This is a genomic window from Serratia ureilytica (genome assembly GCF_013375155.1).
Taxonomy (GTDB): Bacteria; Pseudomonadota; Gammaproteobacteria; order Enterobacterales; family Enterobacteriaceae; genus Serratia; species Serratia ureilytica.
In genome coordinates, this window is sequence record NZ_JABXOF010000004.1 from 172,042 (window position 1) to 228,407 (window position 56,366).

The window sequence follows — 56,366 nt, forward strand, 5'->3', positions numbered from 1 at the left end:
GGCGCAACTGCAGCGCGTGGACTCCTCCGGGCTGGCGCTGTTGCTGCATCTGCAGGAAGAGCAGCGCCAACGTGGCGTCGCGCTAAAAATTTTCGGCGTCACCGAGCGTCTGAAAACGCTGATCGCGCTCTACAACCTGCAGGCGATAATGCCTGTCGATACCGCCGGTTAGCGGCGTTTTACACCGCCTTTGCGTGGTTAAACGATACAAAGCCCCTGTTATGCAGGGGCTTTTTCTTTAGTTTAAGAAAACATCGTATTCCACTAAGATACTAGGCTGTTTATGATCCTTTAGCGGCAGAACTGGATACTATGGAAACCAACGAGATTAAAGACGTGCTGATGCAGGCATTGGCACTGGATGAAGCGCACGTGACGGGCGACGGCAGCCATTTTCAAGCGATCGTGGTCGGCGAACTGTTCGCCGGCATGAGCCGCGTCAAAAAACAGCAGACGGTTTACGCACCGCTGATGGAATTCATTGCGGACAACCGCATTCATGCCTTGTCTATCAAGGCGTACACCCCTGAAGAGTGGCAGCGAGACCGCAAACTCAACGGATTTTAAGGCTGTTTGCCCTGCCGGGCGGGCAGCTTCAGATTAGATAACAGAGAGTAGTCAGATGGATAAATTTCGTGTGCAGGGTCGGACCCGCCTGAGCGGTGAAGTGTCTATTTCCGGGGCCAAAAACGCCGCCCTGCCGATCCTGTTCGCCGCCCTGTTGGCGGAAGAGCCGGTCGAGCTGCAGAATGTCCCCAAGCTGAAGGACATCGACACCACCATTAAACTGCTCAGCCAGTTGGGCACCAAGATTGAGCGCAACGGTTCGGTCTTCGTGGACGCCAGCGGCGTGAACGAGTTTTGCGCGCCTTACGATCTGGTGAAAACCATGCGCGCTTCCATCTGGGCGCTGGGGCCGCTGGTGGCACGTTTCGGCCGCGGCCAGGTTTCCCTGCCGGGCGGCTGCGCGATCGGCGCGCGTCCGGTCGATCTGCACATCACCGGCCTGGAGCAGTTGGGGGCCGAGATCAAGCTGGAAGAAGGTTACGTCAAGGCGTCCGTCGATGGCCGTCTGAAAGGCGCGCACATCGTGATGGACAAGGTGAGCGTGGGCGCGACCGTGACCATCATGAGCGCCGCGACCCTGGCGACCGGCACGACCGTTATCGAGAACGCCGCGCGTGAGCCGGAAATTGTCGATACCGCCAACTTCCTCAATACGCTGGGCGCGAAGATCAGCGGCGCAGGCAGCGACAAGATCACCATCGAGGGCGTCGAGCGTCTGGGCGGCGGCGTGTATCGCGTGCTGCCTGACCGTATCGAGACCGGTACCTTCCTGATCGCCGCCGCGGTTTCCGGTGGCAAAGTGATGTGCCGCAACACCCGTCCTGATACGCTGGATGCGGTGCTGGCCAAGCTGCGCGAAGCCGGTGCCGATATCGACGTGGGCGAAGACTGGATCAGCCTGGACATGCACGGCAAACGCCCGAAAGCGGTCACCGTGCGCACCGCGCCGCACCCGGGTTTCCCAACCGACATGCAGGCCCAGTTCAGCCTGTTGAACCTGGTGGCGGAAGGCACCGGCGTTATCACCGAGACCATCTTCGAAAACCGCTTCATGCACGTGCCGGAACTGATCCGCATGGGCGCGCACGCGGAAATCGAGAGCAACACCGTAATCTGCCACGGCGTTGAGCAGCTGTCCGGCGCTCAGGTGATGGCGACCGATCTGCGCGCTTCCGCCAGCCTGGTGATCGCCGGCTGCATCGCCGATGGCGTGACCGTCGTCGATCGCATCTACCACATCGATCGCGGCTATGAGCGTATCGAAGACAAGCTGCGCGCGCTGGGTGCGAACATCGAGCGCGTGAAAGGCGAGTAAGTCATTAGCGCCGGCGCGGCTGCGTCGGCAGGAAGAAAATCAAAGGGCCGGCAATCAATGCCGGCCCTTTTTTAATTGCTGTCTTCCGGGAATTCACCCACCGTCATTTTCAACGTAATGCGTTTGCCGTCGCGCAGCACGATAACCGGTATCTCGGTGCCTGGCCTGATCTCCGCTACCTGGTCCATGGTTTCCAGCACGGATACCGCCGGTTTGTTATCCACGTTGATGATGATGTCGTTGATCTGGAAACCGGCGCTGCCCGCCGGGCCGTTCGGGGTAATTTCGGTCACGATGATGCCCTGCAGGCGATCGATGCCGGAATTCGAGGAGCGCAGCGGAATGATCTCTTTGCCCTGAATGCCGAAATAGCCACGGATCACACGGCCGTCGCGGATCAGCTTGTCCATGATTTTGGTGGCCAGTTCGATCGGAATGGCGAAGCCGAGGCCCTCCGGCGTTTCGCCGTCGGTAATTTTGTCATAGGTCAGGGTGTTGATGCCGATCAGCTCGCCCAGCGAGTTGACCAGCGCGCCGCCGGAGTTGCCGCGGTTGATGGAGGCGTCGGTCTGCAGGAACGTCTGTCGGCCGGTGGTGCTCATACTGATGCGGCCGGTGGCGCTGAGGATGCCCTGTGTGACGGTCTGCCCCAGGTTATAGGGGTTGCCGATCGCCAGCACCACGTCGCCGACGTGGGCAACGCGATTTTTATTGGTCGGGATCACCGGCAAATTGCCGGGATCGATCTTCAGCACCGCCAAATCGGTCAGGCCGTCCGAGCCGACCAACAGCGCTTCGTAGCGGCGGCCATCCTGCAACACCACGGTGATCTGCTGAGCGTCTTTGATCACGTGGCGGTTGGTGATGATATAGCCGCGTTCATTCATGATCACGCCGGAACCGAGCGACAGCACGTTGGCGGCCCCGTTCAGGTTGCGGTTGTAAATGTTCACCACGGCGGGCGCGGCGCGGCGCACCGCTTTGTTGTAGCTCACTGGCGTTTCGTCGCTGGTGCTCTCAGGTTTGTCTGCAAACAGGCCGTTGGAAGAACGCAGCATGGGCAGTGCGGCCAACAGCAGGCCGGCAACGATGAGACCGATAACGACAGAACGCAAGAGCTTAGCAAACATGGAGTTTTCGTGGTGTGGTGAACGATGTTCGGAGGATAGCATGAGTTAACCGGGCGCAGTATGTCACCGAGCCCGGTTTTTGCACAAATTAACGCAGCAGCAGATAAATGGTTTCGTTGCCGCGTACGATATTGAGCGCCATCACCGGTGGCTTGGCCTCCAGCACTTTGCGCAGCGTAGTGATGTTGTCCACGCGCTGACGGTTGACGCCGATGATCACGTCGCCTTTCTGCAGGCCGATCTGCGCCGCCGTCGAGCCTTTATCCACGTTCTCCACCTTCACGCCCTTGTCGCCGCTCGGCAGCGCGCCGTTGCTGAGGGAAACACCCTGCAGCGCCGGCGACAGCGTTTCGGCATTGGTCGAGGCGCTCTCGCTATTGTCCAGCGTGACCGAGACTTCCTGCGGTTTGCCGTCGCGCAGCAGGCCCACTTTGAGGGTTTTGCCCGGCGCGGTGGTGCCCACCTTGGCGCGTAGCTCGGCGAAGCTGCTTACCGGTTTACCGTCGACGGAAACCAGAATGTCCCCGGCCTTGATGCCGGCCTTGGCGGCGGCGGATTTCGGCAACACTTCGCTGACGAAGGCGCCGCGCTGCGCGTCGGTGTTGAAGGCTTTGGCCATATCCGGGGTCATTTCGCTGCCCTTGATGCCCAGCAGGCCGCGTTTCACTTCGCCGAATTCAATCAGCTGTTGGCTCAGGTTCTGCGCCATATTGCTCGGAATGGCGAAGCCGATGCCGACGTTGCCGCCGCTCGGCGCCAAAATGGCGGTATTGATGCCGATCAGCTCGCCGTTCAGGTTAACCAGCGCGCCGCCGGAGTTGCCGCGGTTGATGGAGGCGTCGGTCTGAATGAAGTTTTCCAGCCCTTCCAGATTCAGGCCGGAGCGGCCCAGCGCCGAGATAATGCCGGAAGTGGCGGTTTGGCCCAGGCCAAACGGGTTGCCGACGGCGACGGCAAAGTCGCCGACGCGCAGCTGATCGGAATCGGCCATCTTGATGGCAGTCAGGTTTTTGGTGTCGCTGAGCTGCAGCAGGGCGATGTCGGATTGCTCATCGCGGCCGACCAGCTTGGCGTCCAGCTCGCGACCGTCGTTCAACTGCACGCGGATTTTATCGGCGTTGTTGATGACGTGGTTGTTGGTCAGTACATAGCCTTTGGCGGCGTCGATGATAACGCCGGAACCCAGCCCTTCAAACGGACGGGAGCTTTGCTGCTGGCCGGGGAAGTTAGGGCCGAAGAAGCGCCTGAACTCTTCCGGCAGTTGTTGACGCTGCACCTGAGTGCCGGCGACATGCACGCTCACTACGGCGGGCAAGACTTTTTCCAGCATCGGCGCCAGGCTCGGCAGAGGCTGCCCCTGAACGGCGACGGGCAGGGCCGCGTTGGCCACCGGTACGGAGCTGAGCGTCAGGCCGAGGCTCATTGCCAATGCACTAAGAATTAACGACTTTTTCTTCATTGATTATAACTCTCTCAATACCTGCCGATGAAAATTTGATGATAAGGCAATCACCTTGTCATAGTGAAGGGTAAGACCGTGAATTTGCGTGCAAAGTTCAGTAAAGGTAATGCGAGGGAAGGTCAAGACGGTAAACGGAGGAAGCCCGCGGGTGGCCCCGCGGGCGAAGGGGGTCAGTCGCGGCGCGCGCTTTGCCCGCGCAGCAGGCCGGAGGCGCCTTCCGAATAGTCGCGCGGCATTTCCACCGGCGCTTGATCGTTGTCTGCTTCCGCTTCGGTCAGGCGATAGCGGAACGGATTTTCCTGCATCGGCAGATCCGGCAGCAGGTTGTTCGAGCTTTTCGCCATGTGCTGATACAGCTGACGATAATCGCGCGCCATGTTGTCCAGCAGCTCGGCGCTGCGGGCAAAGTGGCCGACCAGCTCCTGACGGTACTCTTCCAGCTCGGTTTTGCTCTTGTCCAGCTCGTTCTGCAGGACTTGTTGTTGACGTAATTTACGGTTGCCAAAACGCATCGCCACCGCACCAATCACGATACCGACGACCAAACCAATCAGCGCATACTCCCAGGTCATGATGACTCCTATTTTGACTTCGTTGTTCCGCAGGGATTTTTCACTTAATAATATCCACTATAACCGTTAACCTTGTCCGAGTGGAATCCTGATGCGCTTCCACCTAATTTTTACAGGGTTTTCAGCGGCGCCCGCAGCGGGCATTTGTGGCGATAACGGTGCGAATCGGCATCAACTTGCCGCCAACGTTGGCTAAATAATTTCTAAGCGTTCTTAGGGAACATCGAACAGATGCAGGCACTATCACCGTTATCTCGCTACCAGCAGGCGCTGGATGCGGGGGAATATCAGGCCGATGAGGTTCAACGCCGGGCCGTCACTCAACTGGATCGCATTTATCAGGCTCTGTTGCAAAAGCCGGCGGCGAGCGCGCCTGCCGGCGGGCTGCGCGGTAAGCTCAGCCGCTTGCTGGGCAAGGGCGGCGACACGGCGCCGCAGCGCCCGGTGCAGGGGCTGTATATGTGGGGCGGCGTCGGGCGCGGCAAAACCTGGTTGATGGATATGTTCTTCCACAGTTTGCCGGGCGATCGCAAAATGCGTCTGCACTTTCACCGCTTCATGCTGCGGGTGCATGAAGAACTGACCGAGTTGCAGGGGCGGGAAAACCCGCTGGAAATCGTCGCCGACGGCTTTAAGGCCGAGACCGACGTGCTGTGCTTCGACGAATTCTTCGTGTCCGACATCACCGACGCCATGCTGCTGGCCACGCTGCTGCAGGCGCTATTCGCGCGCGGCATCACGCTGGTGGCCACGTCGAATATCCCGCCGGACGATCTGTACCGCAACGGTCTGCAGCGGGCGCGTTTCCTGCCGGCCATCGATCTGATCAACGAGTACTGCGACGTGATGAACGTCGACGCCGGCATCGACTATCGTCTGCGTACCCTGACCCAGGCGCACCTCTACCTGACGCCGCTGAGCGACCAGACGCGCGAGACGCTGGATCGGATGTTCGTCAAGCTGGCGGGCAAGGCGGGGGAGGACGCGCCGGTGCTGCAGATCAACCATCGGCCGCTGCAGGCTATCCGTTCGGTGGACGGCGTGCTGGCGGTGGATTTCCACACGCTGTGCGAAGAGGCGCGCAGCCAACTGGACTACATCGCGCTGTCGCGGCTGTATCACAGCGTGATCCTGTATAATGTGCGGGTGATGGGGCCGCTGAAAGAGAATACCGCGCGCCGTTTCCTGGCGTTGGTGGACGAATTCTATGAGCGGCACATCAAGCTGGTGATCGGCGCCGAAGCGTCGATGTTCGAGATCTATCAGGGGGTGCAGCTGAAATTTGAATTCCAGCGCTGCCTGTCGCGCCTGCAGGAAATGCAGAGCGAAGAGTACCTCAAGCTGCCGCATTTGCCCTGAGTCTGCCGGGCTTGCCGCCGCCGTATCGCCGGTTGTCCGCCGCCGGCGATAAATTTATTTTCCATTCAAAAACCGTTCGATCTTTGTGAGCGACTTCTCTATAATCTTGCGACCCCACGTTACAACAAAGTTTTTTTTCCCAAAAACTTTATAGTGCCGGCAATGGCTATTCGAAGGGGTAGGTTTGCTGGACTTGTATGGTCGTGTGAGCCTCAACTGTTTTCGAGCGTTTGGGTGTTCACCAACGTGTAACTAATTATTGGGTAAGCTTTCTAATGAAAACTTTTACAGCTAAACCAGAAACCGTAAAACGCGACTGGTACGTTGTTGATGCAGATGGTAAAACTTTAGGCCGTCTCGCTACTGAACTGGCTCGTCGCCTGCGCGGCAAGCATAAAGCGGAATACACCCCGCACGTGGATACCGGTGATTACATCATCGTTCTGAACGCTGACAAAGTTGCTGTAACCGGCAACAAGCGTACAGACAAAGTGTACTACCACCACACCGGCCACATCGGTGGTATCAAGCAAGCGACCTTTGAAGAGATGATTGCCCGCCGTCCTGAGCGCGTGATTGAAATCGCGGTTAAAGGCATGCTGCCAAAGGGCCCGCTGGGTCGTGCTATGTTCCGTAAACTGAAAGTTTACGCGGGCACCGAGCACAATCACGCGGCACAGCAACCGCAAGTTCTGGACATTTAATCGGGATTAATGGCAATGGCTGAAAATCAATACTACGGCACTGGTCGCCGCAAAAGCTCCGCCGCTCGCGTCTTCATCAAGCCGGGCAACGGTAACATCGTTATCAACCAGCGCAGCCTGGAACAGTACTTCGGTCGCGAAACTGCCCGCATGGTAGTTCGTCAGCCGCTGGAACTGGTCGACATGGTTGGCAAACTGGATCTGTACATCACCGTTAAAGGTGGTGGTATCTCCGGTCAAGCTGGCGCTATCCGTCACGGTATCACCCGTGCACTGATGGAGTACGATGAGACTCTGCGTTCTGAACTGCGTAAAGCTGGCTTCGTCACCCGTGACGCTCGTCAGGTTGAACGTAAGAAAGTCGGTCTGCGTAAAGCACGTCGTCGTCCGCAGTTCTCCAAGCGTTAATTTCCGCTGCTTCGGCAGTGCGATTTACGCAAAAAACCCGGTGCTTCACCGGGTTTTTTTATGCCTGAAATCCGCCTTCCCCGACTAAAATCTGTGGCATATCAGACAATTCAACATGAATTCGCCGCAGCGCCCCCACAAAACAAGCAAAATCTGGTAAACTATCACCCACTTTTGCGCCTGTTCGCCGTGCAGTTGACCTCCTGGGCCGGTTTTTTATGGGTTCGGGTCGCGCTGCGTGCTGCCGGCCTGCGGCAAGATTATTCAGGATAGCAGCCTGTCAGTTGGCTATTCGCAGTATTTTCTAGATAACTTGGAGGTTTTCATGGCTGTCGCTGCCAACAAACGTTCGGTAATGACGCTGTTCTCTGGCCCGACCGACATTTTTAGCCATCAAGTACGCATCGTACTGGCGGAGAAAGGTGTCAGCGTCGAGATCGAGCAGGTCGAAATGGATAACCTGCCGCAAGATCTGATTGACCTCAACCCTTACCAGACGGTGCCTACGCTGGTCGATCGCGAACTGACCCTGTATGAATCCCGCATCATCATGGAATACCTGGATGAGCGCTTCCCGCACCCGCCGCTGATGCCGGTTTACCCGGTTGCCCGTGGTGAGAGCCGTCTGATGATGCTGCGCATCGAGAAGAACTGGTACTCGCTGATGGACAAGATCGAGAAGAGCAGCGGTCAGGAAGCAGAATCCGCCCGCCGCCAACTGCGTGAAGAGCTGCTGGCGATCGCGCCTATTTTCGGCCAGGCGCCGTATTTCATGAGCGAAGAGTTCAGCCTGGTGGATTGCTACCTGGCACCGCTGTTGTGGCGTCTGCCGCAGCTGGGCATCGAGTTGAGCGGCGCCGGCTCCAAAGAGCTGAAAGGCTACATGACCCGCGTCTTCGAACGCGACGCTTTCCTGGCTTCCCTGACCGAAGCCGAGCGTGAAATGCGCCTGCAAACCCGGGGCTAAGCGCGATGGACATGTCTCAGATGACGCCGCGTCGCCCGTATCTGCTGCGGGCGTTCTATGACTGGCTGCTGGATAACCAGCTGACGCCGCACCTGGTGGTCGACGTGACTCGCCCTGATGTTCAGGTGCCGATGGAGTTCGCGCGCGATGGCCAGATCGTGTTGAATATCGCGCCGCGCGCGGTAGGCAACCTGGCGTTGGGCAACGAAGACGTGCAGTTCAACGCGCGCTTCGGCGGCGTGCCGCGCCAGGTTTCGGTGCCGATGGCCGCCGTGCTGGCGATTTATGCGCGTGAGAACGGCGCCGGCACGATGTTTGAACCGGAAGCCGCCTACGACGAAAGCGAAGGCGTGTTCGAAGGTTTGGACAATGAGACGATCCCTTCGGAAACGTTGATGTCGGTGATCGACGGCGATCGCCCGGATACCGCGGAAGATGACGGCCCGGACGACGAACCGCCGCAGCCGCCGCGCGGTGGCCGCCCGGCGCTGCGCGTGGTGAAATAAGCCCGCGTGAACAAACGAAAAAGCACCCCGTGGGGTGCTTTTTTTTGCCCGGACGAAGCGGATCAGCCTTTCAAGGCGGCAATGCAGGCATCGCGCGGCGCGCTGAGATCGCCTACGCGCACGGTGGACAGCGCGCGGGCCGCGCGCTCACGGAAGCTGGTGATGGCGGTGTCGCCTTGCACTTCCGGCGGCGCGGTGCAGATGTCATTGAGCGGCAGATCGTTGCCTTTGTTGAGCGCCTGCAATACCGCCGCCGGGTTGTAGATCAGGGCGGCGGAGAGGGCAGATTTAATGCCGGCGGTAAATCCGGCATTGCCGCCGCCGGCCAGCTTGGGCGCCAGGGCAATCCAGTTGTCGTCCCCCAACCGGATACTGTTTTCCACGGCGCTGAACTGCCCGGCCTTGCCCAACTGAGCCACGACCGGCCGCGCGCCGCGCGCTTCGATATTGTAACCGACCTCCTGCGAATCCAGCGCCAGGGCTGAGGCGCTGAAACTGACGGCCAGCAGTGCGCCGGCCAACAGGGAAATGGAGCATTTCATGTTCGCTATCCTTATCTCGGTGTCAGGCGCAGCCGCGCCCTGCAATGGTGCTAACTCAATACTATAGCGCGTTGAGGCAGTGAGGAGGGGGAGGTTGTTACAAAGCGTGGCCGGTTAAAACAAAGGCCCGGCAACGTGCCGGGCCTTTGGCGGTACGGAAGGTTTACACTTCCAGGTAGTTCATGATGCCGTCTGCCGCTTTGCGGCCTTCGGCGATCGCCGTCACCACCAGGTCGGAGCCGCGGACCGCGTCGCCACCGGCGAAGATTTTCGGGTTGCTGGTCTGGAATGCGTTGTCGCTGCCTTCCGGCGCCACGATGCGGCCCTGTTTATCGAGCTGCACGTCGTGCGCCGCCAGCCAGTCCATACGGTGTGGGCGGAAGCCGAACGCCATCACCACCGCGTCGGCGTCGATCACGTGTTCGGAACCCGGCACCTGCTCCGCCGCCTGGCGGCCGTTGGCATCCGGCGCGCCCAACTGAGTGCGCACCATTTTCACCCCGGCCACGCGGCCGGCGCTGTTCAGTTCGATGCTCAGCGGCTGCAGGTTGAACTGGAAGTCCACCCCTTCTTCCCGGGCGTTCTTCACTTCGCGCTTGGAGCCCGGCATGTTGGCCTCGTCGCGGCGGTAGGCGCAGGTGACCTGCGTCGCGCCCTGACGCACCGAGGTGCGCACGCAGTCCATGGCGGTATCGCCGCCGCCCAGCACCACCACCCGTTTGCCTTCCATGCTGACATAAGGCTCGTGCTGCTCGGTTTCATACCCCATCAGCTGCTTGGTGTTGGCGATCAGGAACGGCAGCGCGTCGTACACGCCCTGCGCTTCCTCATTCTCCAGCCCGCCACGCATCGATTGATAGGTGCCGACGCCGAGGAACACCGCATCGTACTCGCTCAGCAAAGTCTCCATGCTGACGTCTTTGCCCACTTCGGTATTCAGCTGGAACTCGATGCCCATCTCGCTGAAGATGCCGCGGCGTTTGACCATCACTTCCTTTTCCAGCTTGAAGGCCGGGATGCCGAAGGTCAGCAGACCGCCGATCTCAGGATGACGATCATACACCACCGCTTTGACGCCGTTGCGGGTCAGCACGTCAGCGCAGGCCAACCCGGCGGGGCCGGCACCGACGATCGCCACGCGCTTGCCGGTCGGCTGCACGTGCGACATGTCCGGCTTCCAGCCCATTTCGATGGCCTTATCGCTGATGTAACGCTCGATATTGCCGATGGTGACCGCGCCGAACTCGTCGTTCAGGGTGCAAGACCCTTCGCACAGGCGATCCTGCGGGCATACGCGGCCGCACACCTCCGGCAGGCTGTTGGTCTGATGCGCCAGGTCCGCCGCTTCCATGATGCGGCCTTCGTTGGCCAGCTTCAGCCAGTTCGGGATGTAGTTGTGCACCGGGCACTTCCACTCGCAATACGGGTTGCCGCAGGACAGACAGCGGTCCGCCTGGGCTTTGGCCTGGGTTTCCGAAAACGGTTCGTAGATCTCGACGAACTCGATTTTGCGGATCTTCAGCGGTTTCTTAGGCGGATCAACACGCTGCAGGTCGATAAATTGATAAACGTTCTGGCTCATTAATGACCTACCTCTTACTGCGCCTGCACCCGCAGCTCGGCTGCGGAACGGCTACGGTGACCCAACAGCGCTTTGACATCGCTGGACTTCGGTTTGACCAGGGCGAACTTCGGCGCCCACTCGGGCCAGTTGGCCAGGATCTCTTCCGCGCGGGAAGAGCCGGTCGCCTGCACGTGTTCGGTGATCAGGCCGCGCAGATGCTCCTCATGGATCGCCAACTGATCGACATCCAGCACTTCCACCAGCTCCGGGTTCACGCGCTTGCGGAACTCGCCGTCTTCGTCCAGCACGTAGGCGAAGCCGCCGGTCATGCCGGCGCCGAAGTTGATGCCGGTTTTACCCAGCACGCAGACGATGCCGCCGGTCATGTATTCGCAGCCGTTGTCGCCGATGCCTTCCACCACGGTGATGGCGCCGGAGTTGCGCACCGCGAAACGCTCGCCCGCGCGGCCGGCGGCGAACAGCTTGCCGCCGGTGGCGCCGTACAGGCAGGTGTTGCCGACGATGCTGGCTTCATGGCTGCGGAAGGCGGAGCCGATCGGCGGACGCACCGCGATGCTGCCGCCGGCCATGCCTTTGCCGACATAGTCGTTGGCGTCGCCGGTCAGGGTCAGCTCGACGCCGCCGGCGTTCCAGACGCCGAAGCTCTGCCCGGCGGTGCCGGAGAAGTGCGCCTTGATCGGATCGGCCGCCATGCCCTGATCGCCGTGCACGTTGGCGATAGCGCCGGACAGCATGGCGCCCACGGAGCGGTCGGTGTTGCGAATGTCGAAGTAGAAGGTTTTACCCTGTTTCGCTTCGATATGCGGCTGCGCCTGCGCCAGCAGCTCTTTGTTCAGCAGGCCCTTGTCGAACGCCGGGTTGCTGCTTTCGGTGCAGTACACCGCTTTGCCCGGATGCGGCGTGGCGGTTTTCAGCAGCGGCGACAGATCCAGCTTGTTCTGCTTGGCGGAGATGCCGTCCAGCTCGGTCAGGAACTCGGTGCGGCCGATCAGATCCACCAACTGGCTCACGCCCAGTTGCGCCATGATCTCGCGGGTTTCACGCGCGATAAACTGGAAGTAATTCGTCACGCGTTCCGGCAGGCCGTGGTAGTGATCGCGGCGCAGCTTGTCGTCCTGAGTCGCGACGCCGGTCGCGCAGTTGTTGAGGTGGCAGATGCGCAGGTATTTGCAGCCCAGCGCCACCATCGGCCCGGTGCCGAAGCCGAAGCTTTCCGCGCCCAGGATCGCCGCTTTGACGATGTCCACGCCGGTTTTCAGGCCGCCGTCCACCTGCAGGCGGATCTTGTGGCGCAGACCGTTGGCCACCAGCGCCTGCTGGGTTTCCACCAGGCCCAGTTCCCATGGGCAGCCGGCATATTTCACCGAGGACAGCGGGCTGGCGCCGGTGCCGCCGTCGTAACCGGCGATGGTGATCAGATCGGCATAGGCTTTCGCCACGCCGGTGGCGATGGTGCCGACGCCCGGCTCGGACACCAGTTTCACCGAGATCACCGCCTTCGGGTTGACCTGCTTCAGATCGAAGATCAGCTGCGCCAGATCTTCGATCGAGTAGATGTCGTGGTGTGGCGGCGGGGAGATCAGCGTCACGCCCGGCACCGAGTAACGCAGTCTGGCGATGTACGGGGTGACTTTGTCGCCCGGCAGCTGGCCGCCTTCGCCCGGCTTGGCGCCTTGCGCCACCTTAATCTGGATCACGTCGGCGTTCACCAGGTAGGCCGGTGTTACGCCGAAGCGGCCGGAGGCCACCTGTTTGATGCGCGACACCTTGTTGGTGCGGTAGCGCGCCGGATCTTCGCCGCCTTCGCCGGAGTTGGAGAAGCCGCCGAGGCCGTTCATGGCGATCGCCAGTGATTCGTGCGCTTCCGGGCTCAGCGCGCCGATCGACATCGCCGCCGTGTCGAAGCGTTTGAACAGCGATTCCGCCGGTTCGACCTGATCGACCGGGATCGGTTCGCCTTTCGGCGTGATGGCCAGCAGATCGCGTAGCATGGCGACCGGCCGCTCGTTCACCAGCTTGGCGTAAGCCTGATAGTCGCTGTACTCGCCGCTGTGTACCGCTTTTTGCAGCGAGTTCACCACGTCCGGGTTGTAGGCGTGGTATTCGCCGCCGTGCACGAATTTCAGCAGGCCGCCTTGCTCCAGCGGTTTGCGTTTCAGCCAGGCGCGCTTGGAAAGGTTCTGCAGATCCTGCTGGAAATCGCTGAAGCTGGCGCCGCCAATGCGGCTGACCACGCCCTGGAAGCACAGATCCGCCAGATCGCGGTGCAGGCCGACCGCTTCGAACAGCTTGGAGCAGCGGTAAGAGGCGATGGTCGAAATGCCCATCTTGGACATGATCTTGTACAGGCCTTTGTTGATGCCGTTGCGGTAGTTCAGCATCACGTCGCGGTATTTCTTGTCGATCGCCTGGCTGTCCACCAGCTTGGCCAGGGTTTCATAGGCCAGATACGGATAGATGGCGGTCGCGCCGAAGCCGAGCAGTACGGCGAAGTGGTGCGGATCGCGGGCGCTGGCGGTTTCAACGATCAGGTTGGCGTCGCAGCGCAGGCTTTTTTCCACCAGGCGGGTTTGCACGGCGCCGACTGCCATCGGAGCAGGCACCGGCAGGCGGCCGGGCGCGATGGCGCGGTCGGACAGCACCAACAGCACCGCACCTTCACGCACCTTGCGTTCCGCTTCGTCGCACAGGGCGCGAATGGTCTGCTCCAGATCCTGCTGCTGCGGATCGAAGGTCAGATCGAGCGTCTCGGCGCGATAGTATTCGCCTTCCAGCGTGGTGAGCTGTTTGAAATCGGAGTACAGCAGGATCGGCGATCTGAAGCTCAGGCGGTGCGCCTGGCCTTCGGCTTCGCAGAACACGTTCATTTCGCGGCCGATGCTGGTGGCCAGCGACATGACGTGCGCTTCACGCAGCGGATCGATCGGCGGATTGGTGACCTGCGCGAACTGCTGGCGGAAATAGTCGTAAACGATGCGCGGCCGGCTGGAGAGCACGGCGAACGGGGTATCGTCGCCCATCGAACCGGTGGCCTCCTGGCCAATTTCGCCCAGCACGCGGATCACCTGATCCAGCTCTTCACTGCTGTAGCCGAACTGTTTCTGATAGGTTTCGAGCTGCGCGTCGTCGAGCTCGCGGCTGCCGACCTGATCGTCCGGCAGATCTTCGAACGGCACCAGGCGTTTGACGTTTTTCTCCATCCACTCTTTATACGGGTGGCGGCTTTTCAGATCGTTATCGGTTTCCGCCGAGTGCAGGATGCGGCCGCTGCGGGTGTCGATCACCATCAGCTCGCCGGGGCCGACGCGGCCTTTTTCCACCACTTCATCCGGCTGGTAATCCCAGATGCCGACTTCGGAGGCGCAGGTAATCAGCTTGTCTTTGGTGATCACGTAGCGCGCCGGGCGCAGGCCGTTGCGATCGAGGTTACAGGCGGCGTAGCGGCCGTCGGACATCACGATGCCGGCCGGGCCGTCCCACGGCTCCATGTGCATCGAGTTGAAGTCGAAGAAGGCGCGCAGATCGCCGTCCATGTCCGGGTTGTTCTGCCAGGCCGGCGGCACCAGCAGGCGCATGGCGCGGATGAGATCCATCCCGCCCGCCAGCAGCAGCTCCAGCATGTTGTCCAGCGAACTGGAGTCGGAGCCGGTTTCGTTGACGAACGGCGCGGCGGCCTGCAGATCCGGGATCAGCGGTGTTTGGAATTTATAGGTACGGGCGCGCGCCCACTGGCGGTTGCCGGTGATGGTGTTGATTTCGCCGTTGTGCGCCAGGTAGCGGAACGGCTGCGCCAGCGGCCAGCGCGGCACGGTGTTGGTGGAGAAGCGCTGGTGGAACAGGCAAATGGCCGACTCCAGGCGCAGGTCCGCCAGATCGAGATAGAAGCGCGGCAGATCCGCAGGCATGCACAGGCCTTTATAGATCGTCACCAGGTTAGAGAAGCTGCAGACGTAAAAACTGTCGTCCTCCACGCGTTTCTCGATGCGGCGACGCGCCACGAACAGGCGGCGCTCCATATCACGCGGGCGCCAGCCGGCCGGGGCGTTAACGAAGATTTGCTCGATGCGCGGCAGGGAGGAGAGGGCGATTTCACCCAGCACGTCCGGGTTGGTCGGCACTTCGCGCCAGCCGACGATCGACAGCGTTTCGTTTTGCAGCTCTTCTTCCACGATGCGGCGGCTGATGCGCGCTTCCTCTTCATTCTGGCTGAGGAACATCATGCCGACGGCGTAGTTCTTGGCCAAACGCCAGCCGCGCTCTTCCGCCACCATGCGGAAGAAACGATCGGGTTTTTGCAGCAACAGGCCGCAGCCGTCGCCGGTCTTGCCGTCGGCGAGGATCGCGCCGCGGTGCTGCATGCGGGCCAGCGCGTGAATGGCGGTGCGCACCACCTTGTGGCTAGGTTCGCCTTCTATATGGGCGATCAGGCCGAAACCACAGTTGTCCCTCTCTTGGGATTTATCGTACAACATATCGTGAACCTCCCCAGGCTCTGCGTGACTCTCACAACCTACTGCGAGGGGGCTTCCCAATTTCAGGCAGAAGTCCAATCAGCAAGTTAACCCCGCCAATCTGCTTTTCCGCCCTCCATCAATGGCCTCTCGTGACGGTCTCACAAGTGGTATAGGACTTGTTTTAAGAGGGAGTCTTCAATTACTGCATAAATATGACGAGACGTTTGCCCGTCCAGAAAGCTTCCAGCGGACTTCCAACTTAGCGAGAAAGAATTCGCAGGTCAAATGTGGGCTTAAGATAGATTCTTATCGAATTAATGATGTTTATTTATTTGATAAATAAGTAATTTAATGCATTTTTGCACTATCGTGGGGCAACGCCGATCCTTGCAGAAGTGTGAGCTGTCTCACTATAGTGCAACCCCTTAATCTCTGCACCATGCTAGTGCGGGGGGTAATGCCAGAATTTTATTCTATAAGATATTGCTTGGCTGATGTTTATGACTGTTTTTCACCGTGTTGTCATATTGCCGTTAACGGTTGCGTGACGATTAGAATAATTCATCAGAATTAGAGTGAATTGATTTGCGTTTATGATGAATAGTTATGCCTGATGGCGCCTTGCGGGGAAAGCGTTGATCTCTGTCATCGCGGGAAAAACCGTTTCTTATTAGCATCGCGGCTTTGAACACAGAGAACCACCAAGATTATGCAGTTGCCGCAATTAGTCAATATGTTTGGCGCGGATCTCCAGCGCCGCTATGGCGAAAAGATCCATAAACTCACGCTGCACGGCGGATTCAGCTGCCCTAACCGCGACGGCACGTTGGGGCGCGGCGGCTGTACGTTCTGCAATGTCGCCTCGTTCGCCGATGAAGCGATGCAACGCCAGAGCATTGCCGAACAGCTGGCGCAGCAGGCCGCGCGGGCCGATCGGGCGCGGCGCTATCTGGCCTATTTCCAGGCCTATACCAGCACCTATGCGGAGGTTGAACGGCTGGAGACGATGTATCGGCAGGCGTTGGCGCAGAGCGCCATGGTCGGCCTGTGCGTCGGCACCCGGCCGGACTGCGTGCCACCCGCCGCGCTGGATCTGCTGACGGGATACCGCGAGCAAGGCTATGAAGTGTGGCTGGAGCTGGGGCTGCAGACGGCGCACGAGAAAACGCTGAAGCGCATCAACCGCGGCCATGATTTTCGCTGTTATCAGCAGACTGCGCGACTGGCCCGGCAGCGCGGGCTGAAGGTGTGCTGCCATCTGATCGTCGGGCTGCCGGGAGAAACTCAGCGCGATCATCTGCTCACGCTGCAGCGGGTGACGGAGACCGGCGTGGATGGCATCAAACTGCATCCGCTGCACGTCGTCACCGGCAGTACCCTGGCGCGGGCGTGGCATGCCGGGCGGTTGCCCGAACTGGCGCTGGAAGCTTACGCCGCCAGCGCCGGGGAGATGATCCGCCATACGCCGGGCGAGGTGGTGTACCACCGTCTTTCCGCCAGCGCCCGTCGGCCGACGCTGCTGGCGCCGCTGTGGTGCGAAAACCGCTGGAGCGGCATGCAGGCGGTCGGTGCTTATCTGCAGCAATACGGCGGGCAGGGCAGCGCGCTGGATGAAAAGCGGCGCTACCGCCCCGGAATGCCGCTCTGAAGTGCAATCTTTGCCACACTTCGGCGTTTGCCGCCTTATCTCATTGCGGTTTTACGGTATGATTCAAAAGATTGTGTCTGATGGGAGCCGCTATGAAGCAAATCCGGGTGTTGGCCCAGTACTACGTTGATTTAATGGTGAAACTGGGGTTGGTGCGCTTCTCGCTGCTGCTGGCCTCGGCGCTGGTGGTGCTGGCGATGGTGGTGCAGATGGCGGTGACCATGCTGCTGCGCGGCGAAGTGGAAAGCATCGACGTGGTGCGTTCAATCTTCTTCGGTCTGTTGATCACCCCGTGGGCGGTCTACTTTCTCTCGGTGGTGGTGGAACAGCTGGAAGAGTCGCGCCAACGGCTGGCGCGGCTGGTGGACAAGCTGGAAGAGATGCGCCACCGCGATCTGGAGCTTAATCAGCAGCTCAAAGACAATATCAGCCAGCTGAATCAGGAGATCGCCGACCGTATCAAAGCGGAAGAAGAGCGCCTGCAGGTGATGGAAAAGCTGACGGAAGAGATGGAGCAGCGCGAGCAGGCGCAGATTGAGCTGGGCCAGCAATCGGCGCTGCTGCGTTCCTTCCTCGATGCCTCGCCGGATTTGGTCTACTACCGCAACGAAGATAAAGAGTTTTCCGGCTGTAACCGCGCGATGGAACTGCTGACCGGCAAAAGCGAGAAACAGCTGATCGGCCTGACGCCGTTCGACGTCTACGGCCAGGAGATCGCCGAAAAGGTCATTGAGACCGACGAGAAGGTGTTCCGCCACAACGTTTCGCTGACCTACGAACAGTGGCTGGTGTATCCCGACGGCCGCAAGGCCTGTTTCGAGCTGCGCAAGGTCCCGTTTTACGACCGGGTGGGCAAACGCCACGGGCTGATGGGCTTCGGCCGCGATATTACCGAGCGTAAGCGCTACCAGGACGCGCTGGAGAACGCCAGCAGGGAGAAGACCACCTTTATCTCCACGATCAGCCACGAGCTGCGTACGCCGCTTAACGGCATCGTCGGCCTGAGCCGCATTTTGCTTGATACCGAGCTGAACGACGAGCAGCTGAAATACCTGAAGACCATTCACGTCAGCGCCATCACCCTCGGCAATATCTTCAACGACATTATCGAAATGGACAAGCTCGAGCGGCGCAAGGTGCAGCTCGACAACCAGCCGGTGGACTTCACCGGATTCCTGGCGGATCTGGAGAATCTCTCGGGCCTGCTGGCGCAGCCGAAAGGGCTGCAGTTCATCATGGAGCCGCAGACGCCGCTGCCGCAGCAGATCGTGACCGACGGCACGCGCCTGCGGCAGATCTTGTGGAACCTGATCGGCAACGCGGTGAAATTTACCCAGCAGGGGCAAATTGTGGTGCGCGTGCGGCGCGAGGCGCAGGAGAAGCTGGTGTTCGAAGTGGAAGACTCGGGCATGGGCATCCCGCAGGACGAGCAGGACAAGATCTTCGCCATGTATTATCAGGTGAAAGATCAGCGCGGCGGCCGTCCGGCCACCGGCACCGGCATCGGGCTGGCGGTCTCCAAACGGCTGGCGCAGAGCATGGGCGGCGACATTACCGTGCGCAGCGAACAAGGGCACGGTTCTTGCTTCACTTTGACCATCAAGGCGCCGGCGGTGCAGGAAGCCGTCAGCGCGGCGCCGGAGGAAGAGGAGCTGCCGTTGCCGGCGCTGCACATCCTGCTGGTGGAAGATATCGAACTGAACGTGATCGTGGCGCGCTCGGTGCTGGAGAAGCTGGGCAACAGCGTCGAGGTGGCGATGAACGGCCACGACGCGCTGGCGATGTTCGATCCGGACGAGTTCGATCTGGTGCTGCTGGACATCCAACTGCCGGACATGACCGGGCTGGATATCGCCCGGGCGCTGCGCGAGCGTTACGCCGGGCAGGCGCTGCCGCCGTTGGTGGCCCTGACCGCCAACGTGCTGAAAGACAAAAAAGAGTATCTCGAGGCGGGCATGGACGATGTGCTGAGCAAGCCGCTGTCGGTGCCGGCGCTGACCAAGGTCATCAAACACTATTGGGATCATCAACCTTCTCACACTTCTAAGAAAACGGAGCACAAGGCGATGCAGATTAATGAGTCGTTACTCGATACCGCGATGTTGGAGCAGTACATGGACCTGGTTGGTCCGCAGTTGATCCATCAAAGTCTGGAGATGTTCGAACAGATGATGCCGGGTTATCTGGCGGTGCTGGATTCCAACATGACGGCGCGCGATCAGAAAGGCATCACCGAGGAAGGGCACAAGATCAAGGGCGCCGCCGGTTCGGTCGGCCTGCGTCACCTGCAGCAGTTGGCGCAACAGATTCAAACGCCGACGCTGCCGGCCTGGTGGGATAACGTGCAGGACTGGGTAGATGAGCTGAAGCAAGAGTGGCGTAACGACGTGCAGGTACTGCGGGCTTGGGTAGAGAACGCTGAAAAAAAATGACCCCGACGTGAGCCGGGGTGCGCGAATATTGCGCCAACACCAGGGAAATTGTGAACCTGCGTATTGGTTTCAGTGTTCTGGTCGAGCAGGTTGTAGCGAATTCCTAAACATCATACAGCCAACAACATAGCAAATGTAAGCGCTCTTGTTAGAAGATTCATTAAAATGTGTGATGTAGATTAGTGTTTGTCAACTCCGAGCACGAACCAGTTGACAGCAGCGACAGGAGGAAGAGTGATGAAAAAGGTGGGTGTAGTCCTCAGCGGCAGCGGCGTTTATGACGGTACGGAGATCCACGAAGCGGTGCTGACGCTGCTGGCGCTGGACCGTGCCGGCGCTCAGGCGGTGTGTTTTGCGCCTGATAAACCGCAACGCCATGTTATTAATCACTTATCTGGTGAGGAGATGGCGGAATCGCGCAACGTCCTGATTGAATCGGCGCGCATTGCCCGCGGCGCAGTGCAGCCGTTGGCGCTGGCGGAGGCCGCGCAGCTGGATGCGCTGATTGTGCCCGGCGGCTTTGGCGCCGCCAAGAATCTCAGCAATTTCGCCGAGGCCGGCGCGGAATGTTGGGTCGATGAAGCGTTGGCGCGTCTGACGCGCGAGATGCATAAGGCCAACAAACCAATTGGCCTGATGTGCATCGCACCGGCGCTGTTGCCGAAGCTGCTCGATCAACAAGCGCGGCTGACCATTGGCAACGATCCCGACCTGGGAGAAGTGATTGACGCCATGGGCGGCGAGCCGGTGATTTGCCCGGTGGACGACATCGTGGTGGACAGCGAGCACAAGATCGTGACCACGCCGGCCTATATGCTGGCACCGTCGATCGCGCAGGCGGCCGTCGGCATCGATAAACTGGTGGCGCGGGTGCTGGAACTGGCTGAATGAGCAAATCGGTCGGCGGATGGCGGCGGCTGCGTCCGTGGTATTGGCTGAAACGCGGCGTCATCGCGATTATCGGCCTGTGGGTGTTGGGCATTGTGGCCTTCGCCTTCCTGCCGGTGCCGTTTTCCGCCGTGATGGTGGAGCGGCAGATCAGCGCCTGGCTGAGCGGCGACTTCGGCTACGTCGCTCATTCGGACTGGGTGTCGATGGACGACATTTCGCCGCAGATGGTGCTGGCGGTGATGGCGGCGGAAGATCAGAAGTTTCCAGACCATTGGGGCTTCGATGTGGCGGCCATTGAAAAGGCGCTCAGCCACAACGAGAAGCGCCCGACGCGCATCCGCGGCGCGTCCACGCTGTCGCAGCAGACCGCCAAGAACCTGTTTCTGTGGGATGGCCGCAGCTGGCTGCGCAAAGGGTTGGAGGCTGGGCTGACGTCGGGCATCGAGCTGGTGTGGACCAAGCGACGCATTCTGACGGTGTATCTGAACATCGTGGAGTTCGGCGACGGGGTGTTCGGCGTGGAAGAGGCTTCACAGCGCTTTTTCCATAAGCCGGCCAAGCGCCTGACCGCGGCCGAAGCGGCGCTGCTGGCGGCGGTATTGCCGAATCCGCACCGCTTCAGGGCCGAGGCGCCTTCCGGCTATGTGGTGCAGCGTCAACAGTGGATCATGCGCCAAATGCGGCAGCTGGGCGGGGAAACGTTTTTACGCGAGAACAAGCTGGATTAAGCGGGCGATACCCTGCTTTCGGGCAAGGTATCCCTCTCTTCGGTGGCTAATGCCGCATCAGGGCTTTTCGCTGATAAATGCAGTTAAATCCGCGTGCATCTTTTTAAGCGATAGTTCATCCACGTACGGCATATGCCCGGTGTCATACCAATAGAAACGGATATTGTCGCGTAATTTGGGCGACACGGGCAGATGGCTCATCTCATATTTGGCGACGAAGTAAGGGGTGGCCAGGTCGTAAACCCCGCCAATCACCATCACTCTCATTGTCGGAGTCATTTTCATCACTCGCGACAGGTTCGGCAACACGTTAAATGATCTGTCCCGGCTGTTGCTGGACATGTTCCAGTCATAGACCTCATTGGAAAATGCGCGATAGTTTTGGTCGGCGCTAAAATGCAGCGTTTTGCCAAGATAATCGTGGAATTGCGCGACGTAGGCGGAAGTAATTGCACTGACGTTGGGATCGTAGTTGGACGTTTCAGCGATATTATCCAGCGACGGCCCACGATAGCGGGTATCGATTCTGCCAATGGTCTCGTCTTGGCTGCGCAACAGTTGCTTGGCGAAGACCGGTCCACTCAGGCGCAAATTGGCCTTGAGCCAATAATCGGCCGGAATGCCGGTAAATTGGTAAAGCTGCTCGGCGAGCGTTTGGCGATCTTTTTCAGGCAGATTGGTACCTTGCAGCAAGGCTGGGGCATAAGTCCCCAGCGCAAACTGCTCGGCCTGGTCTAACAGGGTTTTCAGGCTCTGGTGTTTGCCCGGCAGCCGCTGGTGGTACCATGCGCTGGCTGCGTAGGTTGGGAGCGCCAGATAGTAAGGTTGATCGACGCCAGGGTTTTGATTGGGATCGTCGACGTTATTGTCGTAGTTCAGAAACTGCGACATCAGGATAATACCGTTAAGATCGATATTCTGATTTTTTAGCGTCTCGGCCAATACCACCGAGCGGGTAGTGCCGTAGCTTTCACCCAATAAATATTTAGGTGAGTTCCAGCGTTGGTAATGCGTTAAAAACTGAACGATAAATTGAGAAAAAGCCTGAGCATCGCCGTTGACGCCATAGACGTTGCTGGCACTCTGTGCTTTTTGCTGCGCTCTCTCCGGCTGGCTGGCGGCACTGCTGGAAAAGCGGCTGTAACCCGTTCCGGGGGCATCGATAAACACCAGATCGCTGACGTTGAGCAGACTGTATTGGTTATCGGTGAGTTGGTAAGGCGCCAGCTGTGTTTTCTCTGGCTGAGTAGCGATAACCCGTTTAGGCCCCAGCGCCCCCATATGCAGCCACAGCGAGGCGGAGCCCGGCCCGCCGTTGTAGATAAAGGTAATCGGCCTGCTCTCGTTCTTATTCTCATTCTTTTTGAAATACGCAACATAGAACATGCCGGTCACGGGATCTTCCGGATCCTCTTTACTCAATTCCAGCACCCCGGTTTGCGCCTGATAATTGATTTTTACCTGGTCGACCGTGATCGCGCCTTGAGTAGCAACGGTTTGACCGGTCATCGGGGGCGGGGCATGTTCGGCGCGGGGCGTATCCTGAGTGGGATTGGCGGCGGAAACTCCGGCGGTGAATAAAGAAACGGCAGTGAGAAAACCGATTAAAATTCTGTCCATTTGAATTTTATCCGTAATGAAGTGAGAGATTACTTTAAACGCGGCTCATTAAACCAGGGTAAAACAGCGGGAAGCGTACAGAAAATCGGCAAGGGGAAGCCCCCTTGCCTGAAGGATCATTTCACATAGGTAAAGGCGGTGGTGACGTGCTTCACGCCGCTGACCTGGCTGGCGATCTGCGCCGCCGACTGTCCTTCCTGCTGAGTGACCAGGCCCAGCAAGAACACTTCGCCGTTTTCGGTGGTGACTTTCACGTTGGACGATTTCACCGTATCGCTGGTCAACAGCTGCGAACGCACTTTGGTGGTGATCCAGGTGTCGGAGGACGCGGTGCTCAGGCTGACAGGCGTGCCCTGGCGAATTTCGTTATACACTTCGGTCGTGCCTTCCACGCCCATGGCGATCTGCTTGGCGCGCGCGGTGAGATCGGCGTTAGGCGACTGGCCGGTCAACAGCACCTTGCCCTGATAGGCGGTGGCGACCACCCGGGCCTCTTTCTTCAACTGCTGGTCTTTGCTCAGGGCGCTTTCTACCCTGGCTTCCAGCGTGCCGTCATCCACCTGGGTCCCTACGCTGCGCGGGTCGGTGGCGGTTTTGGTGGCGACGGCCGCACTGCCGACGACGACGCCGGCGATACAGCCTTGCAACAGCAGGGCGCTGGACAGCACTGCAAATGTGGCTTTTAGCTTCATCTCAGTTCCTTAATCGTCCTGGTGGGGGAATAACGTATTGTCTATCAGGTCGCACAGGCAGTTTACGGTCAGCATATGCATTTCCTGAATGCGCGAACTGCGGTGCGACGGGATGCGGATCTCGACATCCTGTTGGCCGAGCAACCCGGCCAGCTCGCCGCCGTCGTAGCCGGTGAGCGCGACGATGGTCATATCGCGGGTCACGGCCGCTTCGACCGCTTTCACAATATCACGGCTGTTGCCGCGGGTGGAAATCGCCAGCAGCACGTCGCCGGTGTGCCCGAGCGCGCGCACCTGCTTGGCGTACACTTCGTCGTGCAGGCGATCGTTGCTGATCGCGGTCAGCACCACGTTGTCGGCGTTGAGGGCGATGGCCGGCAGGCTGGGGCGCTCGGTTTCAAAACGGTTGATCATGCTGGCGGCGAAGTGCTGTGCGTTGGCCGCCGAGGTGCCGTTGCCGCAGCACAGGATTTTGTTGCCGTTGAGTAAGGATTGAACCAGCGTCATCGCAGCGCGGGAAATGGCGTCAGGCAACGCTTCCGCCGCCGCGATCTGGGTTTGGATGCTTTCGGTAAAACAGACTTTAATTCTATCCAGCACGTTGTATTAATCCACTAAGTCAAAGGGCCGGTCTGCGCCGCAAAACCCCAATTAATCCGCATTGAAGGCGTTGGGTATCCATTCTAACTGGCTACCGGTAATGGCCAAAACATCAAAACGGCAAGATGATGTGTCAAAACTGGCGCCGCGCCCCGCCAGCCAGACGGCGGCGGCGTGCAGCAACCGCTGTTGTTTGCGAGAGGTAACGCTGGCGGCCGCGCCGCCGAAGGCGTCGTTGCGGCGGTAGCGCACTTCGACGAACACCCAGGTGGCGCCGTCGCGCATGATGAGGTCGAGCTCACCGCCGCGCACCGCGACGTTGGCGGCGCAGAAGGTGAGCCCGGCGCGTTCCAGATGACGGCGGGCCAGTAACTCATAGCCCGCCCCGGCGGCGCGTGGGTTCAAGAGACCGGCACGACCGTACCCTGACGATATTGCAGCCAAGGCAGCTTGCGGTTGATCACGCAGTTCGGCGACGCGCTCAGCGTGCCGGTGGTGCCGGAAACCTGGAAGCCCGGCAGTTGGCGCATTTCAGCAAAGTGGTTGGCCAATGTCCAGGCATCCATCCCCATCGCATACAGGCGCACCAGCGAGTAATCGTTGCGGAAACGCGCGCTGGCCTGCTGCAACAGCTGAGGGTTTGAGCCGGCCAGCAGCGGGATGTCGCTGAACTGCAGACCTTCCATTTCCAGACGGAAGTCCGGGCCGGCGCCGGCCTGGTAGCTGCGCGAGCTGGCGTACATCGCCGGTTTGCCGCGCGAGCTGGTGGCCATGTCGATCATCGGTTTGATCAGCGTCAGCTGGGACTGGGTAGCGACGATATACACCGCGTCGACGCTGCCGCCGGTAGCGGCGGGCACGTCGCTCGGCGGCGCCGGAATGGTCAGCCCGGCGATGGTCACGCTCTGCGGCGCCGGGGCGCTCGACATCGGCGTGCCGGTCATGCGGATGCCGCCGCTGTTCACCATCTGGCGCAGTTCACCGGCGGAGCCGATGTCCTGACGCAGCACGGTTTGCCCGCCTTGCTTCTGCCATTCCTGGTTAAAGGCCTTGGCGACGCGATCGCCGAAGGCGCCGCGCGGCACCAGCAGCAGCGGTTGACGTTTCTGTTGTTCCCAGATGTGGCGGGCGGCGTCGCGCGCTTCATCTTCCGGCGACAGGGCGAAGTAACAGATGTTCAGATTGTCCTTCGGCGTTTCCGGCTGGTTGAGCGCCAGCACGTTCAGCGTGGTGGTACTGGCGGACAGCTGATCGACGTTCTCTTTCAGCAGCGGCCCGACCACCAGAGTGGCGCCATCCTGCTGCGCCTGGCTCAGCAAGGCGGCCAGCGGCTGGCTGGTGGTGTCGTACACTTTGACCTGCGCATTAGCGGCCTGCAGCGGCGTTATCGGCGCGCTGGACGGCGCAGCGGGTTGCGCGGCGGTCACGGCCGGCTGGCTCTCTTGCGCCGAAGGGCTGACCGCGCCGTTGGCGTTGATGTCACCGGCAGCGGCCTGATCGGCCGGCGCCGTTTGGGCCGGCGCGCCGGCCGGTTGCGCGGCTTGAGGCTGCGGCGCCGGCAGGGAACCGCCGTTTTTCGCCGCTTCGAACCCTTGCTGGATGGCGTCGGCGAACACTTTCGCCTGGCCGTTCAACGGCAGCAGCAGGGCGATTTTCGAGGTGGAGGCCTGGGTGAAGTTCAGCACCTGATTCAGGCGAGCCGGCAGCGTTTTGGCCGCCGGGTTCTTCGGATAACGGTTCTGCCAGTCTTTGATGCCGGCCTTCAGCAGATCGGGATCCTGCTTGTTGTCCTGATAGACGCGCAGCAGATCCAGCCAGCCTTGCAGCACGTTCTCGTCGGCGTTGATCACCAGGCTGTTCATCTCCTGCGGCGTCAGCTGCAGCAGGGCCTGCCAGGTTTGATCCAGATTGTCCTGGTGCGCCTTGCCGGTCAGCAACGGCTCCTGAGCGATATAGGCGCGGATCAGCGGCAGCGATGCTTTGCCCTGGTTGGCGGCGATCTGCGCCTGGTAGTAACGCACCTTCTGATTCGGCGACAGCGTACCGCTGTCCAGGTGGCCCAGCGTACTGCGGGCGCTGACGTAGCTCTTGTTGGCGATCTGCAGTTCGGCGGTCAGCAACTGGCGTTCGGTCTGCTGTGCGCCGCTGAGGTTTTTCGGCAGCTGATTCAACTGGTCGCCGGCCTGCGGCAGTTTTCCTTCACGCAGCAAGGCGCGAATAGCAAGTAATTGCCAGTCAGCCTTGTTATCATCGCTGCTTTGCTGCAACTGCTGCAGGTAGTAATCGGAGCTGGCGCTCGCTTCGTCCTGTATATTGGCGGGCGGCGTTTGCGGGGCCCGACTCGGACAGCCTGCCAGGAAAAGGGCGGCCGCGATGACTGCGGTAAGTCGGACAGGCTTGGAACGCCCTGCTTTGGTACGAACGAATGTTGAGGAAAGCATACTGTATCCAGTGATGTTTTTTTCAAGATGCTCAATATTAAATCGGCAACCCGGATGAAACAATGAATCAACACCAACAATCAGTCATTTCTGCATCAACGCTGTATGTGGTGCCCACCCCAATCGGCAATCTGGGCGATATTACCCACCGCGCGTTAGAGGTACTGAAAAGCGTTGATCTGATCGCGGCGGAAGACACGCGCCATACCGGATTGCTGCTGCAACACTTCGCGATCAACGCGCGTCTGTTCGCGCTGCACGATCACAACGAACAGCAAAAGGCCGATCAGCTGCTGGCGAAACTGCAGGAAGGCCAGAGCATCGCGCTGGTTTCCGACGCCGGCACGCCGCTGATCAACGATCCCGGCTATCACCTGGTGCGCCGCTGCCGCGAGGCCGGCATTCGCGTGGTGCCGCTGCCGGGCGCCTGCGCCGCCACTACCGCGCTGTGCGCCGCGGGCGTCGCTTCCGACCGTTTCTGCTACGAAGGTTTTCTGCCGGCGAAAACCAAGGGGCGCAAGGATACGCTGATGGCGCTGGCGGAGGAACCGCGCACGCTGATTTTCTACGAATCCACTCACCGCCTGTTGGAAAGTCTGCAGGACATGGTCACCGTTTGGGGCCCGCAGCGTTATGTCGTGCTGGCGCGTGAGCTGACCAAAACCTGGGAATCCATCCACGGCGCGCCGGTGGGTGAGCTGCTGGCGTGGGTGCAGGAAGATGAAGTGCGCCGCCGCGGCGAAATGGTGCTGATCGTCGAAGGCCACAAGGCGCAGGAGGATGCGCTGCCGCTTGAGGCGCTGCGCACGCTGGCGCTGCTGCAAAAAGAGTTGCCGTTGAAAAAGGCGGCGGCGCTGGCGGCGGAAATCCACGGCGTGAAGAAAAATGCGCTGTATAAGCACGCGCTGGAGCAACAACAGCCGTAAAGCGGTTGACCTGCCGCCGCCGCGACGCTACTATCCGCGCCGGAGTTGACCAGACAGTCGCCGCTTCATTGCCGTCCTCTTCGGGGAGACAGATGGAGGGGAGGAAAGTCCGGGCTCCATAGGGCAGGGTGCCAGGTAACGCCTGGGAGGCGCAAGCCTACGACTAGTGCAACAGAGAGCAAACCGCCGATGGCCCGCGCAAGCGGGATCAGGTAAGGGTGAAAGGGTGCGGTAAGAGCGCACCGCGCGGCTGGCAACAGTTCGTGGCACGGTAAACTCCACCCGGAGCAAGGCCAAATAGGGGTTCACATGGTACGGCCCGTACTGAACCCGGGTAGGCTGCTTGAGCCAGTGAGCGATTGCTGGCCTAGAGGAATGACTGTCCACGACAGAACCCGGCTTACCGGTCAACTCCCTCGACAAAAGAAAACCCCGCGCAACGTCAGTTGCGCGGGGTTTTTCGTTTTCCGGCCGGCTTACACCGGCAGATCAATCAGCAGCGCGCGCAGCGGCGTCTCGGCGCGGATCGTCAGGCGATTCTCCTCGCGCACGAAGGCGCCGTCGCCGCAGGTCAGGCGTTGTTCCTCGTGGCGCTCGCCGGTGGCGGCGATGGTGCCGTGTATCGACTGCAGATAAGCGCGCGGCCCGTTAATCGTCAGCGTTTGTTCTTCGCCCGGCTGCAGATCGAGATGATGGGTCCAGACCTGTTGACGCAGCTGCAGGCTGCCCTGCGCGCCGTCCGGCGAAGCCAACAGCAGGCTGCCCGCCGCCGGCAGCGCCAGGCGCTGCACCCGTTCGTTGCTGCGTTCCGGGCAGGCGTCCAGCCACAGCTGCAGGCGGGTGAGCGGCGTATCACTGCTGACGTTCTGCTCGCTGTAGCTCAGGCCCGGGTGGGTGGCCAACAGCAACGCTTCGCCGGCTTTAACGCGCGTGGTGTTGCCGTCGCTGTCGCGGTATTCCGCCTCGCCCTGCAGGATCAGGTTCAGGATATCCACGTTGGGATAGGTGCGCGGCTGGAACGACGCGCCCGGCGCCAGCACCTCCTGATTCAGTACCCGCAGCGACGCGTAGCCCATCAGTTTGGGATCGAAGTAGTGACCAAAGGAAAAGGTGTAGCGAGCCTGCAGCCAACCAAAGTCAGCTTGCCCGCATTGTTGTGCTGTTCTGCATGTAATCATGGCAATCGGCTCTCTAAATTCATTATCCAAATGGTAAGCGTCTGGACGTCGGATTGTTAGCCAGTTAATCTGGTCGGCATATTCAAATTTCCTGACAGAGGGATGCGATGGCCAGAGATCGGGCGCTCACGCTTGAGGCACTAAGGGTGATGGATGCAATCGACCGGCGCGGCAGCTTCGCCGCGGCCGCCGACGAATTGGGCCGGGTGCCGTCGGCACTCAGCTACACCATGCAAAAATTGGAAGAAGAATTGGACGTGGTGCTGTTCGACCGTTCGGGCCACCGCACCAAGTTCACCAACGTGGGGCGCATGTTGCTGGAACGCGGTCGGGTGCTGCTGGAGGCGGCCGATAAGCTGACCACCGACGCCGAAGCGTTGGCGCGCGGTTGGGAAACTCACCTGACTATCGTCAGTGAAGCGCTGTCGCCGCCGAGCCTGCTGTTCCCGCTGGTTGACAAGCTGGCGCTGAAGGCCAACACCCAGGTGTCCATTTTCACCGAGGTGCTGGCGGGCGCCTGGGAGCGGCTGGAGCAGGGGCGCGCCGACATCGTGATCGCGCCGGACATGCATTTCCGCGCGTCGTCGGAGATCAACACCCGCAAACTGTATAAGGTGATGAGCGTTTATGTCGCCGCGCCGGATCACCCGATCCACCTGGAGCCGGAGCCGCTTTCCGAAGTGACCCGCGTGAAGTACCGCGGCATTGCGGTGGCCGACACCGCCCGTGAGCGCCCGGTATTGACCGTACAGCTGCTGGACAAGCAACAGCGCCTGACGGTGAGCACCATTGAAGACAAACGCCTGGCACTGCTGGCCGGGTTGGGGGTGGCGACCATGCCGTACCCGATGGTGGAGAAAGATATCGAAGCCGGGCGGCTGCGCGTGGTCGGGCCGGAATACAGCCGCGAAGCCGACATCATCATGGCCTGGCGGCGCGACAGCATGGGGGAGGCGAAAGCCTGGTTCCTGCGTGAGATTCCGCGCCTGTTCGCGCAGCGTTAACGTCGGTTGGATGAGATCCCCTTGCCGGGCGGCAAGGGGATTTTTTTCGCCTTAACCGAAGCGCTGGTCGCGGCCGTGTGGCTCGTCCAGATCCTGCGCCGGCCCGATGGAAATGATGCCGTGCGGGTTGATGGTGGCGTGGCTGCGGTAGTAGTGGTTGCGAATGTGCGGCAGGCTGACCGTCTCGGCGATGCCCGGCATCTGGTAGATGTCGCGCAGGAAGCCGTACAGATTGAGGTAGTCGCTGATGCGGTGTTTGTCGCACTTGAAGTGGGTGACGTACACCGGATCGAAACGCACCAGCGTGGTCCACAGACGCAGGTCGGCTTCGGTCAGCCGATCGCCGGTCAGGTAACGATGCTGCCCCAGGATCTGCTCCAGGCGTTCCAGCGCGTTGAATACCCCGTTGACCGCTTCGTCATAGGCTTCCTGGCTGGTGGCAAAACCGGCCTTGTACACGCCGTTGTTCACTTGATCGTAAATCCAACCGTTCAGCTCATCGATCTTGCCGCGCAGCGCGGTCGGGTAGTAGTCGCCTGCCCGAGCGCCGACGCCGTCAAACGCGCTGTTGAACATGCGGATGATGTCGGCGGACTCGTTGCTGACGATGGTTTGCCGCTGTTTATCCCACAGCACCGGTACGGTCACGCGCCCGCTGTAGTGCGGATCGGCCCGCAGGTAGATCTGGTACAGGAAGTCGGTGTGATACAGCGGATCGCCGGTGGTTTCAGGAAAATCCTGGCCGAAGGTCCAGCCGTTTTCCAGCATCAGCGGGTGCACCACCGAGACCGGAATGATCTGCTCCAGCCCTTTCAGTTTGCGCATCAGCAGCGTGCGATGCGCCCAGGGGCAGGCGAGAGAAACATAAAGGTGATAACGGCCCGCTTCGGCCTGGAAGCCGCCCACGCCGTGTTCGCCCGGCTGACCGTCGGCGGTCACCCAATTGCGAAACTGAGCGGTTGAACGTTTGAAACGGCCGCCGGTAGATTTGGTGTCATACCAGATGTCTTGCCAAACGCCATCGACGAGTTGTCCCATGGGAATCTCCTTGGTGTCCGAGTTAAAAAACGACAGGGCCCGGCATGCCGGGCCCTGAATGACAGTTTAGATTACCATTTCTTGTTCAGAAGACGGTCGATGCTGAAGCCGCCTGGGCCTGCGACCGCCAACACGATGAAGCCGCCGGCGATGGTCAGGTTTTTCATGAACATCAGCTGGTTTACTTCGTTCGCAAAATCAGTGTGGAACAGCAGCGCGGTCAGGATGGTGAAACCGGCGGTGAACAGCGCCACGGTGCGGGTCAGGAAACCGAACAGGATCGCCAGACCGCCGCCAAATTCCAGCAGGATGGTCAGCGGCAGCAAGAAGCCAGGCACGCCCATCGATTGCATGTACTGTTGGGTACCGGCGTAGGCGTCACCCATTTTGCCGTAGCCTGCCACGATAAACAGGATTGGCATCAGAATACGAGCAACCAACAAACCTGTATCTTCTAATTTTTTCATCATCTACTCCAAAGTGTTTTTGTATGCCTGTTCGGCGGAAGCCATGTCAACGAGCGGTATATCAGGACATTCGCCCTGTCCGGCTCGTATCGTATTGATGGAGTGAATGTTAAGCGGGAAGTGCTCAGGTTGTTAGCAAGTAAAACTGTCGTAATTTTTCAAAAAATCTGAATCTTTAGCGTGCTAATAAAATGCCGCCGATCAGCAGGTTGCCCGGCCCCGGGGTTGGACGCGTTGTATCAAGGGAGAAAATGCGGGCAGAGCAACAGGAGGTTTGAAGGAAAGACCAAGCGGCTTACTTGGCGGAAAACGTCTTTTTAAACAGACGGATAGCGCTCCAGGCGCCGAAAGCGCGACGCGACCAGCGGATCATCTTGCTGGGATGGCGGATGCCGTACAGCGCCATGACGCTGGAACCGAGCACCAGATAGCGGCGCAGGCCAAACACCGTTTGCCAGCCGCGGTCGATGCGTTCGGTCTTTTCGAGCCACAGAGACTTGTGTTCGGCCAGATCCAGACGCTGTTGCTGGATCTGCCGAATCAGCCTCTCTTTTTTCCATTCCAGATAGCGGCGGCGGCTCATGGCTCTCGCTCCAGTTCGGCGCGATCGAGCTCCAGTTGCTTGCGCGTGGCGCCCAGCAGCGTGGTGCGACGGGCCTTGACCAGCGTCCAGATGGTGCCGACTACGGCGAGGAACAGCAGCACGCCGGTTGTCGCGCCCAGCGCCACCAGCCGATAGACCGGATCGATGGCCCAGAAGATCAGGATCAGCAGGCTCATCAAACCGAAGGCGGTGAACAGCAGCGTCATGCCGGCCATGATCAGCAGCTGAATGAGGTTGGCTTTCTCCTCTTCCAGCTCGACTACCGCCAGCCGGACACGGGTTTCCACCATGCCGACCAGGATCGTGATGATGCGCTGACCGATATCCAGGACCCCTTTAGCGGGGCCCTGTGCGCGCACTTGCGGTTGTTCAGCCATGATTAACGACGCGCGAGCAGCACGCCCAACACCACGCCGACCGCCGCGCCGATACCGATGCCGGTCCACGGGTTGTCGCGCACATAGTCGTCGGCCTGGCCGGCGATCTGTTTGGTTTGCGAAGCCAGCTTGTCACCGGCGTCGCTCAGGCGAGCGCGAGTCTCTTTCAGCGCGCCTTCCGCCTTCGATCGCAGCTTCTCCAGCTCGGCTTTCGGCTTGTCGGTGGAGGAGTTCAGCACTTCCTCCAGCGTATCGGCTAAGGACTTCAGTTCAGCGCGTAAGTTTTCTGCATTTGAATCATGTGCCATGTGATTATTCCTTAACGTTTATTTCGACAGACTTTTAACATAGCGGATTTTTTCGCCGGAGCAAAGGGGTGATGACCAGCAGATAACACCAGACATCAATTCCATATGCTTAAGAAATCCCGTGTGATGGGGCTCTCATCGATAAATCCGCTGGTGTAAAAAAATTATTCCGCCTGGGCGCGTTTCAATTCAGCCTGCGCTTCGGCCAGCTTTTGCTGCTTCTTGGCGACCTTGTCCAGCTTGCCGGTTTGTTGCGCTTCTTTCAGCTCTTCCCGGCGCTCGTCCACCTTGCGCTGTTTCTCTGCGATATTTTTCTGGCGTTCGGCCTGCAGGCCGGCTTCGGTGCAGTGGGTCTGCACTTCGCTCAGCGCTTTTTTCAGCCCATCCACGCGGTGGGTGTTGCCGTGCTGAGTCGCGTAGTCGATTTGCTGCTGGATATTTTGCGCTTTGGCGGCGCAGCCGCCCTCAGCGGCCGAGGACAGCGTCGGCAGCGCGCAGAGTGGCAGCAGCAGTAACAGTGAGTGGCGAAATTTCATTTCTCAGTTCCTTTTCATGGGATGCCTGAACAGGCATCCGCTTTCCTGACTGCCGGAGGCGGCAGCGCGAGAGGAGGGCGTTCATCGCCGGCTGAAGTTATCCTTCAGCATAGCCATGAAACCGGCGCGCCCCCAAAGAATCAGCCGAAATTCGGCGCGACTGATTGTTTTTTGAGCTAAATGATGCGAATGAAAATGAAGATAACGGCAATGAAAGGAATCCCCTTCATTTGAAGGGGATTATCCCAGATTGAGGGGGGAGCGCGCAAATTCGCGCACCCAGTGCGTTGGCACGGGAGATTCGCTCAGCGCGATGTGGTAACCGGGAGGCAGGATGGTTTGCAGCGCTTCGCGCGCCAGCAACTGCTGCTCCGGCGAATCCAGACGAATAACCAAGCCATCGCCTTCCGGCGTGATGCTTTTGATGCGGATACCGCGCTCATCCAGGCGCTGGTAGACATAAAAACCGTCGGGCAGCGACAGCCCTTGCTGGCTGGCGCGAATGCGCAGCTCGCTCTCGGTGCGCACCATGCAGGGCACCAACAGCGTCGCCAGCGCCAGCAGGGCGAACGCGATCATCAGGACGTATTGCCAGCGCGGGCGCTTTGCTGTCACGCCCCTTTCCCCGGGTTCTGGCCGCTGGCGCGTTTCTTGCGCCACAGCACGATCAGCGAGCCGACCAGGCCGACCACCAGCAACACCAGCGGCAACATCATCAGGCAGAACATCAGCTGGTCTTCATACTTGCGGAATACCGGGGTTTTTCCGAGGGCGAAGCCCAGCGTCGTCAGGATCAAGACCCACAGCAGGCCGCTCATCCAGTTGAAGAACTGGAAGCGTGCGTTGCTCAGGCCGGACAGGCCGGCGATGGTTGGCAGCAGGGTGCGCACGAAGGCCAGGAAGCGGCCGACCAACAGGGCGGAAAGGCCGTGGCGGTGGAACAGGTTATGCGCACGCTGATGGTAATGGGCCGGCAGATGCGAAAGCCAGCCTTGCACCGTTCGCGTATTGCCGAGCCATCGGCCCTGTATGTAACTGACCCAGCACCCCAGGCTGGCGGCGACGGTCAGGATAACGATGGTCAATGGGAAGCCCATGGTGCCTTTGGCGATCAGCACGCCGACCAGGATCAGCAGGCTGTCGCCCGGCAGAAAAGCGGCCGGCAGCAGGCCGTTTTCCAAAAACAGGATCATGAACAGCAGGATGTAGAGGGTCCACACCAACGAAGGGTTCGCCAGCGTCTCAAAATCCTGCTGCCATAAGGCATGTATCAGTTCTTTAATGATGTCCATCCGGTGTTCCTAAAACGTCATTGTTTATTTTTATCTCAGCGGCGGAGCGGGCGTGGGCTGAAAGCGCGCGGCGATCCTGAATGCTGATAACGATGAAACGGCGTTGCTTTAAGGTTTCTAAGCGGTGCGACACCGGTCATAGGTGGTAAGTCAGCGTGCCACGGTACTGCATGTTGCTTTCTTTCCAGCCGGCCTGCCGACTTTGTTGCCTGGAGGCGTCCAGCATCCAGTCGACCTGGGCAAGCCGGTTGGGGGCCGGGGTGTCCTGGCGGGGGAAACGAATTCGGTAGCCCGGCTCTGCGGCCAGGGTATAGACCGGCGCCGGCAGGGAGGACGCGAGCAGCGAACCGGGGAAAGAGTACGCTCTGGGCAGCAGCAGCGGCAACTTGCCGGGCGCTTTGCGGCGCGCTTCGGCCGGCGCCCGATACACATGATCATAGGGGGAAAGCGCCGGCTCCGCCAGCAGCGGCAGGCTGCTCAGCGCGCTGGGGGTGGGCTTGGATGACGCCACGCATAGCTGTTGGCCGGAGACCGAACCGGTCCAGCAGAAAAGAGCAATCAGCATGGCAAACAACCAGCGCATTTATTCGCGTCCCGCCCCCGCAGCAATGGGTAAAAAAGTGGGCTAACTCTACCAAAATAGCACGATTGGCAACAGGGAAATCTACGTTGCCGACGGTGAAATAGTACACGGCAAACGGCGGTTCCGGCATCGATTCAGCGGATTTTACATTACCTGACATAAGCCGACGGTTTTTGACCGCCGTGGCTATTTCTGCTCGTGGCTCACGCCGTCCAGGTGCACCACCGGGTTCTCGGCGAACAGATAGCGGTCGGCGTTGTATTCGAAGTCGTCGCTGGTGGCGTTGAACAGCATCTGCTTGGTGTTCTCCAGGTGCTGCCACATCGCCAGTTTGGCGGCGTAAGGATCTTTGCGCATCAGCGCCTTGAGGATCTGATCGTGATCGTCGCACCAGCTGGCGATCGAGCGTTCGTCGATATGCTCGTGCAGTTTCTTCCAGTAAGGGTTGTTGACCCGCTGCACCCACATTTTTTCCACGATGGTGGCCATGGCGGTGTTCTGGGTGGCCAGCGCCACCTGCACGTGGAACTTCAGATCCCACTGCGAGTCGCGGAAACGGTCTTCTTTGCGGGCGTGCTCCTGGATCTCCATCAGTTGCACGATATCCTGCTTGGTCACCTGGGTGGCGGCGAATTCGGCGATGTTGCTTTCTATCAGCTGGCGCGCCTGCAGCAGCTCAAACGGGCCGGCGGTGGCGAACTCGATGCTGTCGCCCGGCACCACCAGGTGCTTTTGCTGGTTGGACACCACGTGGATCCCGGAGCCCTTGCGCACGTCCACATAGCCTTCCACTTCCAGCATGATGATCGCCTCGCGCACCACGGTGCGGCTGACATTCATCTCTTCGGCGATGTATCGCTCGGCCGGCAGCTTGTCGCCTACCGGGTAACGGCCGCTTTCGATGCGTTGCTTCAGCTCGGCGGCCAGTTGCTGATACAGGCGTCTGGTTTCAGTGAATTCCATAGTGAATGCTCTATACGGTGCGGTGGGAAGGGGCGCGTGGCCATCGGATTTGTTATACCACTTATTCGGCACCGCTGCCAGAGGAGCAAGGGGCCCGGCGCAGCGGCCGGGCGGGGGATCAGCTGCGCGCCGGGGTGGGCTGCAGCGCGGCCGGCTGCGGTTCGGCGGCCGGGCGGTTTTGCAGCACCGTCCAGATGACGATGGCGCCGAGAATGTCGAAGACTGACAGCGCGGCGAACAGCGGGCTGAAGCCGAGGGTGTCTGCCAGGGCGCCGACCACCAGGGCGAACAGCGTGCTGGCGGTCCAGGCCGCCATGCCGGTCAGCCCGTTGGCGGTCGCCACCTCATTGCGGCCGAACACGTCGGAAGAGAGGGTGATCAACGCGCCGGACAGCGCCTGATGGGCGAAGCCGCCGACGCACAGCAGGGCGATAGCCGCGTAAGGGCTGGTGAACAGGCCGATCATGCCGGGGCCGATCATCAACACCGCACCCATCGTCACCACCAGCTTGCGCGAGACGATCAGGTTGACCTTGAAATACTTCTGGAACAGCGGCGGCAGATAACCACCGACGATGCAGCCGAGATCGGCGAACAGCATCGGCATCCAGGCGAACATGGCGATCTCTTTCAGGTTAAAACCGTAGGCCTTGAACATGAACAGCGGGATCCAGGCGTTGAAGGTGCCCCACGCCGGCTCAGCCAGAAAGCGCGGCAGCGCGATGCCCCAGAACTGGCGGTTGCGCACGATCTGCCAGGCGGACATCTTTTTGGCGTTAGAGGTCTGGTGCTGCGCTTCCTGGCCTTCGAGGATGTAACGGCGTTCTTCCTGGCTCAGTTTCTTCTGATCTTTCGGGTGTTTGTAGAACAGCAGCCAGCAGATGGCCCAGATCAGGCTCAGCACGCCGGTGATGATGAACGCCATCTCCCAGCTGTGCGCGACGATGGCCCATACCACCAGCGGCGGGGCGATCATGCCGCCGATCGACGAGCCCACGTTGAAATAGCCGACGGCGATCGAACGTTCTTTGGCCGGAAACCATTCGCTGCTGGCCTTCAACCCGGCGGGGATCATCGCCGCTTCCGCCATGCCGACCGCGCCGCGCGCCAACGCCAGCCCGCCCCAACTGTTGGCCAACGCGGTGCCCATGCAGAACAGCGCCCACAAAATGGCGAACATGGCGTAACCGACCTTGGTGCCCAGCACGTCCAGCACGTAGCCCGCCACCGGTTGCATCACGGTGTAGCACGCGGAGTAGGCGGCGACGATATAGGAATACTGTTGGGTGGTGATGTGCAGCGTATCTTCCAGCGTCGGCGCCGCCACGGCGATGGCGTTGCGGGTCAGGTAACCCAGCACGGTGCCGATGGTCACCAGTCCGATCATGTACCAGCGTAACCCTTTAATTTTACGCATCCGAAGTGTCTCCCCGTTTGAAGGTGTGGCCGTCGATGCGGCTGGCGAGACAATAACCTGTCATACAGGTTTAAAAGTTGAGTGATATCACAAAAGGAATTATTCGCCTGAGTGATACTGTGGCCGGTGAAACAGGGCATTTTTGCCGGTAAATTGAGCAAAAAAGGGCGTATAGAGAGGATAAACGGCAGACATCGGGAAAAATTTGCTGGACGTTAGTAAAAATTGGTGTGATAACTTTTGTGATTCGAACCCCGTGCCGCACGGCAAGTAAGGAGCCCGAGATGGCGACGTTTTTGAGCGAAGATTTCCTGCTGGACAGCGAATTTGCCCGGCGCTTGTATCACGACTACGCGGCGCAGCAGCCGATTTTCGATTACCACTGCCATTTGCCGCCGCAGCAGATCGCGGAGAATACCCGCTTCAGCAACCTGTACGATATCTGGCTGCGGGGCGATCACTACAAATGGCGGGCGATGCGCACCAACGGCGTGGCGGAGCGGTTATGCACCGGCGATGCGGGCGATCGCGAGAAATTCGACGCCTGGGCCGCCACGGTGCCGCATACCATCGGCAACCCGCTCTATCACTGGACGCATCTGGAGCTGCGCCGCCCGTTCGGCATCACGGATATGCTGTTGTCGCCGGCCACGGCGGATGAAATCTGGCAGCGCGGCAATGCGCTGCTGGCGCAGGATGCGTTTCGCGCGCGCGGCATCATGCAGCAAATGAACGTGAAAATGGTCGGCACCACCGACGATCCGATAGACGATCTGCGTCATCATCGGGCGATCGCCGACGATCGCAGTTTCGCTATCAAAGTGCTGCCGAGCTGGCGGCCGGACAAGGCTTTCACCATCGATGCGCCCGGCTTCAACGACTATCTGCGGCAGTTGGAGGCGGCGGCGGACACCGCCATCGGCCGCTTTAGCGCGCTGTGCGACGCCCTGTACAAGCGCATGGATCACTTTGCCGCCCACGGCTGCAAGGTGGCCGATCATGCGCTGGACGTGGTGGTGTTCGGCGAGGCCGATGAAGCGGCGCTGGATGCGATCCTGCTGCGCCGCCTGAACGGCGAGCTGCCGACGCCGGAACAGAGCGCCCAGTTCAAAAGCGCGGTGCTGCTGTTTTTGGCCGGCGAATACCGGCGTCGCGGCTGGGTGCAGCAGTATCACATCGGCGCGCTGCGCAATAACAACAGCCGCATGTTGGCCGCCGTCGGGCCGGATATCGGCTTCGACTCGATCAACGACCGGCCGCTGGCGGAACCGCTGTCGCGGCTGCTGGATGCTCAGGCGCGGCAGGGCGGTCTGCCGAAAACCATTCTCTATTGCCTCAATCCGCGGGATAACGAAGTGATCGGCACCATGATCGGCAATTTTCAGGGGGAAGGCACGCCGGGCAAGATGCAGTTCGGCTCCGGTTGGTGGTTCAACGATCAGAAGGACGGCATGCAGCGCCAAATGACGCAGCTGGCCCAGCTCGGGCTGCTGAGCCGCTTCGTCGGCATGCTGACCGACAGCCGCAGCTTCTTGTCTTATACGCGCCATGAATACTTCCGCCGCATCCTTTGCCAGATGATCGGCCGCTGGGTGGCGGACGGCGAAGCGCCGGCGGATATCGCGCTGCTGGGCGAGATGGTGAAAAACATCTGCTTCGACAACGCCAAAAACTATTTCGCCATTGAACTGGCGTAGCCGTTATCCGGGACCGGTTTATGCAAAGTACGATAAAGATTCACGAGCAGGATAACGTGGCGGTGGCGCTGCGCGATCTGGCTGCCGGAGAGCGCGTTGAGCTGGAAGGCGCGGTCGTCAAACTGGCGCAGCCGGTGGCGCGTGGGCACAAGTTTGCACTCGGCCCGATCGCCGAGGGTGAAGACATCATCAAATATGGCCAGCCGATCGGCCATGCGCTCGCGGCCATTGCGCCTGGGGAGCATATTCATTCGCAAAACGTCAAAACCAACCTGAGCGATCTGGACAGCTACCGTTACCAGCCGCAGTTCCCGGCGCTGCCGCCGCAGGCGGCGGATCGCGAGGTGCAGCTGTACCGCCGGGCCAACGGCGAAGTGGGGATCCGCAACGAGCTGTGGATCGTGCCGACCGTCGGCTGCGTCAACGGTATCGCTCGCCAGATCCAGCAGCGCTTTTTGCAGCAAACACAGGCGGACGGGATCGACGGCGTGCATCTGTTCAGCCACCCGTTCGGCTGCTCGCAGCTGGGGCAGGATCATGCCAACACCCGCATCATGCTGCAGAACATGGCGCGCCATCCCAACGCCGGCGCGGTGCTGGTGATCGGGCTGGGGTGCGAGAACAATCAGGTGGATGCCTTTCGCGCCACGCTGGGGATAGGGGACGAGCGGCGGTTGCGCTTTATGGTGTGCCAACAGCAGGACGACGAGGTGGAGGCCGGGTTGGCGCTGCTGCACGAGCTGTATCGGGAGATGCGCCACGATCGCCGCGAGCCGGGCCGCCTGAGCGAGCTGAAGTTCGGCCTGGAATGCGGCGGTTCGGACGGGCTGTCGGGCATTACCGCCAACCCGCTGCTGGGGCGCTTTTCCGACTATGCGATCGCCAACGGCGGCACCACGGTGCTGACCGAAGTGCCGGAGATGTTCGGCGCCGAGCGCATTCTGATGAGCCGCTGCCGCGATGGAGAAACCTTCGACAAAACCGTCGACATGATCAACGATTTCAAACGTTATTTCATCGCCCATCAGCAGCCGATTTATGAGAATCCGTCGCCGGGCAACAAGGCCGGCGGCATCACCACGCTGGAGGAGAAGTCGCTTGGCTGCACCCAAAAGGCGGGGCTAAGCCAGGTGGTGGACGTGCTGAAATACGGCGAGCGGCTGCGCGTGCCGGGGCTGAATCTGCTCAGCGCGCCGGGCAACGACGCGGTGGCGACCAGCGCGCTGGCCGGCGCCGGCTGTCATATGGTGCTGTTCAGCACCGGGCGCGGTACGCCGTACGGCGGCTTTGTGCCGACGGTGAAGCTGGCGACCAACAGCGAGCTGGCGGCGAAGAAACCGCACTGGATCGATTTTGACGCCGGCAGCCTGGTTCACGGCGTGGCGATGGAGACGCTGCTCAGCCGCTTCATCGATCTGATTGTCGAGATTGCCAACGGGCGTCCGGCGCGTAATGAAACCAACGACTTTCGCGAGCTGGCGATCTTTAAAAGCGGGGTGACGCTGTAAAGCTGACAAAAAAGGCGCTCGAGGGAGCGCCTTTCTATGAAGCAACGCGCGATTAACGCACCTTCAGCGGGTCTTCGTTCGCCAGCCGCTGGTCTTCCGCCTGGCAGGCGGCGGCGGTGAACAGCACGTCGGTGGAGGAGTTGAGGGCGGTTTCCGCCGAATCCTGCAGCACGCCGATGATAAAACCGACCGCCACCACCTGCATCGCCACGTCATTCGGAATGCCGAACATGTTGCACGCCAGCGGGATCAGCAGCAGCGAGCCGCCGGCCACGCCGGAGGCGCCGCAGGCGCACAGGGCGGCCACCACGCTCAGCAGCAGGGCGGTCGGGACGTCCACCGCGATGCCCAGCGTGTTTACCGCCGCCAGCGTCAGCACGGTGATGGTGATCGCCGCACCGGCCATGTTGATGGTGGCGCCCAGCGGAATGGAAACCGAGTAGGTGTCCTCATTCAGGTTCAGCTTTTTGCACAGCTCCATGTTCACCGGGATGTTGGCGGCGGAGCTGCGGGTGAAGAAGGCGGTCACGCCGCTCTCGCGCAGGCAGGCGAACACCAGCGGATACGGGTTGCGGCGGATCTTCCAGTACACGATCAGCGGGTTGAGCACCAGCGCTACCAGCAGCATACAGCCGATTAACACCATCAGCAGTTGCGCATAGCCCCACAGCGCGCCGAAGCCGGTTTCCGCCAGCGTGGAGGCCACCAGGCCGAAGATGCCGAGCGGCGCACAGCGGATCACCGCGCGCACCACCAGCGTGACCGCATGGGACATGTCGTTGATCAGCCCCTTGGTGGTTTCGGAAGCGTGGCGCAGCGCCAGCCCCAGCCCGACGGCCCACGCCAGAATGCCGATGTAGTTGGCGTTAATCAGCGCATGGAACGGGTTGGCCACCACACTCATCAACAGGCCCTTCATCACGTCCACGATGCCGCCTGGCGGGGTGATGTCGGTTGCGCCGGTGGTCAGCGCCAGCGTGGAAGGGAAGATAAAGCTGACGACGACCGCCACCAGCGCCGCAGCGAAGGTGCCCAGCAGATAGAGGAACAGGATGGGGCGAATGTTGGTTTTCTGCCCCTGTTTATGGTTGGCGATCGAGGCCATCACCAGTATCAGCACCAGCAGTGGCGCTACCGCTTTCAGCGCGCCGACGAACAGGGTGCCGAGCAGGCCGACCGCCGCTGCCGCCGCCGGTGAAACCAGCGCCACCAGAATGCCGGCCACCAGGCCGACCATGATTTGTTTGACCAGGCTGCCCTGCGTGATCTTTTGTAGTAGTTTTTGCATAGTGCTTCTCTTCCTGATGTTATCTGGCCGCCGCGGCGGGAACGACGCCGGACAGCTTTATATGATTCTGTAACTAAGTGTGTTTGCCGAATCAGTATTCAGTAATCGAATGATGTTGGAAAGAGGCGAGGGTGAAATTCTGAGCGCGGATCAACACTTGATAACATACTGGTTACATTTGTGTGATCGTAATAACGTTTGGCGTTTTGGGGGAATTGCCAAACAATCGCGGGGCGACTAGCGCCCCGGATAACAGATTATGGTTATTTCTTCGCCAGGCGATCGTTGCGGCGATTGACCCAGGCGTTGATCAGCAAGGTGAGCGTCAGGATGCCCGCCACCACGCCGAGCGAGATACCGATCGGGATGTGGAAGAAGTCGATTATCAGCATCTTGATACCGATAAACACCAGGATCACCGACAGGCCGTATTTCAGCATCGAGAAACGTTCCGCCACGTTGGCCAGCAGGAAGTACATGGCGCGCAGGCCCATGATGGCGAACAGGTTAGAGGTCAGCACGATGAACGGGTCGGTGGTCACGGCGAAGATCGCCGGGATGCTGTCCACCGCGAAAATCACGTCGCTCAGTTCCACCAGGATCAGCACCAGCACCAGCGGGGTGGCGAACAGGATGCCGTTGCGGCGCACGAAGAAACGCTCGCCTTCCAGGCTGTCGGTCATGCGCAGGCGGCTGCGCAGCCATTTCACCAGCGGCTTGTCGCCGATTGCCGAGTCGTCTTCCTTCGCCAACGCCATCTTGATACCGGTGAACAGCAGGAAAGCGCCGAACAGGTACAGCAGCCACTGGAACTGGCTGACCAGCCAACTGCCGGCGAAGATCATGATGGTACGCAGCACGATCGCCCCCAACACGCCGTAGATCAGCACCCGCCGCTGCAGGTTGGCCGGCACGGCGAAGTAGCTGAACAGCATCAGCCAGACGAACACGTTATCCACCGCCAGCGCTTTTTCGATCAGGTAGCCGGTCAGGAAGGCCAGCGCCTGGGTATCGGCGACGGCGCGCCCGGCGGTTTCATTCAGGTAGTACCAGAAACCGAAATTAAACAGCAGAGAGAGGCTGACCCACACCAGCGACCAACTGGCGGCCTGCTTCATAGTCATGGAGTGCGCGCCTTTACGGCCCTGCAACAGGAGATCGATTGCGAGCATCACGACTATGACGGCGGCGAAGCTGCCCCACAACCACGGTGTGCCAACGGAATTCATCATCAGAGGTATCCTTCAAAAACAAAAACGGCCAACGTCGGAAGACGCCAGCCGCTCTGTGAACGCTGCAAGCAAACCTCGCCTTCCGGCAAGGTCTCACTTACAACGTTGATGAAGGTGGTTACACCTTTGACATCAGGTTGCCCGGTAACCGGATGCTTGCGCATCGTAATGACGATTAACCGGCAATGAAGTTACTCCCCTTTGCAGAGCAGAAAGTAATGCAAAATGTGTCGGCGGTCAACGTGAATCGCGTTAGCCGGCCAACGCTTTTTGCGCGCCCAGGCTGACGACGAATCCCTGCAGCAGCAGGCGGCTGAACGGCGTGTCGCTAACCTGTTGTTGTTGTTGCTGATAGCGGGCCTGCTGCTCGGGATGCAGCTCGCCGAGCCACTGCAGATACTGGCTCATCACCGCGCCGTTGAATTCCGGGTGGAACTGGGTGGTCAGGGCATGATCGCCATAGCGCAGGATCTGGTGCGCGTCCTGCTGCGAACGCGCCAGCGTCTGCGCGCCGGCGGGCGGCGTCAGCACGCTCTGCGAGTGGATCAGGTTGGCTTTGAAGCGCGGCGGCAGCAGGGTGAGCCGCCGGTCTTCGGCCGCGGCGGGCAGCAGTTCGATCTCCAGCGTGCCCACCTCCATGCCCTGCGGGTGGTAACCCACTTCGCCACCGAGCGCGTAGGCCAACAGCTGGTGGCCGTAGCAGACGCCGAATAGCGGCAGTTTGATCGCCATCGCCTGGCGCAGCCACTCGGCCGCCGCCTCGCTCCACGGCAGCTGTTCGGTCACCATCGCCGGCGAGCCGGTGATGACCACGCCGCAATAGGCGGCCGGCGGCAACGGCCGCTCGCCGGCGGGCAAGTGTACGATGTGCGCGCGTTCGGCGTCGATATTGCCCTGTTGCAGGAACATGCCATCAAAGTTGGCCAATTCCTGACGAATGGCCTGCGGCGCGTCGCCGGTTTGCATCACGAGCAGCGGTTTCATCTCATTCTCCGTCGGCGGGGAAGACGACGCCGGTCTGGCGGCGGATATCGGTCAGCAGGCGGGCGACGATCAGCGAATTCTCCAGCCCCGGATGTTCCACCCGGTGATTTTCCACCAGCTCGGCGAAGGCCAGCGCTTCATACAGCATGGTGTTGATGTGCTGCGGCTGGCTCAGATCCTGGCGGTTGCCGCCGCGCGGCGTCAGCGCCACGCCCTGACACTCGGAAATCTTGTCGATAATCAGCGTGCCTTCCTCTCCCTGGATCTCGCTGGGGATCGTCGAGTCGCTGACCTTGGAATGGGAAAGCGTGACGTCGAAATCGCCGTAGTTCAGGCAGACGGTGCCGTGGGCGTCCACGCCGGTCTCCAGCAGTGTGGCGCTGGCGAGCACCGACTGCGGCGCGCCGAACAGCGCCACCGCGCTGGCCAGGCAGTAGTAGCCGATATCCATGATCGAGCCGTTGGAGAACTGCGGGTTAAACGTGTTGGGGTTCTCGCCGGCCAGGTAGCGCGGGTAGCGCGAAGAGTATTGGCAATAGTTGATGCAGGCTTTGCGCAGCCGGCCGACTTTCGGCAATGCCTGCCGCAGCGCCAGAAAATTCGGCAGATAGGCGCTTTTGAACGCTTCGAACAGCACCACCTGATTTTCCCGCGCGCAGGCCGCCAGCTGTTCCGCTTCGTGCTGGTTGGAGGCCAGCGGTTTTTCGCAGATCACGTGCTTTTTATGGCGCAGGAACAGCAGCGATTGCGGGCAGTGCAGGGAATTGGGGCTGGCGATATACACCGCGTCTATGGCGTCGGACTGGGCCATCGCCTCGAGAGAGTCGAAAAACTGCGTGACCTGATAGTTGGCACCAAACGCCTGCGCCTGTTCCAGCGAGCGTGAATACACGGCGCTCAGCTTGAGTTTGCCGCTTTCATGGGCGGCATCAATAAAACGTTCCGTAATCCAGTTGGTGCCGACGACGGCAAAGCGAATCATGGCGAGCTCCGGTCCAGGCTTAAAACCGCAGATTATCACGCCCTCACTCGCTATGCATACAGCTCGCCGAACAGCGAAAGGTGCGTCAGATACAGCCGGGTATCAAACTCCAATTGGTGGTAATTCGGCTCCATATGGCAGCACAGACTGTAGAACGCTTTGTTGTGATCTTTCTCTTTCAGGTGTGCCAGCTCATGCACCACGATCATGCGCAGGAAGGGCTCGGGCGCGACTTTGAACACCGTCGCCACGCGGATTTCTGCCTTGGCCTTCAGCTTGCCGCCCTGCACGCGTGAGATGGCGGTATGCAGGCCAAGCGCGTGCTTCATGACGTGGATCTTGCTGTCGTAGGCCACCTTGCTCAGCGGCTGGGCGTTGCGCAGATACTGGTTTTTCAGATCGACGGTAAACTGATACAGCGACTTATCGGTGGTGCAGTCGTGCACCTGCGGATAGCGCTGCAGCAGCACGTCTCCCAGCCGGTTATGGTGGATCAATTGCTGCACCTGACTTTGCAGATGCGCCGGGTAGCCTTGCAGGTAGGCGAGTTCGATGTCATGCATGAGTGATATTGCGTCCCAGTATTTCTTTGATTGGCCGCAGCCGCACACGCTGCGCATCGGCCTGTCTGGCTTCCCAGCGATCGTGTGCCGCCTGCAGGTTTAGCCAAAAGTCGGCGGTCGTTTCGAACAGATCGGCAAACAGATTGGCCTCGGCAACGCTCATGCGTCGATGCCCGTTGCACAGGCGATTGACGGTGGCGCGGGTGACGCCCAATACCTTTGCCAGTTCTTCTTGGCCGATGCCTAACGGCGTTAAATATTCTTCCTGCAGCACTTCTCCCACCGTGGTGGGTTCGCGAGTCGTGGTTTCCAACATAGGTTCCCCCTCGTTCAGGTATCTTGGTGAGGATCGAGGTAAATTTTTTCGGCGGCATCATGCCGCCACTGGAACATCAGCCGCCAGTGCATATTGACGCGCAGACTCGACCATCCCTGAAATGGCCCGGATAGCCGCTTGTAATAGTTACCCTTGGGGTGATGCAAATCACGCTCTTGCTGCGCGGCGGCTAACATATCGAGCTTTCTGGCCAACTGCCGCTCGAGCGCGCCGGGGATAAGACGGCTGCGCCTGCCTTCCAGATAGAACTGCTCCAGATAGCGATCGCGGAAAGATTTAATCATGCTTTCCCCCTTCCATAGGGACTGGCAGTGTAACATTTAAAGTTACACCCCGTCAGGTTAAAAAAACATCGGCATGGGTGCTCGGGAGGGAAAGGTTAATGTTGTTGAAGGAGAAAAGGGGCGCAGGTTTTCAGATACGCGGCGCAATACGCAATTTATCCGAAAAAACATTTTACTGACGGGCGTTTTTAGGGGATAAACAGCCCAAATTTTATCAGTCAGGAGGGGCAATGAGCCAACTCGATCTGGGAACACAGCAACTTGAGCTGGAGCGTTATCCCCAACAGGAAGAATCCACCCAGCTGCAGGCGTGGGAAGCGGCGGACGAATATCTGCTGCAACAGCTTGAAAACGTAGATATCGGCGGCCGCCCGGTGCTGATTTTCAACGATAACTTCGGCACCCTGGCCTGTGCGCTGCACGCGCATCGTCCTTACAGCGTCAGCGACTCGTACATGAGCCAGCTGGCGACGCGTCACAACCTCAAGCTCAACGGTCTGGATCCTGAGCAGGTCACGCTGTTGGACAGCCTGGCCGAGCTGCCGGCGGCGCCGGCGGTGGTGCTGATTCGCGTGCCGAAAGCGCTGGCGCTGCTGGAACAGCAGCTGCGCGCGCTGCGCCACGTCGTGACCGAAGACACGCTGATCGTTGCCGGCGCCAAAGCGCGCGACGTGCACACCTCGACGATGCAGCTGTTTGAAAAGGTGCTGGGCCCGACGCGCACCAGCCTGGCGTGGAAGAAGGCGCGCCTGATCTTCTGCCAGGCGGCGGACATCGTCCCGCCGGCGGCGGCGGAAACCACCAACTGGACGCTGGACGGCACCGATTGGCTGATCCACAACCACGCCAACGTCTTCTCGCGTGGCAGCCTGGATATCGGCGCGCGCCTGTTCTTGGATCATCTGCCGCGTGGCCTGAACGGCCATATCATCGATCTGGGCTGCGGCAACGGCGTGATTGGCCTGGCGGCGCTGGCGCAAAACCCGGAAGCGCAGATGACCTTCGTCGATGAATCTTACATGGCGGTGGCTTCCAGCGAGCTGAATGTGGAGCACAACCTGCCGCAAGAGCTGGATCGCTGTCAGTTTGAGGTGAACAACGCGCTGGCGGGCATCGAGCGCGAAAGCGTGCAGGCGGTGCTGTGTAACCCGCCGTTCCACCAGCAGCACGCCATTACCGATCATACCGCCTGGCAGATGTTCTGCGACGCCAAGCGCTGCCTGCAGGTGGGCGGCGAACTGCGCATCGTCGGCAACCGTCACCTTGACTACCATCAGAAGCTCAAGCGTCTGTTCGGCAACTGCACGCTGGTGGCCTCGAACAAGAAGTTCGTGATCCTGAAAGCGGTGAAATCCGGCGCGCGTCGCTGAGTGAATAAAAAGGGGCGCCGGGCGCCCCTTTTTTACAGCGCCATCGCCAGCCGCGTGCCCTGATCGATCGCGCGGCGGGCGTCCAGCTCGGCGGCCACGTCGGCGCCGCCGATCAGATGCACGGTTTTCCCCATCGCCAGCAGCGGCTGCTGCAGTTCGCGGCGCGGTTCCTGCCCGGCGCAAATGACCACCGTGTCCACCGGCAGGCAACTCTCTTGCTCGGCGCGGGTGATGTGCAGCCCTTCATCGTCGATCAGCCGATAGCTGACGCTATTGAGCATCTTCACGCCGCGCATCGCCAGGCTGGCGCGGTGGATCCAACCGGTGGTTTTCCCCAGGCCTTCGCCCACCTTGCTGGTTTTGCGCTGCAACAGGTAGATCTGCCGGGCGGCGCGCGGTGCCTGCGGGCCTTGCGCCGCCAGCCCGCCGCGTTGCTCAAGGCGGCCGTCGATGCCCCATTCGCGGTTAAATTCCGCCTGATCCAGGCTGCTGGAGACGCCGTGCTGGCTAAGGTACTCGGCGGTGTCGAAGCCGATACCGCCGGCGCCGATGATCGCCACCCGCTGGCCGACCGGTTTTTTATCGCGCAGCACATCCAGATAGCTCAGCACCTTGGCGTGCCCGATGCCGGGAATATCCGGGGTGCGCGGCACGATGCCGCAGGCGAGGATCACCTCATCGAATTCGCTTAAATCCGCCGCCTCGACTTTGGCGTCTAGTTTGACCGTCACTTCACGCAGCGCCAGCTGACGGCGGAAGTAACGCAGGGTTTCATGGAATTCTTCCTTGCCGGGGATCTGCTTGGCGATGTTGAACTGGCCGCCGATCTGCTCGGCGGCGTCGAACAGCGTTACCTGATGACCACGGCTGGCGGCGGTGGTGGCAAACGCCAGCCCGGCGGGGCCGGCGCCGACCACCGCCAGTTTTTTCGGCTTTTCCGCCATCGTCAGCGGCATTTCGGTTTCACGGCAGGCGCGCGGGTTGACCAGACAGGAAGTCAGCTTGCCTTCAAAGATCTGGTCGAGGCAGGCCTGGTTGCAACCGATGCAGGTATTGATCTCGTCGGCGCGCCCCTCGGCGGCTTTTTGCACAAAGGCGGCGTCGGCGAGGAACGGACGCGCCATCGACACCATGTCGGCGCAGCCGTCCGCCAGCACCTGCTCGGCCACCGCCGGATCGTTGATACGGTTGGTGGTGATCAGCGGGATGCTGACCTTGCCCATCAGCTTGCGGGTCACCCAGCTGAATCCGGCGCGCGGTACCATGGTGGCGATGGTCGGGATGCGCGCTTCGTGCCAGCCGATGCCGGTATTGATGATCGTGGCGCCTGCCTGTTCGACCGCCAGCGCCAACTGCTCGATCTCCTGCCAGCTGGAGCCGTCTTCCACCAGATCGAGCATCGACAGCCGGTAGATCAGAATGAATTCCGGGCCCACGGCCTGGCGTACTGCCCTGACGGTTTCGACGGCGAAGCGCATGCGGTTGGTGAAGCTGCCGCCCCATTGGTCGTCGCGCTGATTGGTGCGCGTCGTCAAGAATTGGTTGATCAGATAACCCTCGGATCCCATCACCTCAACGCCGTCATAGCCGGCCTGCTGCGCCAGCGCCGCGCAGCGGGCGAAGTCGGCGATAGTCTGCTCGATCTCCGCTGCGCTGAGCGCGCTCGGCGTAAACGGGTTGATCGGCGCCTGCAGCGCGGAAGGGGCCACCAGCTTGGGTTGATAGCTGTAGCGGCCGGTGTGCAGGATCTGCAGCGCAATTTTGCCGCCCGCCCGGTGGACGGCTTCAGTCACCGGGCGGTGGTGAGGCAATTGCTCCTCGCTGTTGAGGATCGAACCGCCGCGAAACACCACGCCCTGTTCGTTCGGGGCAATGCCGCCGGTAACGATCAGCGCCACGCCGGCGGCGGCGCGCTCGGCATAGAACGCGGCCAGGCGCTGCGGGCCGTCGGGCAGCTCTTCCAGGCCGGTATGCATCGATCCCATCAGCACCCGGTTTTTCAGGGTGGTGAAGCCGAGATCCAGCGGCGCCAGCAGGTGAGGGTAATTGCTCATTGCACTCTCCATCGTTCATCCCCCGCCTCTTTCAACCTGCAGCGTTGTTGCCTGCGTTCGCTCGCCCCAGTCACTTACTTGAGTAAGCTCCTGGGAACGCCCGAACTTGCCGCCTAGCTGCAGGTTGAAAGCGATTGGGGATGAGCATCTGTTATTATTATGTGAACACAAGTGGTCGGATGAGATAAATCTAGCCGTTGTCGCGCCGCTTGGGAATCTGCGTTGCGCCGAATGTGATAGATGTCATGAATCTCAGACTCTGTTTGCATAACGAACAAAAGATCGGTTAGCCTTTACGCGTTGTAAATTCCTTCTCTCTGCGGAGCCATTACCGAAAATGAACACCCACACCTGTTGATATCGTGTCCCACGCTGTGCGCTCTCGCGCCCTGTGGGGATGTTTTGATCTCATTCAGGAGTGCTTATGGCTTATTCAGCGCAGTCCCCTTATTTCGTTTTACATCAACTGACCTGCCAATTTGCTGACGGCGAAACGCTGTTCGGCCCGCTGGATCTCGCTTTCGACCGGCAGCGCTGCGGCCTGGTAGGGCGCAACGGCGTCGGCAAAACCCAGCTGCTGCGCCTGATCGCCGGGCGGGATCGGCCGGGCAACGGGCACGTCGAATCTCATGCCGCAGTAGCTTACGTTGCACAGCAACCGGAGATCGCCGCGGACACCACGCTGGCCCAGCTGTTGGGCTATGGCGAGGCGTTCGCCGCGCTGGCGCGTCTCGAGCAGGGACGGCCGCTGGCGGACGATATCGATCGTCTGGAAGGGCGATGGGATCTCCACGATCGCCTGCAAAACGCCTTCGCCGCCGCCGGGCTGCCGGCCTTCGATCCGTTGCGATCCGCCAGTTCGCTGAGCGGCGGCGAGCGGATGCGCGCGGCGCTGTGCGGCGCCTTGCTCGGCGAAGCGGATTTTCTGCTGCTGGACGAACCGACCAACCACCTCGACAGCGTCGGGCGCGCCTGGCTGTATCAGCAGCTGGATCAGTGGCGGGGCGGGTTGCTGATCGCCAGCCATGACCGGCAGTTGCTGGCGCGCATGGAGCGCATCGTCGAATTGACGCCCGGCGCGCTGCGCAGCTACGGCGGCAACTATGATGACTACCGGCGCCAGCGCGATACGGAGCAGCAGGCGGCGCGCGCCGATCTGGAGCATGCGCGCGAGGAGCGCCGCCGCACCCGCGCCCGCCAACAGAAAGAGCACGACATGAGCCAGCGGCGCTCGGCGCAAACGCTGCGCGTCGTCGATACGCTGAATATCGCCTCTTTCGAGCGGGTGGCCTACAAGTCGGCGGCGAAAGAGAGCCTCGGCACGCTGCGCAAACAGCATCAGGATCGGCGCGACAGCCTCGATGCGGCGGTGCGCGAAGCCTACCAGCGGGTGGAAGAGGAACAGCCGGTGTTGCTGGCGCTGCCGGGCAGCGAAGTGAACGCGAACAAGCAGGTGCTGGTGCTCGAGCGGCTGCAGCTGCCGTTCGTCAGTGCGCCGCCGCTCGATCTGCGTATCGACGGCCCGATGCGCGTGGCGTTGACCGGCCCCAACGGCTGCGGCAAATCCACTTTGCTGAAGACTATTCTCGGCCGGCTGGCGGCGCTTTCCGGCCATTGTCATTGTCCGCTGTCGACCGCCTACCTCGATCAAACCCTGTCGCAGCTCGACCCGGGCCTGTCGGTGATGGAGCATCTGGGGCTACAGGATTCGCCGTTGGCGGAAGGCGCGTTGCGCACCCGGCTGGCGCAGTTGCAGCTTGGCGCGGATCGCATCGCGTTGCCGCTGGGCTCGCTGAGCGGCGGTGAACGGCTGAAGGCAGCGTTGGCCTGCGCGCTGTGGCGGCGACAACCGGCGCAGCTGCTGTTGCTCGACGAGCCGACCAACCACCTGGATCTGGCGTCGTCGTTGGCGATTGAAACCGCGCTGGCGGATTTCCCCGGCGCGATGATGGTGGTGTCGCACGACGAAGACTTCCTGCAGGCGCTGCGGCCGACGCACCGCCTGCACCGACAGGCGGACGGCTGGTGGCTTCAGGCCTGGTGAGGCAGGTGGGCGGCGCTCTGACTTAGTGCGGGGCGTTGATGCACGCCAGCAGTTGGGTAAAGGCGGCGGCCATCTGCTCTTCCGGCACGCAGGCAAAACCCATCAGCAGGCCGCGCCGCCGATTGGGCAGCATGTAGTAGCGCGACAGCGGCCGCACCAGCACCCCTTGCGCGCCGGCGGCGGCGGCGATCGCCACGTCGTCGGCCTCGTCCGGCAGGTTGAGGATCAGGTGCAATCCGGCGTTGCTGTTGAACTCGCTGAGCGCCTGTTTGCCGAGGTGCCGTTCGATCAAGCCGGTCAGGAAGGCGCGCCGCCGGGCGTACAGCAGCCGCATGCGGCGGATATGCGCGGTGTAGTGCCCCGCCTGGATGAACTCCGCCAGCGCGCTCTGGATCAGCAGGTGCCCGCCGCGGTACAGCTCGGCGTGGGCGGTTTTCAGCGCCTGCACCAGTGGCGGCGGCAACACCACATAGCCGAGGCGCAGCGCCGGGTAGAGTGTTTTGCTGAAGGTGCCGATGTAAATCACCGGCGCGTCGGCTTCCAGCCCTTGCAGCGCCGGGATCGGTTGGCCGGAAAAGCGGAATTCGCTGTCGTAGTCGTCCTCGACGATCCAAGCGCCGGCGTTGCGCGCCAGCGCCAGCAGCCGTTGGCGGCGCGCCAGGCTCATCACCGAGCCGAGCGGATACTGGTGCGACGGGGTGACGAAGATCAGCCGCGGCGGGTTGGTCGGCTGCTCCGGCGGCACCAGCCCGGCTTCGTCCACCGCCAGCGGGCAGATGTTCAGCGCATTGATGCGCAGGATATTGCGGATCCCCCAATAGCCCGGCTCTTCGATCCAGGCGTAATCCCCCGGATTGCACAACATGCGCGTCACCAGATCGATCGCCTGATGGATGCCCTCGGTGATCAGGATCTGTTCCGGCGAACAGCGCACCGAGCGCGCCACCCGTAAATACTCCACCAACGCATGCTGCAGCTCCGGGCTGCCGCCCTGATTGCTGTAGGTCAGCCGCTGCGGCGTCGGGCGGCGGCTGAGGCGCGCCTGGATCTTGCTGAACAGCTGATGGGGAAAGGCGTTGACGTCAGGCACGCCGGGAATGAACGCCCCCCACTGTTTGGGGCTGGCGCTGGCGTGGTGCAGCAGCGTGGCGCCGCGCTCCGACAGTTCGACGCGCCGCGGTTGCCCGCTGCCGTCCGCCGGGGCGCCGCCGGTGGAGAGGCAGCTGTCCGGCACCGTGTCGGCGACGAAGGTGCCGCTGCCGGCGCGCGCCGACACGTAGCCTTCCGCCAGCAGTTGTTCATAAACGGTTAACACGGTGTTGCGGGACAGGCTGAGTTCCTGCGCCAGATCGCGTGAGGCGGGCAGGCGGCTGGAGGGCGGCAGGCTGCCGTCGAGAATGCTGGTGCGGATCGCGTTGTAAAGCCGCTTGTGCAGCTTGTCATCGGGCTGTTCGCCGAGGCGCTGCAGCAACAGATCACCACTCAATGAGCGCAATTGGATCCCTCAATTATTCGTAACTGGCACTCGATTATAGGGCCACATCCTGTGTAAATAAACGGCATTGTTTCACGAATGTGAACGAAACGTGTAACTGGCACCGACCGGAGAGAACAGCATGAAAAACGCAGAATTGAACCAACGCCGTCAGGACGCCACCCCGCGCGGAGTGGGCGTGATGTGTGGTTTTTACGCCGAGCGCGCAGAGAACGCCACGCTGTGGGATGTGGAAGGCAAAGAAGTGATCGACTTTGCTTCGGGGATCGCCGTGCTGAACACCGGGCACCGTCACCCGAAGGTGATCGCCGCAATTGAAAAGCAGCTGCAGGCCTTCACCCACACCGCCTATCAGATCGTTCCTTACGAAAGCTATGTTTCTTTGGCGGAGCGCATCAACCAGCGCGCGCCGATCGCCGGCCCGTGTAAAACCGCTTTCTTCACCACCGGCGCGGAAGCGGTGGAAAACGCGGTGAAGATCGCCCGCGCTTACACCGGCCGTCCGGGCTTGATCACCTTCGGCGGCGGCTTCCACGGCCGCACCTATATGACCATGGCGCTGACCGGCAAAGTGGCGCCTTACAAACTGGGTTTCGGGCCGTTCCCCGGCTCGGTGTTCCATGGGCAGTATCCGAATGCGCTGTACGGCGTGACCACCGAAGACGCGATGAACAGCCTGGATCGCCTGTTTAAAGCGGATATCGATCCCAAGCAGGTGGCGGCCATTGTGCTGGAGCCGGTGCAGGGCGAAGGCGGCTTCAACGTAGCGCCGGCCGAATTCATGCAGGCGCTGCGCGCGCTGTGCGACCAGCATGGCATTCTGCTGATCGCCGACGAAGTGCAGACCGGCTTCGCCCGTACCGGCAAGCTGTTCGCCATGGAGCACTACAGCGTTAAACCGGATCTGATCACCATGGCGAAAAGCCTGGCGGGCGGCATGCCGCTGTCGGCGGTGGCGGGCCGCGCCGAGGTGATGGACGCGCCGGCGCCGGGCGGGCTGGGCGGCACCTATGCCGGTAACCCGCTGGCGGTGGCCGCCGCGCACGCGGTGCTGGACGTGATCGACGAAGAGCAGCTGTGCCAGCGCGCTCAGCGCTTGGGTCAGCACCTGGTGGAAGTGCTCCAGCAGGCGCGCAAAACCAGCCCGGCGATCGCCGATGTGCGCGCGCAGGGATCGATGGTGGCGGTGGAGTTCAACGATCCGGTTACCGGCAAGCCTTCGGCGGAGATCACCCGTCAGGTGCAGCAGAAGGCGATGGAGGAAGGGCTGCTGCTGTTGAGCTGCGGCGTGAACGGCAACGTGATCCGCTTCCTCTACCCGCTGACCATCCCGGACGATCAGTTCACCAAGGCGATGGGCATTCTGTCCCGCGCGCTGGCCCACTAAGGAGCGATCGGCATGAAATTGAATAATCCCGAGCTGTTGCGCAGCCAGTGTCTGATCAACGGCGAGTGGTGCGATGCCCTGAGCGGCAAACGTGAAGCAGTGATCAACCCGGCCACCGGCGTCGAACTGGCCAGCATTCCGCTGGTCAGCGAAGAGGAAACCCAGCAGGCGATCGCGGCGGCGCAGCGGGCGCAAAACGACTGGAAACAGCTGACCGCCAAGCAGCGTTCCGCGCTGCTGTTGGCCTGGGCCGACAAAGTGTTGGCCGCGCAGGAAGATCTGGCGCAGCTGATGACCGCCGAGCAGGGCAAATCGCTGGCGGAAGCGCGCGGCGAAGTAGCCTACGCCGCGTCGTTCATCACCTGGTTCGCCGAAGAGGCCAAGCGGGTGGACGGCGCGGTATTGCAGGCGCCGCAGGCTTCGCAGCGCCTGGTGGTGGTGAAGCAGCCGATCGGCGTGTGCGCGGCCATCACCCCATGGAATTTCCCGGCGGCGATGATCACCCGCAAGGTGGCGCCGGCGCTGGCGGCGGGCTGCGCCATCATCGTCAAACCGGCCGAGCAAACGCCGCTGACCGCGCTGGCGCTGGCGAAGCTGGCGCAGGACGCCGGCATTCCCGCCGGCGTGTTGCAGGTGGTGACCGGCGAAGCGGCGCAGGTGGGCAAGGTGCTGTGCGACAGCCCGGTGGTGCGCAAACTGAGCTTTACCGGCTCGACCGAGGTCGGCCGCATCCTGATGGCGCAGTGCGCGCCGAGCATCAAGAAACTGTCGCTGGAGCTGGGCGGTAACGCGCCGGTCATCGTGTTTGACGACGCCAATCTGGACGCGGCGGTGGCGGGCATCATGGCCTCCAAATTCCGCAACAGCGGCCAGACCTGCGTGTGCGCCAACCGTATCTACGTGCAGGACGGCATCTACGAGCGGCTGGCGGAGAAACTGGTGGCGGCGGTCGAGCAGTTGAAAGTGGGAGACGGCAGCCACGAAGGCACCACCCAGGGGCCGTTGATCGACAGCGATGCGGTAGCGAAGGTGCAGAGCCATATCGACGACGCGCTGATCAAAGGGGCGCAGATCGCCACCGGCGGCCAGCCGCACGCGCTCGGCGGCACCTTCTTCCAGCCGACGGTGGTGACCGGCGTGACGCAGAAGATGCGCTTCGCCAAAGAAGAGACCTTCGGGCCGGTGGCGCCGCTGTTCCGCTTCCATGACGAGGCGGAAGCCATCGCCATGGCCAACGACACCGAATTCGGCCTGGCCGCCTACCTGTTCACGCAGAACGCCGCGCGCCAGTGGCGCGTGCCGGAAGCGCTGGAGTACGGCATGGTCGGCATCAACACCGGGCTGATTTCCAACGAAGTGGCGCCGTTCGGCGGCGTGAAACAGTCAGGGCTCGGGCGTGAAGGATCGCGCTACGGGATAGAAGAATATCTGGAGCTGAAATACCTGTGTATCGATGTGAGCCGTTGAGCGTCAGGACGTTAACCCATCCCGGCGGCCAGCGTCGCCGGGCGATAAAGGATGATGCATGTCTGATAATATCTCTGTTTCTCCGGCGCTTGCCGCCGGGGTGCGAGCACCTGCACCCGCCAAATCGTTAAGTTTCCTCGAAGGGGTGGCGATGATCGTCGGCACCAACATCGGCGCCGGGGTGCTCTCCATCGCCTACGCCTCCAGCAAGGCCGGCTTTCTGCCGCTGCTGTTCTGGCTGGTGCTGGTGGGAAGCCTGACCACCATCACCATGCTGTACGTTGCCGAATCCACGTTGCGCACCCGCGCGCATCTGCAGCTGAGCGGGCTGGCGAAGCGCTACGTCGGCGGCCTGGGC

At 61.0% G+C, this 56,366-nt stretch carries 53 protein-coding genes and 1 other RNA gene (2 of these 54 only partly in view); 22 read left to right on the top strand and 32 right to left on the bottom strand.

Annotated features, from left to right (window positions below; all coding sequences use genetic code 11):
• From mlaB to murA, 3 genes are all read left to right on the top strand, one after another.
• On the top strand, positions 1-172 hold the 3' portion of the coding sequence (gene mlaB, locus HWW83_RS09625) for a lipid asymmetry maintenance protein MlaB (protein ID WP_033644499.1). The gene continues 131 nt to the left of window position 1, outside the view; the window shows 172 of its 303 coding nt (coding positions 132-303); its start codon lies beyond the left edge, outside the window; it ends in the stop codon at positions 170-172.
• Positions 173-312: 140 nt separating this feature from the next.
• Positions 313-567: a BolA family iron metabolism protein IbaG gene (gene ibaG / locus HWW83_RS09630; protein ID WP_176589241.1), complete on the top strand. Its 255-nt coding sequence runs from the start codon at positions 313-315 to the stop codon at positions 565-567.
• A gap of 55 nt (positions 568-622) precedes the next feature.
• Complete coding sequence (murA, locus tag HWW83_RS09635; protein ID WP_089195222.1) at positions 623-1,882, top strand: UDP-N-acetylglucosamine 1-carboxyvinyltransferase; 1,260 nt, start codon at positions 623-625, stop codon at positions 1,880-1,882.
• Between the two features lie 71 nt (positions 1,883-1,953).
• Here murA and degS read toward each other — a convergent pair whose 3' ends face one another.
• The 3 genes from degS to zapG all read right to left on the bottom strand — a co-directional run bounded on the left by degS (position 1,954) and on the right by zapG (position 5,046).
• Entirely contained in the window at positions 1,954-3,012 is a 1,059-nt protein-coding gene (degS, locus tag HWW83_RS09640) for an outer membrane-stress sensor serine endopeptidase DegS (protein ID WP_033644500.1), read from the bottom strand.
• Positions 3,013-3,100: 88 nt separating this feature from the next.
• Positions 3,101-4,471, bottom strand: coding sequence for a serine endoprotease DegQ (gene degQ / locus HWW83_RS09645; protein WP_025304368.1), 1,371 nt, complete (start codon positions 4,469-4,471; stop codon positions 3,101-3,103).
• A 173-nt stretch (positions 4,472-4,644) separates the two neighbouring features.
• Positions 4,645-5,046: a Z-ring associated protein ZapG gene (gene zapG, locus HWW83_RS09650; RefSeq protein ID WP_004937074.1), complete on the bottom strand. Its 402-nt coding sequence runs from the start codon at positions 5,044-5,046 to the stop codon at positions 4,645-4,647.
• Between the two features lie 231 nt (positions 5,047-5,277).
• On the opposite strand from zapG, the gene zapE reads away from it, so the two are divergent.
• The 5 genes from zapE to sspB all read left to right on the top strand — a co-directional run bounded on the left by zapE (position 5,278) and on the right by sspB (position 8,990).
• Positions 5,278-6,405 carry a cell division protein ZapE gene (gene zapE / locus HWW83_RS09655; RefSeq protein ID WP_033644501.1) on the top strand — a complete coding sequence of 376 codons (1,128 nt, stop codon included), beginning with the start codon at positions 5,278-5,280 and terminating at the stop codon, positions 6,403-6,405.
• A 275-nt stretch (positions 6,406-6,680) separates the two neighbouring features.
• Complete coding sequence (gene rplM, locus HWW83_RS09660; RefSeq protein ID WP_004937079.1) at positions 6,681-7,109, top strand: 50S ribosomal protein L13; 429 nt, start codon at positions 6,681-6,683, stop codon at positions 7,107-7,109.
• A 15-nt stretch (positions 7,110-7,124) separates the two neighbouring features.
• On the top strand, positions 7,125-7,517 hold the full coding sequence (gene rpsI, locus HWW83_RS09665; protein ID WP_004937080.1) for a 30S ribosomal protein S9: 393 nt from the start codon (positions 7,125-7,127) through the stop codon (positions 7,515-7,517).
• A 325-nt stretch (positions 7,518-7,842) separates the two neighbouring features.
• Positions 7,843-8,484: a stringent starvation protein SspA gene (sspA, locus tag HWW83_RS09670; protein ID WP_004937082.1), complete on the top strand. Its 642-nt coding sequence runs from the start codon at positions 7,843-7,845 to the stop codon at positions 8,482-8,484.
• Between the two features lie 5 nt (positions 8,485-8,489).
• Positions 8,490-8,990 (top strand): ClpXP protease specificity-enhancing factor, encoded by a 501-nt coding sequence (sspB, locus tag HWW83_RS09675; protein WP_025304365.1) that lies wholly within the window; start codon positions 8,490-8,492, stop codon positions 8,988-8,990.
• Positions 8,991-9,052: 62 nt separating this feature from the next.
• Here the strand turns inward: sspB and HWW83_RS09680 are convergent, their stop codons facing one another.
• From HWW83_RS09680 to gltB, 3 genes are all read right to left on the bottom strand, one after another.
• Positions 9,053-9,532, bottom strand: a complete 480-nt coding sequence (locus tag HWW83_RS09680; protein WP_033644504.1) for a hypothetical protein — start codon at positions 9,530-9,532, stop codon at positions 9,053-9,055.
• A 163-nt stretch (positions 9,533-9,695) separates the two neighbouring features.
• Positions 9,696-11,114 (bottom strand): glutamate synthase small subunit, encoded by a 1,419-nt coding sequence (locus HWW83_RS09685; protein WP_096242621.1) that lies wholly within the window; start codon positions 11,112-11,114, stop codon positions 9,696-9,698.
• A 14-nt stretch (positions 11,115-11,128) separates the two neighbouring features.
• Positions 11,129-15,589, bottom strand: coding sequence for a glutamate synthase large subunit (gene gltB, locus HWW83_RS09690; protein ID WP_176589242.1), 4,461 nt, complete (start codon positions 15,587-15,589; stop codon positions 11,129-11,131).
• Between the two features lie 691 nt (positions 15,590-16,280).
• On the opposite strand from gltB, the gene mnmL reads away from it, so the two are divergent.
• From mnmL to mtgA, 4 genes are all read left to right on the top strand, one after another.
• Positions 16,281-17,219 (top strand): tRNA modification radical SAM protein MnmL/YtqA, encoded by a 939-nt coding sequence (gene mnmL / locus HWW83_RS09695; RefSeq protein WP_089192282.1) that lies wholly within the window; start codon positions 16,281-16,283, stop codon positions 17,217-17,219.
• Positions 17,220-17,311: 92 nt separating this feature from the next.
• Entirely contained in the window at positions 17,312-19,651 is a 2,340-nt protein-coding gene (gene arcB, locus HWW83_RS09700; protein WP_033644509.1) for an aerobic respiration two-component sensor histidine kinase ArcB, read from the top strand.
• Positions 19,652-19,888: 237 nt separating this feature from the next.
• Positions 19,889-20,542, top strand: coding sequence for an isoprenoid biosynthesis glyoxalase ElbB (gene elbB / locus HWW83_RS09705; RefSeq protein ID WP_033644510.1), 654 nt, complete (start codon positions 19,889-19,891; stop codon positions 20,540-20,542).
• Entirely contained in the window at positions 20,539-21,270 is a 732-nt protein-coding gene (mtgA, locus tag HWW83_RS09710; protein ID WP_060660211.1) for a monofunctional biosynthetic peptidoglycan transglycosylase, read from the top strand. The genes elbB and mtgA overlap by 4 nt, the downstream gene beginning before the upstream one ends.
• A 57-nt stretch (positions 21,271-21,327) precedes the next feature.
• Here the strand turns inward: mtgA and HWW83_RS09715 are convergent, their stop codons facing one another.
• The 5 genes from HWW83_RS09715 to HWW83_RS09735 all read right to left on the bottom strand — a co-directional run bounded on the left by HWW83_RS09715 (position 21,328) and on the right by HWW83_RS09735 (position 26,623).
• The gene (locus HWW83_RS09715; RefSeq protein ID WP_089192280.1) at positions 21,328-22,890 is read right to left on the bottom strand and encodes a S10 family peptidase; all 1,563 of its coding nucleotides are present in this window, start codon (positions 22,888-22,890) and stop codon (positions 21,328-21,330) included.
• Between the two features lie 116 nt (positions 22,891-23,006).
• Positions 23,007-23,582 carry a division/outer membrane stress-associated lipid-binding lipoprotein gene (gene dolP / locus HWW83_RS09720; protein ID WP_021505102.1) on the bottom strand — a complete coding sequence of 192 codons (576 nt, stop codon included), beginning with the start codon at positions 23,580-23,582 and terminating at the stop codon, positions 23,007-23,009.
• Between the two features lie 9 nt (positions 23,583-23,591).
• Positions 23,592-24,182: a DnaA initiator-associating protein DiaA gene (diaA, locus tag HWW83_RS09725; RefSeq protein ID WP_004937103.1), complete on the bottom strand. Its 591-nt coding sequence runs from the start codon at positions 24,180-24,182 to the stop codon at positions 23,592-23,594.
• Between the two features lie 51 nt (positions 24,183-24,233).
• On the bottom strand, positions 24,234-24,587 hold the full coding sequence (locus HWW83_RS09730) for a YraN family protein (RefSeq protein ID WP_089192279.1): 354 nt from the start codon (positions 24,585-24,587) through the stop codon (positions 24,234-24,236).
• Positions 24,584-26,623 carry a penicillin-binding protein activator gene (locus HWW83_RS09735; RefSeq protein ID WP_149542689.1) on the bottom strand — a complete coding sequence of 680 codons (2,040 nt, stop codon included), beginning with the start codon at positions 26,621-26,623 and terminating at the stop codon, positions 24,584-24,586. Before HWW83_RS09735 ends, HWW83_RS09730 begins: the two co-directional genes overlap by 4 nt.
• A gap of 62 nt (positions 26,624-26,685) precedes the next feature.
• On the opposite strand from HWW83_RS09735, the gene rsmI reads away from it, so the two are divergent.
• On the top strand, positions 26,686-27,549 hold the full coding sequence (gene rsmI / locus HWW83_RS09740; RefSeq protein ID WP_004937108.1) for a 16S rRNA (cytidine(1402)-2'-O)-methyltransferase: 864 nt from the start codon (positions 26,686-26,688) through the stop codon (positions 27,547-27,549).
• 41 nt (positions 27,550-27,590) lie between these two features.
• Positions 27,591-27,968: RNase P RNA component class A (gene rnpB, locus HWW83_RS09745), an RNA gene on the top strand.
• Positions 27,969-28,025: 57 nt separating this feature from the next.
• Here rnpB and HWW83_RS09750 read toward each other — a convergent pair.
• Entirely contained in the window at positions 28,026-28,727 is a 702-nt protein-coding gene (locus tag HWW83_RS09750; protein WP_163966417.1) for a pirin family protein, read from the bottom strand.
• Positions 28,728-28,834: 107 nt separating this feature from the next.
• Here HWW83_RS09750 and HWW83_RS09755 point away from each other — a divergent pair, with 107 nt between their 5' ends.
• On the top strand, positions 28,835-29,731 hold the full coding sequence (locus tag HWW83_RS09755; RefSeq protein ID WP_025304355.1) for a LysR family transcriptional regulator: 897 nt from the start codon (positions 28,835-28,837) through the stop codon (positions 29,729-29,731).
• A gap of 51 nt (positions 29,732-29,782) precedes the next feature.
• Here HWW83_RS09755 and HWW83_RS09760 read toward each other — a convergent pair whose 3' ends face one another.
• The 11 genes from HWW83_RS09760 to HWW83_RS09810 form a co-directional block, all read right to left on the bottom strand.
• Positions 29,783-30,769, bottom strand: a complete 987-nt coding sequence (locus tag HWW83_RS09760) for a glutathione S-transferase family protein (RefSeq protein WP_176589243.1) — start codon at positions 30,767-30,769, stop codon at positions 29,783-29,785.
• Between the two features lie 71 nt (positions 30,770-30,840).
• Positions 30,841-31,236, bottom strand: coding sequence for a DoxX family protein (locus HWW83_RS09765; RefSeq protein ID WP_033644519.1), 396 nt, complete (start codon positions 31,234-31,236; stop codon positions 30,841-30,843).
• Between the two features lie 295 nt (positions 31,237-31,531).
• Positions 31,532-31,819: a YqjK-like family protein gene (locus tag HWW83_RS09770; protein ID WP_004937121.1), complete on the bottom strand. Its 288-nt coding sequence runs from the start codon at positions 31,817-31,819 to the stop codon at positions 31,532-31,534.
• Complete coding sequence (locus HWW83_RS09775; protein WP_015379160.1) at positions 31,816-32,217, bottom strand: phage holin family protein; 402 nt, start codon at positions 32,215-32,217, stop codon at positions 31,816-31,818. Before HWW83_RS09775 ends, HWW83_RS09770 begins: the two co-directional genes overlap by 4 nt.
• Before the next feature lie 2 nt (positions 32,218-32,219).
• Positions 32,220-32,525, bottom strand: coding sequence for an ElaB/YgaM/YqjD family protein (locus HWW83_RS09780; protein ID WP_004937125.1), 306 nt, complete (start codon positions 32,523-32,525; stop codon positions 32,220-32,222).
• Between the two features lie 164 nt (positions 32,526-32,689).
• Entirely contained in the window at positions 32,690-33,061 is a 372-nt protein-coding gene (locus tag HWW83_RS09785; protein ID WP_033644521.1) for a DUF1090 domain-containing protein, read from the bottom strand.
• 240 nt (positions 33,062-33,301) lie between these two features.
• Entirely contained in the window at positions 33,302-33,676 is a 375-nt protein-coding gene (gene mzrA / locus HWW83_RS09790; RefSeq protein WP_163966420.1) for an EnvZ/OmpR regulon moderator MzrA, read from the bottom strand.
• Positions 33,673-34,353 carry a DedA family protein gene (locus tag HWW83_RS09795; protein ID WP_033644523.1) on the bottom strand — a complete coding sequence of 227 codons (681 nt, stop codon included), beginning with the start codon at positions 34,351-34,353 and terminating at the stop codon, positions 33,673-33,675. The genes mzrA and HWW83_RS09795 overlap by 4 nt, the downstream gene beginning before the upstream one ends.
• A 136-nt stretch (positions 34,354-34,489) precedes the next feature.
• Positions 34,490-34,936, bottom strand: coding sequence for a hypothetical protein (locus HWW83_RS09800; RefSeq protein ID WP_033644524.1), 447 nt, complete (start codon positions 34,934-34,936; stop codon positions 34,490-34,492).
• A gap of 186 nt (positions 34,937-35,122) precedes the next feature.
• Positions 35,123-35,899 (bottom strand): transcriptional regulator ExuR, encoded by a 777-nt coding sequence (gene exuR / locus HWW83_RS09805; protein WP_033651265.1) that lies wholly within the window; start codon positions 35,897-35,899, stop codon positions 35,123-35,125.
• A 118-nt stretch (positions 35,900-36,017) separates the two neighbouring features.
• Entirely contained in the window at positions 36,018-37,316 is a 1,299-nt protein-coding gene (locus tag HWW83_RS09810; RefSeq protein WP_025304349.1) for an MFS transporter, read from the bottom strand.
• A 284-nt stretch (positions 37,317-37,600) separates the two neighbouring features.
• Between HWW83_RS09810 and uxaC the strand changes: the two genes are divergently transcribed.
• Together uxaC and HWW83_RS09820 are read left to right on the top strand one after the other, a co-directional pair.
• The gene (gene uxaC, locus HWW83_RS09815) at positions 37,601-39,013 is read left to right on the top strand and encodes a glucuronate isomerase (protein WP_033644528.1); all 1,413 of its coding nucleotides are present in this window, start codon (positions 37,601-37,603) and stop codon (positions 39,011-39,013) included.
• Positions 39,014-39,033: 20 nt separating this feature from the next.
• Complete coding sequence (locus HWW83_RS09820) at positions 39,034-40,521, top strand: UxaA family hydrolase (RefSeq protein ID WP_096242616.1); 1,488 nt, start codon at positions 39,034-39,036, stop codon at positions 40,519-40,521.
• A gap of 52 nt (positions 40,522-40,573) precedes the next feature.
• Here HWW83_RS09820 and sstT read toward each other — a convergent pair whose 3' ends face one another.
• The 7 genes from sstT to HWW83_RS09855 form a co-directional block, all read right to left on the bottom strand.
• Positions 40,574-41,809, bottom strand: a complete 1,236-nt coding sequence (gene sstT, locus HWW83_RS09825; protein ID WP_047573594.1) for a serine/threonine transporter SstT — start codon at positions 41,807-41,809, stop codon at positions 40,574-40,576.
• A 263-nt stretch (positions 41,810-42,072) separates the two neighbouring features.
• Complete coding sequence (locus HWW83_RS09830; RefSeq protein WP_269474668.1) at positions 42,073-43,041, bottom strand: TerC family protein; 969 nt, start codon at positions 43,039-43,041, stop codon at positions 42,073-42,075.
• Positions 43,042-43,293: 252 nt separating this feature from the next.
• A complete protein-coding gene (locus HWW83_RS09835) occupies positions 43,294-44,025 on the bottom strand; it encodes a glutamine amidotransferase (RefSeq protein WP_033644531.1) in 732 nt (243 codons plus the stop codon).
• A gap of 1 nt (position 44,026) precedes the next feature.
• Entirely contained in the window at positions 44,027-45,007 is a 981-nt protein-coding gene (locus HWW83_RS09840; RefSeq protein ID WP_122004383.1) for a Gfo/Idh/MocA family protein, read from the bottom strand.
• Between the two features lie 50 nt (positions 45,008-45,057).
• Positions 45,058-45,570: a M48 metallopeptidase family protein gene (locus HWW83_RS09845; protein WP_176589244.1), complete on the bottom strand. Its 513-nt coding sequence runs from the start codon at positions 45,568-45,570 to the stop codon at positions 45,058-45,060.
• Positions 45,563-45,886: a HigA family addiction module antitoxin gene (locus HWW83_RS09850; RefSeq protein WP_015379150.1), complete on the bottom strand. Its 324-nt coding sequence runs from the start codon at positions 45,884-45,886 to the stop codon at positions 45,563-45,565. The genes HWW83_RS09845 and HWW83_RS09850 overlap by 8 nt, the downstream gene beginning before the upstream one ends.
• 14 nt (positions 45,887-45,900) lie before the next feature.
• Complete coding sequence (locus HWW83_RS09855) at positions 45,901-46,191, bottom strand: type II toxin-antitoxin system RelE/ParE family toxin (protein ID WP_042785415.1); 291 nt, start codon at positions 46,189-46,191, stop codon at positions 45,901-45,903.
• 230 nt (positions 46,192-46,421) lie between these two features.
• Between HWW83_RS09855 and rlmG the strand changes: the two genes are divergently transcribed.
• The gene (gene rlmG / locus HWW83_RS09860) at positions 46,422-47,561 is read left to right on the top strand and encodes a 23S rRNA (guanine(1835)-N(2))-methyltransferase RlmG (protein ID WP_060434619.1); all 1,140 of its coding nucleotides are present in this window, start codon (positions 46,422-46,424) and stop codon (positions 47,559-47,561) included.
• 32 nt (positions 47,562-47,593) lie between these two features.
• Here the strand turns inward: rlmG and HWW83_RS09865 are convergent, their stop codons facing one another.
• Positions 47,594-49,615: an oxidoreductase gene (locus HWW83_RS09865; RefSeq protein WP_176589245.1), complete on the bottom strand. Its 2,022-nt coding sequence runs from the start codon at positions 49,613-49,615 to the stop codon at positions 47,594-47,596.
• Between the two features lie 424 nt (positions 49,616-50,039).
• On the opposite strand from HWW83_RS09865, the gene HWW83_RS09870 reads away from it, so the two are divergent.
• On the top strand, positions 50,040-51,659 hold the full coding sequence (locus tag HWW83_RS09870; protein ID WP_176589246.1) for an ABC-F family ATP-binding cassette domain-containing protein: 1,620 nt from the start codon (positions 50,040-50,042) through the stop codon (positions 51,657-51,659).
• A gap of 22 nt (positions 51,660-51,681) precedes the next feature.
• Here HWW83_RS09870 and pdxR read toward each other — a convergent pair whose 3' ends face one another.
• The gene (pdxR, locus tag HWW83_RS09875) at positions 51,682-53,154 is read right to left on the bottom strand and encodes a MocR-like pyridoxine biosynthesis transcription factor PdxR (protein ID WP_176589247.1); all 1,473 of its coding nucleotides are present in this window, start codon (positions 53,152-53,154) and stop codon (positions 51,682-51,684) included.
• 121 nt (positions 53,155-53,275) lie between these two features.
• Between pdxR and HWW83_RS09880 the strand changes: the two genes are divergently transcribed.
• The 3 genes in view from HWW83_RS09880 to HWW83_RS09890 are tightly spaced (at most 58 nt apart) and all read left to right on the top strand, a layout consistent with a single transcriptional unit that may run on beyond the window.
• Complete coding sequence (locus HWW83_RS09880; RefSeq protein WP_060434610.1) at positions 53,276-54,541, top strand: 4-aminobutyrate--2-oxoglutarate transaminase; 1,266 nt, start codon at positions 53,276-53,278, stop codon at positions 54,539-54,541.
• Positions 54,542-54,553: 12 nt separating this feature from the next.
• Complete coding sequence (locus HWW83_RS09885; protein ID WP_089195204.1) at positions 54,554-56,008, top strand: NAD-dependent succinate-semialdehyde dehydrogenase; 1,455 nt, start codon at positions 54,554-54,556, stop codon at positions 56,006-56,008.
• 58 nt (positions 56,009-56,066) lie between these two features.
• Positions 56,067-56,366: the 5' portion of an aromatic amino acid transport family protein gene (locus HWW83_RS09890; protein WP_103101387.1), read on the top strand. 942 nt of this gene lie beyond the right edge of the window; 300 of the gene's 1,242 nt are visible here — the first part of the coding sequence; it begins with the start codon at positions 56,067-56,069; its stop codon lies beyond the right edge, outside the window.

What these genes read in the sequence shown, in the direction of transcription:
- ibaG (WP_176589241.1), top strand. Translation starts at nt 313, where the DNA reads ATGGAAACCAACGAGATTAAAGACGTGCTGATGCAGGCATTGGCACTG.
- murA (WP_089195222.1), top strand. Translation starts at nt 623, where the DNA reads ATGGATAAATTTCGTGTGCAGGGTCGGACCCGCCTGAGCGGTGAAGTG.
- degS (WP_033644500.1), bottom strand. Translation starts at nt 3,012, where the DNA reads ATGTTTGCTAAGCTCTTGCGTTCTGTCGTTATCGGTCTCATCGTTGCC.
- degQ (WP_025304368.1), bottom strand. Translation starts at nt 4,471, where the DNA reads ATGAAGAAAAAGTCGTTAATTCTTAGTGCATTGGCAATGAGCCTCGGC.
- zapG (WP_004937074.1), bottom strand. Translation starts at nt 5,046, where the DNA reads ATGACCTGGGAGTATGCGCTGATTGGTTTGGTCGTCGGTATCGTGATT.
- zapE (WP_033644501.1), top strand. Translation starts at nt 5,278, where the DNA reads ATGCAGGCACTATCACCGTTATCTCGCTACCAGCAGGCGCTGGATGCG.
- rplM (WP_004937079.1), top strand. Translation starts at nt 6,681, where the DNA reads ATGAAAACTTTTACAGCTAAACCAGAAACCGTAAAACGCGACTGGTAC.
- rpsI (WP_004937080.1), top strand. Translation starts at nt 7,125, where the DNA reads ATGGCTGAAAATCAATACTACGGCACTGGTCGCCGCAAAAGCTCCGCC.
- sspA (WP_004937082.1), top strand. Translation starts at nt 7,843, where the DNA reads ATGGCTGTCGCTGCCAACAAACGTTCGGTAATGACGCTGTTCTCTGGC.
- sspB (WP_025304365.1), top strand. Translation starts at nt 8,490, where the DNA reads ATGGACATGTCTCAGATGACGCCGCGTCGCCCGTATCTGCTGCGGGCG.
- HWW83_RS09680 (WP_033644504.1), bottom strand. Translation starts at nt 9,532, where the DNA reads ATGAAATGCTCCATTTCCCTGTTGGCCGGCGCACTGCTGGCCGTCAGT.
- HWW83_RS09685 (WP_096242621.1), bottom strand. Translation starts at nt 11,114, where the DNA reads ATGAGCCAGAACGTTTATCAATTTATCGACCTGCAGCGTGTTGATCCG.
- gltB (WP_176589242.1), bottom strand. Translation starts at nt 15,589, where the DNA reads ATGTTGTACGATAAATCCCAAGAGAGGGACAACTGTGGTTTCGGCCTG.
- mnmL (WP_089192282.1), top strand. Translation starts at nt 16,281, where the DNA reads ATGCAGTTGCCGCAATTAGTCAATATGTTTGGCGCGGATCTCCAGCGC.
- arcB (WP_033644509.1), top strand. Translation starts at nt 17,312, where the DNA reads ATGAAGCAAATCCGGGTGTTGGCCCAGTACTACGTTGATTTAATGGTG.
- elbB (WP_033644510.1), top strand. Translation starts at nt 19,889, where the DNA reads ATGAAAAAGGTGGGTGTAGTCCTCAGCGGCAGCGGCGTTTATGACGGT.
- mtgA (WP_060660211.1), top strand. Translation starts at nt 20,539, where the DNA reads ATGAGCAAATCGGTCGGCGGATGGCGGCGGCTGCGTCCGTGGTATTGG.
- HWW83_RS09715 (WP_089192280.1), bottom strand. Translation starts at nt 22,890, where the DNA reads ATGGACAGAATTTTAATCGGTTTTCTCACTGCCGTTTCTTTATTCACC.
- dolP (WP_021505102.1), bottom strand. Translation starts at nt 23,582, where the DNA reads ATGAAGCTAAAAGCCACATTTGCAGTGCTGTCCAGCGCCCTGCTGTTG.
- HWW83_RS09735 (WP_149542689.1), bottom strand. Translation starts at nt 26,623, where the DNA reads ATGCTTTCCTCAACATTCGTTCGTACCAAAGCAGGGCGTTCCAAGCCT.
- rsmI (WP_004937108.1), top strand. Translation starts at nt 26,686, where the DNA reads ATGAATCAACACCAACAATCAGTCATTTCTGCATCAACGCTGTATGTG.
- HWW83_RS09750 (WP_163966417.1), bottom strand. Translation starts at nt 28,727, where the DNA reads ATGATTACATGCAGAACAGCACAACAATGCGGGCAAGCTGACTTTGGT.
- HWW83_RS09755 (WP_025304355.1), top strand. Translation starts at nt 28,835, where the DNA reads ATGGCCAGAGATCGGGCGCTCACGCTTGAGGCACTAAGGGTGATGGAT.
- HWW83_RS09760 (WP_176589243.1), bottom strand. Translation starts at nt 30,769, where the DNA reads ATGGGACAACTCGTCGATGGCGTTTGGCAAGACATCTGGTATGACACC.
- HWW83_RS09765 (WP_033644519.1), bottom strand. Translation starts at nt 31,236, where the DNA reads ATGAAAAAATTAGAAGATACAGGTTTGTTGGTTGCTCGTATTCTGATG.
- HWW83_RS09770 (WP_004937121.1), bottom strand. Translation starts at nt 31,819, where the DNA reads ATGAGCCGCCGCCGCTATCTGGAATGGAAAAAAGAGAGGCTGATTCGG.
- HWW83_RS09775 (WP_015379160.1), bottom strand. Translation starts at nt 32,217, where the DNA reads ATGGCTGAACAACCGCAAGTGCGCGCACAGGGCCCCGCTAAAGGGGTC.
- HWW83_RS09780 (WP_004937125.1), bottom strand. Translation starts at nt 32,525, where the DNA reads ATGGCACATGATTCAAATGCAGAAAACTTACGCGCTGAACTGAAGTCC.
- HWW83_RS09785 (WP_033644521.1), bottom strand. Translation starts at nt 33,061, where the DNA reads ATGAAATTTCGCCACTCACTGTTACTGCTGCTGCCACTCTGCGCGCTG.
- HWW83_RS09795 (WP_033644523.1), bottom strand. Translation starts at nt 34,353, where the DNA reads ATGGACATCATTAAAGAACTGATACATGCCTTATGGCAGCAGGATTTT.
- HWW83_RS09800 (WP_033644524.1), bottom strand. Translation starts at nt 34,936, where the DNA reads ATGCGCTGGTTGTTTGCCATGCTGATTGCTCTTTTCTGCTGGACCGGT.
- exuR (WP_033651265.1), bottom strand. Translation starts at nt 35,899, where the DNA reads ATGGAATTCACTGAAACCAGACGCCTGTATCAGCAACTGGCCGCCGAG.
- HWW83_RS09810 (WP_025304349.1), bottom strand. Translation starts at nt 37,316, where the DNA reads ATGCGTAAAATTAAAGGGTTACGCTGGTACATGATCGGACTGGTGACC.
- uxaC (WP_033644528.1), top strand. Translation starts at nt 37,601, where the DNA reads ATGGCGACGTTTTTGAGCGAAGATTTCCTGCTGGACAGCGAATTTGCC.
- HWW83_RS09820 (WP_096242616.1), top strand. Translation starts at nt 39,034, where the DNA reads ATGCAAAGTACGATAAAGATTCACGAGCAGGATAACGTGGCGGTGGCG.
- sstT (WP_047573594.1), bottom strand. Translation starts at nt 41,809, where the DNA reads ATGCAAAAACTACTACAAAAGATCACGCAGGGCAGCCTGGTCAAACAA.
- HWW83_RS09830 (WP_269474668.1), bottom strand. Translation starts at nt 43,041, where the DNA reads ATGATGAATTCCGTTGGCACACCGTGGTTGTGGGGCAGCTTCGCCGCC.
- HWW83_RS09835 (WP_033644531.1), bottom strand. Translation starts at nt 44,025, where the DNA reads ATGAAACCGCTGCTCGTGATGCAAACCGGCGACGCGCCGCAGGCCATT.
- HWW83_RS09840 (WP_122004383.1), bottom strand. Translation starts at nt 45,007, where the DNA reads ATGATTCGCTTTGCCGTCGTCGGCACCAACTGGATTACGGAACGTTTT.
- HWW83_RS09845 (WP_176589244.1), bottom strand. Translation starts at nt 45,570, where the DNA reads ATGCATGACATCGAACTCGCCTACCTGCAAGGCTACCCGGCGCATCTG.
- HWW83_RS09850 (WP_015379150.1), bottom strand. Translation starts at nt 45,886, where the DNA reads ATGTTGGAAACCACGACTCGCGAACCCACCACGGTGGGAGAAGTGCTG.
- HWW83_RS09855 (WP_042785415.1), bottom strand. Translation starts at nt 46,191, where the DNA reads ATGATTAAATCTTTCCGCGATCGCTATCTGGAGCAGTTCTATCTGGAA.
- rlmG (WP_060434619.1), top strand. Translation starts at nt 46,422, where the DNA reads ATGAGCCAACTCGATCTGGGAACACAGCAACTTGAGCTGGAGCGTTAT.
- HWW83_RS09865 (WP_176589245.1), bottom strand. Translation starts at nt 49,615, where the DNA reads ATGAGCAATTACCCTCACCTGCTGGCGCCGCTGGATCTCGGCTTCACC.
- HWW83_RS09870 (WP_176589246.1), top strand. Translation starts at nt 50,040, where the DNA reads ATGGCTTATTCAGCGCAGTCCCCTTATTTCGTTTTACATCAACTGACC.
- HWW83_RS09880 (WP_060434610.1), top strand. Translation starts at nt 53,276, where the DNA reads ATGAAAAACGCAGAATTGAACCAACGCCGTCAGGACGCCACCCCGCGC.
- HWW83_RS09885 (WP_089195204.1), top strand. Translation starts at nt 54,554, where the DNA reads ATGAAATTGAATAATCCCGAGCTGTTGCGCAGCCAGTGTCTGATCAAC.